The organism is Agrobacterium sp. 16-172Ci, assembly GCF_053522725.1.
In genome coordinates this window covers 507,561-565,231 of sequence record NZ_JBNWBW010000001.1, presented here as the reverse complement: position 1 = coordinate 565,231, position 57,671 = coordinate 507,561, and the positions used below count along the sequence as shown (strand labels likewise).

Sequence of the window (57,671 nt, the reverse complement as noted above, 5' to 3'; positions counted from 1 at the left end):
GTCGGCTGCGCGATCAGAAGCCGGCAATTATTGGTGCCGAGATCGAGCGCGGCATACATATCCGCCTGCGGCTCCTGGCCATGCTCATGCTGGCGGCTTGCGTGCCGAGCGGGTAGTTCAGATTGCCGATGCGGTTCCTGCCCGGCCCCATTGGCGCGACCGTTCTGCTTGCCGACGTGTTTCGGCGCATGGGTTGGAACCAGCGGACGGCCCTGTGGGTCGCGGCTGCGCGGATCGCGGTGACCACGCTTGCGGTGGCGCGGCTTTCGCCCTGCGCCCGGTGGCACGGCGGATGGATTGGCGGCATCTGTTGCGGCTGGAGCCTGCGCCGGCACGATGGAAGCTGGGGCAGCCTGCTGAGACGCACCCTTGCCGCGAGAGCGCCTGCGGCGCTTTCTCTTGCGCGGCTCGGCATCCGGCTCAAGAGCCGATGCATAGGAGGAACCGGCCGGAACATCCGCGGCAACATCATGCGACAGCACAGCAGCGTCACGGGGCTGACCGTCACGCTTGTGTTTCTTGCCACGACGGGATCGCTTCGCTTTCCCTTTGTTCGCCACCGACGCCCCTTGTTCCGACGGCTTTGGGCCGTTTCCGGGGTCGATCACTGTCTTGTCCATTTCGCCGCGCACAAGCGTAGACGCTATGCTGCTGGCTTTCATAAGGTTTCGTTGGGCGGACAATACCAGCGCAAGCGATTTTAGCCAAATGGTTTTTGCCGGGCGGCGTGTGGCAAAGGCTCACACGTCACCAAGGTTGCGTGGGAACCACCACGGACATGGCAATAATTTTGCGGATTTTCAGAAATCGGGAGGTGCCTGCGCGGACCGGTCTGGATAAAGTATTCCCCTCTCCCGGAAAGTCCTTGTGACGCATAACTTACTGGGAGAGGGGAATGGTACGGTTGAGTGGGGTCGAACCACCGACCTCAGGTGCCACAAACCTGCGCTCTAACCAACTGAGCTACAACCGCACATGAAACGCCGAAGCGGCGTCACGGGGGGTGACATAAAAGGTGTTTTCCCCATTTGCAAGTGCCTCTTCGAATTTTGCGAAAAAAGGCTGAGAAAGGCAAGTGCTTTTCAAGGGGCCGGGCTGACATAAAGAGGCCGCAGCGGCCTGTTGATGTTAACTCTATTTGGCGATTCATCCGGCGGATGGTGGACCAGACCGCGCTGTGAAGTTATTTAAAATTCTGTTAACGTGATGCCTCGGCGGGTTTACGTTTAGAGCTTCATGAGGAAGCCGAAAAGCCCGCAAGGTCCGGTAGTGCCAGAATAGGTTTCGACATGCCCGCCGTCCAGTATCCCTTTATCGATATCGCAGTGCATGAACGGGTGCGTGAAGGTTTCGGGCGTGGCGAGGCCATGGCGTTGTTCTCGCTCGACCTTAAAAACGCCCTTTGGGCCAATGGCCGGGGTGCGGCGCTGTTCGGCACGCCGATGGTTTATGATTTTCTGGAACAGGGCCCGAAACCGCAGGACGTGACCTTCCGGCAACTGGCAGCCACGGCGGCGCGGCTTTCCAAAGCAGGCGACAGCCTGCCGTTTACCATTCGCATTACGTCGGGTTTCCGCAGCCTTGCCGTTACGGCGCGCGCGGAAATCATCGAGGCCGAGCCCGGACAGCCCGCCATCCTGTTTTCCGCCCTCACCGACCAAGTCGCACCCGACACGGCGGAATGCGCTCGGCGCATGATCGAAGGTTTCGACGACCCCGATATCCATATGGCGGTTCTGAACGGCGAGAACGAGATTGTCGCCGCCTCGCCCGGCTTTTCGTCGCTCGGCATCACACCGCATACCGCACGGACACTGGTGAAAATGGCAGCCGGACAGTCCGGCCATCTCGTCAAGCGGCCGGTGCCGACCGGCAAGGGCTATCTGCCCGCCGCCACCGGCCAGATTGCGGCATCGCCCGAACTGAACCTGATGTTCGTGGTCGAAACCGCGCTGGGCACACTCGATCCCGTCAATGGTTTCGCAGAAGACAGGCCGCAGGAAACGCCAGCCGCCGCCGAGCCCGCCCTGCCGGTTGCGGAGGTCGCGCCTGTTGCCGCTGCAACCTCCTTCGATTCCGTGCTCGATGCCGTCGCTGGCATCGAGGATGTGGAAGAGGTTCAGGAACTGCCGGCCGATCCCGAAGAGGAAGAGGCAGCGCAGCAGGATGAGAACAGCCTTTCGTCATTGCCGGAAAACGGAGCGGTGGCCCCGGCGGCGATTTCCGCGCAGGACGCCGACGCCGCGGCACATGTGGCGATGACCGACGACATCGCCGATCTTTTCGAACTCGATGAGGATGAAGCAGAAGCTCCCTTAACCGAGCGGGCAATCGCCGATGCCCCTGCCGAAGAGACCCGGGTCGAAGAAAACGCAGTCGCGGACGATGAAATCGTCGAAACAGTGCCGTCAGACGCTGCTCCTGCCGCGGATGGGGAGATAACGGCGGAGGCGGAGACCGAGGAGACGGACATCGGCGCTGGTGCAGAAGCACAGCCTTTTGTTTTCAATGCCGGTGCGCGCGCTTCCCGTTTCGTCTGGAAAATCGATGCGGAAGGACGCTTCAGTTCGATCTCGCATGAATTTGCGGAGGCTGTGGGCGCCAAGGCGGCTGCCGTGGAAGGCATGGGCTTTGCCGATGTCGCGGCCCTGTTCAATCTCGATCCCGACGGCAAGATCCGCGAGCTTCTCGGCCGTCGCGACACATGGTCGGGCAAGACGATCTACTGGCCGGTGGAAGGCACATCGCTAATGGTGCCGATCGATCTCGCCGCCCTGCCCACCTATACGCGCTCACGCGAATTCGACGGTTTCCGCGGTTTCGGCATCGTGCGGCTTGCCGATGCCGCCGAAGACCCGCATGCCACCGGCCTCACCTTCCTCAACGGCGAAGAGGCCGATGCGGAAGCACTGCCGCAGCCCGCTATTGAGGATGAAAGCCACGAATTGCTGGCCTTTATCGATGAGGATGACGAGGCAGGTGAAGATTCCGATTCCATCGCTGAGGATGCGATCCGGGTAACCGAGGCCGATGCGGCGGATGCGGCGGATGATGCATCGGACGTGGTTTCGGCCGAAGAACAGCACCATGATTATACCCCGCCGGAATTCGAAGCGCCGCTTGCAGCACCCGCGCTGGAGCCGGACTATTCCGACAAGGTCGTCCATCTGGAGGAGCGCCGCTCGCGCTCCCGCGAGGGGCTGACCGCAGGCGAGCAGGCCGCCTTCCGCGAAATCGGCCGGGCGCTTGCGTCGGCGGATGCTGCTTCCGAAGAAGACCGGGAAACGGATGCGGAAGCCATTTCCGCTGAGCCGACCATGCAGGATATCCAGCGGGATATCGATGCGGATGCTTCGGAAAGCGCGGCCTCCGAAACGGAAAATGACGACAGGGAAACCGAACCGGCGGAAGAAGACGATCTTTTCGCCGATTACGTTCGTGGCGAGCAGCCTGCGGCCATTCGCGCACCGGCGGATGAAAGCGGTTCCGACGAAAAGGAAGAGCCTGCGGCTGACGAGCGGCCGGCTGCCGATATTGCCGCCGCCATGGTCAGCCCGTCCGTTCGCCCCGCAAATGCCTTGACGGCCGAGACGCTGGACCAGATGCCCGTGGCGCTTCTGGTGCATGCCGGCGACAGGCTGATCCACGCCAACCCGGATTTCCTGCGCTTGACGGGCTATGGCTCTCTCGCCGAGCTCGAAGAGGTGGGCGGTCTGGAAGCGCTGCTGCAGCGGCAGGAGCTGGAGGAGATGCCGGACAACGAAGGCGGCATGGTGGTCGTCAGCTCTGACAACGACATCATTCCCGTCAAGGCGCGGTTGCAGTCCATTCGCTGGGAAGAAACCAAGGCGCTGATGCTGTCGCTGGTGCCGCTTGAGGAAAAGCAGGCGCCGGTTGCGGCCGCCAACGAAAATATTGCTGCCGGCGATGCCGAAAATGCGGAAGCAGGCAGCCTCTCCCTGTTGCAGGGCGAAGTGGAGGAACTGCATTCCATTCTGGAAACGGCCACCGACGGCGTGGTGCTTCTGGGAGACGAAGGCGAAATCCGCTCGCTCAACCGTTCCGCCAGCGCACTGTTCAACTATGACAATGGTGAAATCGCCGGCAAACCTTTCGTCACCCTCTTTGCCCATGAGAGCCAGCGCGCCGTGCTGGATTATCTCTCCGGTCTCGCCAATAACGGTGTCGCCAGCGTGCTGAATGACGGCCGCGAAGTGATCGGCCGCGAAGCATCCGGCGGCTTCCTGCCGCTGTTCATGACCATCGGCCGGCTGAAATCTTCGCATGGCTATTGCGCGGTTATCCGCGACATCACCCAGTGGAAGCGCACCGAAGAAGAACTGCGCAACGCCAAGCGGGCGGCGGAAACCGCCAATGCCCACAAGACCGACTTCCTGGCGCGCGTCAGCCATGAAATCCGCACGCCGCTCAATGCCATCATCGGCTTTGCCGACATGATGGCGACCGAACGTTTCGGGCCGATCGGCCATCCGCGTTATGTGGAATATGCCAATGATATCGGCCGTTCCGGCCGGCATGTGCTCGACATCGTCAATGATCTGCTCGATATTTCCAAGATCGAGGCCGGGCAGATGGATGTGGATTTCGTCGCCGTGCCGCTCAACGAAACGGTCGCCGAGGCGGTCTCGCTGGTGCAGCCGCAGGCCAACAACCAGCGCGTCATCATCCGCACCGCACTTGCGCAATCCGTGCCGCAGATCGTCGCGGACCTGCGCTCGATCAAGCAGATCGTGCTGAACATCCTGTCGAACGCGATCCGCTTCACGCCGTCCGGCGGCCAGATCGTGGTATCCACCGCCTATGAGGCCAATGGCAGCGTGTCGCTGCGCATTCGCGACACCGGCATTGGCATGACCCGGGCGGAACTGGAACAGGCCATGAAGCCGTTCCGGCAGGTGGCCTCCTCCGGCAAGCGCGTGCGCGGCGACGGCACCGGGCTCGGCCTGCCGCTGACCAAGGCCATGGTGGACGCCAACCGGGCGAATTTCTCCATTACCTCCACGCCGAATGAAGGCACGCTGGTGGAAATCACCTTTCCCTCGCAGCGGGTTCTTGCCAACTGAGGCCATGCGGGCGTAGCAATGCGGAGGCCGCCGGCACGATGGTCGCCGGTTGAGGCCTTTGCACGACAGTAGACTGGCATGTCCATGACGGTTTCCCTTCCGGCAACAAGACGCTTCTCGGTGTTGCCCATCACGGCGGTCATCGTCGCGGCCATTGCCGCCATGCCCATTCTGGCAATTTTCTGGCTGGCGCTGACCGGCAGCACGGAAGGATGGCAGCATCTTCTCGCCAATGTCCTGCCGCGCGCCGGGTTTCGCACCTTCCTGCTCCTGGGGATGACGGCCGCGACGACGGCTTTCTTCGGCATCGTCTGCGCCTGGCTTGTCACCACATTCGAATTTCCGCTGAGGCGGTTATTGTCCGCGACGCTCGTGCTGCCGCTCGCCATCCCCTCCTATCTCGCCGCCTATGCGTTCGGCGAGTTTCTCGACTTTACCGGCCCGGTGCAAAGCGCGTTGCGCGCCGCTTTCGGTTATCACAGCATCCGCGATTACTGGTTTCCAGACATACGCTCGCTCGGCGGTGCGGTGATCGTTCTCAGTTCGGTCCTCTATCCTTACGTTTATCTCTCGGCCCGCGCCGCCTTTTCCATGCAGGGACGGTTTGCGGCCGAAGCGGCCCGCACGCTCGGCGCAAAACCGCTGAACGTGTTTTTCTCCGTGCAATTGCCGATGGCCCGGCCGGCCATCGCCATCGGGCTTTCTCTGGTCCTGATGGAAACGCTGAACGATATCGGCGCGGTTGAATATCTCGGCGTCCAGACGCTGACCTTCACCATCTACGAAACCTGGCTCAATCGCGGCAATCTCGCCAATGCGACGCAGATCGCCGCCGTCATCCTCGTCATCGTCGGTGCGCTGATCGTCATCGAACGCAATGCCCGGGAAAAACAGCGCTTCGGCGCGCCGAAAGCGACAAGCATGGCGCAGCGTCACCGGCTGAAGGCGCTCAACGGCTGGCGGCGCTGGGGTGCAAGTCTTTTCTGTTTCGTTCCCGTGGCGAGCGGCTTTTTCATTCCCGTCATCGTGCTGGGCGGTTACGCCGCGAGGAGGCTCGATGCGCTGTTTACGCCGAAGCTTCTGAAAGCGCTCGGACACAGTCTCGAAGTCTCGCTTTCCGCCGCCTTCGTGACGCTGATAGCCGCTTTCGTGTTTTCCTATGCCATCCGCACCGAGCGCTCGCGCACCTCGAAGGTGGCTGCCCGCTTCGGCTCCATGGGATATGGCGTGCCGGGAACCGTGCTCGCCATCGGGGTGCTCATTCCGCTCGCCAGTCTGGACAATGGCGTCGATGGCTTTATCCGCGCACATTTCGGCTTTTCCACCGGGCTTCTGCTCTCCGGCACCGCCTTTGCCATCATTTACGCCCATGCCGTGCGCTTCATGACCATGGCGGAAGGCACGCTCGATGCTGGTTTCCAGAAGCTTTCGCCGCATATCGACATGGCCTCGCGGACGCTTGGGCGCAACCGGGCGCAGACGCTGTTCAAGGTGCTGTTGCCGAACATGCGGCCCGCGGCGCTGACGGCTTTTCTTCTCGTCCTGATCGAATCCCTGAAGGAATTGCCGGCCACCATCCTGCTTCGGCCTTTCGGTTTCAACACGCTGGCCACGCTGGTTTATGAGGATGCATCGCGCTCAAGGGTGCAGGATGCGGCCGTGCCGGCGATCATCATCATCATTGCCGGGCTTATTCCCGTGCTGCTCGTCTCGAAATCGATGGATCATCCAGAAAACCGCTGAGTGGCACGGGCCTTTGCGGCAAAAAGAAAGGCGGCCTTACGGCCGCCTGGATAAGTTGTGCTTTTCAACGAGAGAAAGGGGGACAATCTCGCCAGATGGAAATTATCAGTCCCGGCTATCAAAAATTTGACGGCCCTGCGTTGGGTTTACTTTCCGCCAACTCCTATTAACAAGCGGTTAAAACCAAAATCGATCAATTACCGACGAAAATTCCTATTCTGAGACCGTAAAGCGCCGAAACTAAATTAACAGTTTCTACTTTTCTCGCGATTTCAACAGTAACGCGTAAAAATCGACGCGGGATATTCGATCAGTTCCGTGCTGCCGCATGTTCGTCCCGCATCCGCTGCAATTCGGTGCGTTTGGAAGCGATGGAGGCGACGATCACGCCGATGGTGACAAGCCCGATCAGGATCGTGCAGATGGCGTTGATTTCCGGCGTCACACCAAGGCGAACCTGCGAATAGATCTTGATCGGCAGCGTGGTTGCGCCGGGGCCGGTGGCGAAGCTGGCGATCACCAGATCGTCCAGCGACAGGGTGAAGGCCAGCATCCAGCCGGCAATGACGGCGGGGAAGATGAGCGGCAGGGTGATGCGGAAGAAGGTTTTGACCGGCGGGCAGCCGAGATCGAGCGCGGCTTCCTCGAGACTGCGATCGAAGGTCAGGAGCCGCGACTGCACGACGATCGCCACGTAACACATGGTGAAAGTCGTATGGGCGATGACCACCGTCCAGAAACCGCGATCCACCCCGACGGCCACGAAGAGCAGCAGCAGCGACAGGCCGGTAATCACTTCCGGCATGACGAGCGGCGCATAGATCAAGCCGGAAAACAGCACCCGGCCCGGAAACCGCGCGAACCGCGTCAGCGACAGCGCCGCCAGCGTTCCGAGGATGGTGCCGATGGTGGCGCTGAGGATACCGACACGCAACGTTACCCAGGCCGCATCCATCAGCCCCTCGTTCGACCACATGGAGCGGTACCATTGCAGCGAGAAGCCGCCCCAGACGGTGACGAGCTTCGAGGCGTTGAAGGAATAAACGATCAGGATGATGATCGGGATATAAAGAAAGGCAAAACCGAGAGTGAGGACGGTGATGTCGAATTTTCCGCGCTTCATGGTCTCACCCCACCTTCTTCTGCTGGTTCTGGAAGATGGCGATGGGCACCACCAGCAACAGCAGTAGCAGCACGGCGACGGCGGATGCCAGGGGCCAGTCGCGGTTGCCGAAGAATTCCGTCCACAGCGTCTTGCCGATCATCAGCGTCTGGGCGCCGCCCAAGAGATCAGGGATGACGAATTCCCCTGTTATCGGAATGAAGCAGATCATCGAGCCGGCCACGACGCCCGGCAGCGACAGCGGGAAGGTGATCTTCCAGAAGGCTTTCCATGGCGGGCAACCGAGATCGGCCGCCGCTTCCAGCAGCGTATTGTCGAGCTTTTCCAGTGCCGAATAGAGCGGCAGCACCATGAAGGGCAGATAGGAATAAACGATGCCGATGAAGATCGCCGTCTCGGTGCGGAAGATATTGACCTGCTGGTCCGGCCCGAGAAGACCGAGCCATTGGAACAGCACCGTCAACAGGCCCTCCGGCTTCAGAATGCCGATCCAGGCATAAACGCGGATCAGGAACGAGGTCCAGAACGGCAGGATCACCAGCATCACCAGCGTCGGGCGAATGGAAGACGGCGCGCGCGCCATGGCGAGCGCCATGGGATAACCGATCAGCAAAAGCAGAAAGGTGGAGATGAAGGCGATGCGCAGCGATGATAGATAGGCGTCAATGTAAAGCGGGTCTTCCGTCAGGAAGAGGTAGTTCTCGAAATCCAGTTCGGAGAAGAAGGCGCCGAGTTTCGAAAACCCTTCGAAAACCGGCGTATAGGGCGGCATGGAGATCGCCGTATCCGACAGCGAGATTTTGAAGATGATGAAAAACGGTGCTGCGAAGAATAGCAGCAGCCAGAAATAGGGAACCGCGACGACCAGCCAGCGCCAGGGGCTTTGCCGGTTTTCGGGAGTGGTGATCGCCATGAAAGCCTCCCTCAGCGTGTCAGGACAAGACCTGAATCCGGTTTCCAGTTCAGCCACACCATATCGCCGAAGGTGATCGGGCGGTCGACGAGACGCGAGACATTCGCCTGCGCGGCGCGAATGACGCGGCCATCGGCAAGCTTGACGATGAAGACGGAGAAGTCGCCGAGATAGCCGATATCCCAGACCTCGCCATAGGCGGAATTGATGCTGCTATCGGCGGGCTGATCGAGCGAGATGCGGACCTTTTCCGGGCGGATGGCGAAAGCCACCTGGCTGCCGGTCGCGGCAGCGCATTCCTGCTCCACCGCCACCTTCAGCCCTTCGCAATCCAGCGTCACCAGACCCGGTTTGCCGATATCGGAAGCATTGGCGACGACATTGGCGTCGAAGATATTGATATCGCCGATGAAATCCGCCACATAGCGGCTGTTAGGCGCTTCATAGATTTCGGCCGGTGTCGCCACCTGAACGACATTGCCCTTGTCCATGACAGCGATGCGGTCCGAGACCGTCATCGCTTCTTCCTGATCGTGGGTGACGATGAGGAAGGTAAGGCCGAGATTGGTCTGGATGTCCATCAGTTCGAATTGCGTTTCCTCGCGCAGCTTCTTGTCGAGCGCGCCGAGCGGTTCATCCAGCAGAAGCACCTTGGGTCGCTTGGCAAGCGACCGGGCGAGCGCCACGCGCTGCCGCTGACCGCCTGAAAGCTGGCTTGGCTTGCGCCTTGCGAATTCCGTGAGCTTGACGAGCCGCAGCATTTCTTCGACGCGAGCGGCGATATCCGCCTTGGGCAGACCGTCCTGCTCCAGACCGAAAGCGACGTTCTTTTCCACCGACATATGCGGGAAAAGCGCGTAGGACTGGAACATCATGTTGGTGGGGCGCTTATAGGGCGGTACGCCGGAAATATCCTTGCCCTGCAGCAGGATGCGGCCTTCGGTCGGTTCCTCGAAACCGGCCAGCATGCGCATCAGCGTGGTCTTGCCGCAGCCGGAGGGACCGAGCAGCGAGAAGAACTCGCGTTCATAGATATCGAGCGTCAGATTGTTGACGGCGACGAAATCGCCAAAACGTTTGGTGACGTTTTCAAAGCGGATGAAGGGCACCGCATCGGGATTGTCCCAAGGGCTAAATTTGCGTTTGACCGGCCCCAGAGTTTTCGCCATTCACCCTACCCTCAAATCCCGTTGGTCGTGTAGATTTGAGCATCGGATTTTCCGACTTTCGGTCCGATGCTCTGAGGCGGGCGACGCCGGCAGGTAACGGAACCTGCCGGCAAAGGATCAGAGAAACAGGCCCGCCGGCCGTTCCTCAACCAGCGGGCGGAAGTGTCAGCTGCCGGTCTTTATCTGCGTCCAGACGCGGTTCAGGACGCGCTGTTCCTTCGGCCCGTAGGGCGAGATGGTGAAGAGCTTCTTCAGCGTCTCGGCATCGGGATAAACCGCCGGGTTCTTGGCGACGGACTCATCCATCAGCGCCTGCGAGGCGAGGTTGCCATTGGCATACTGAACATAGTTGGAGGCCTTGGCGATGACTTCCGGCCGCATCAGATAGTTGATGAAGGCGTGGGCTTCCTCGACATTCTTGGCATCCGCCGGGATGGCAAGGTTGTCGAACCACATATAGGTGCCTTCCTTCGGAATGACGTAGTTCACCTCGACGCCGTTCTTGGCTTCCTCGGCGCGGCTTTTCGCCTGCAGGATATCGCCGGACCAGCCGATGGTGATGCAGCTGTCCCCGTTCGCCAGCTCATCGATGTAGGCGGAGGAGTTGAAGGTCTTCACATAGGGGCGGATCTTCATATAGACGTCGCCGCCCGCCTCGAGGTCGGCGGTTTCCTTGCTATCCGGATTCTTGCCGAGATAGTTCATGGCGATGGCGAAGGTCTCGTCCGACGCATCGAGAATATTGATGCCGCAGGATTTCAGCTTTTCGGCATTTTCCGGCTTGAAGAGAATATCCCAGCTGTCGACCGGAACATCGCCGAGCGCCGCCTTCACCTTGGCGACATTATAGCCGATGCCGGTGGTGCCCCACATGTAGTTCACGGCATATTCGTTGCCGGGATCGTATTTGGCCAGACGCTCGGAAACCTCGGGCCACATGTTCTTCAGATTCGGCAACTTGGACTTGTCGAGTTTCTGGAACACGCCGGCATTGATCTGGCGGGCGAGGAAGGGCCCGGTCGGCACCACGACATCATAACCGGAGCTGCCGGCCAGAAGCTTGGTTTCCACAAGCTCGTTGCTGTCGAAAACGTCATAGACGACCTTGATGCCGGTTTCCTTGGTGAAATCGGCAAGGATCGATTCGTCGATATAATCCGACCAGTTATAGACGTGGACGACCTTCTCCTGGGCCATTGCCGAGCCTGCTGCAACGAGCGCGGTGGTGAGAGCCAAGGTCAGGCGGAGAGAACGGTTTTTCATGATGTCTCCTGTTAACGCATCCTCACGATGGGAGCGTGATCCCCTTTTTTGGGAGAGACTAGAAAGGAAAACAAAAGGGAGCAAGCGGGAAATGTGCAGCACAGCATTTTCAACCAAATGTGTTCCGGCCACAAAAAAGCGAATGGAAACACCTACTGGAAGTCGAAAACACTGAGACCGGTAACCATTTCATCGAGCCCGAGCGGCCGCGTCAGCGGCGCTTCCGCCCGCGACAGACAGCCCTGCCTTTCGCATAGCCGGCACGAAGGGCCGACGGCGACGGGCGCAGCACCCGAAGCGGCGGGGCCATAGACGGTCTCTCCGGCCTGGGCGAGATCGCAGCCGAGAAGCACGGCCGTTCGCCGCACCCTTTCGCCGAAACCCGCCTGCGGACCTTCCAACGTACGCGACACCGTGAGGAACGCGTCGCCATCCGGCATCTCCACCGCCTCCACCAGCACCTGTCCCGGCTGGGCGAAAGCGGCATGAATATTGAGCCGCGGACAGAGGCCGCCAAAACGCGCCCTTGGAAAACCGCCGGCCCCTGCAAGGCGGAAACGGTTGCCGGCATTGTCGATCTCCATCAGGAAAAACGGGATCGCCGCGGCCGACGGCCGTTGCAGGCTGACAAGGCGGTTGGCTGCCTGTTCGAAAGAAACGTTGAAGCGCGACCGCAAAACCTCGAGATCGTATTTCGCCCGCTGGGAGGCGCTCAGGAATGCGCCATAGGGCATCATCAACGCATGGGCGGCGTAGCGCGCCAGTTCGAAGCGGGCGATGCGCCTCGCCTCCTCCCCTTTCAGGCCAAGCCCTTCGAGCTCCGTGCCGATTTCTTCGCGAAGCGCCAGAAGACAGGTCTCCATGGCCATTTCCCGCAATTGGTCCGGCTGCGACAGGCGTTCGGATAAAAACAGCCGCATGGAGTGGCGGTCATAACGCCGCCTGAGATTCGGCATGGCATGAACCGGCAGGGTGCGGACCACGATGCCGTGGTTTTTCTGAAGCCATGCACGAAGGCCGGAGGCGAGATCGTCGCCCGCCGACAGGTGTTTGTGGAGCTCTTCCGCCGCCGCATCGATGGCATGGAAATAAGCCGGCCGGTTTTCAAAGACGTGGCGCACCTCGTCGATCGGCAGGCGGGTGGAGGAGAGCGCCGTCTCGTGCCCCTCCCGCGCCAGAAGATCGGAGAGGTCGGAAAGGCGCTGTGCCTGCTCCCTATAGGCCCGGTAAAGCTTGAGGACACCGCTTGCCGCATTGGGCGCGGCATCGGCAACCTCGATCAGTTCCTGCGGTGATGGCACCTCACCCGCCAGCAGCGGATCGGCGAAGACCTCACGCAGCTGCCCGGCGGAACCGGCGCTTTCGCCCTGCAGGTCATCCAGATCGACCTTGTAGACGGAGGCAAGCTTCAAAAGCAGCTGCACCGTCAGCGGCCGCTGGTTGCGCTCGATGAGATTGAGATAGGACGGCGAAATCGCCAGCGCCTCGGCCATTGCCGTCTGGGTCAGCGCCAGGCCGTTGCGAATGCGGCGCACGCGCGGGCCTGCAAAAATCTTGTTTTCCGACACCGCCTCACCTCCCCGTGCCTACGACTCATACAAACCTGTTACAAACTCTGCGGGCAAAAGACTTTTACAAAATTTACAATTTTACAGCTCCCACCTGTCACGCACCCTACAGGATAACCTCTTTCAAGTCACTGTTTTTATGTTTGTTCTGGCGCTCAAATCTCGAAAAATGTAAATGTAGTCACATCAAACGGCGCCATATGATGTTGAAGAGGGCCCGTTACGGAAACCGCATTTATCATGGGAGAGAGAAGTATGACGGATTTTTACAAACTTGTTCCGGGCGCACCGCAGGGACGTTTCGATGGCATCGAGCGCACCTACACCGCCGCCGACGTGGAACGGCTGCGCGGCTCCGTCGACATCCGCCATTCGCTGGCCGAGATGGGCGCGAACCGACTGTGGAAGCTGATCAACGAGGAAAATTTCGTCAACGCGCTCGGCGCGCTTTCCGGCAACCAGGCCATGCAGATGGTTCGCGCCGGACTGAAGGCGATCTATCTTTCCGGCTGGCAGGTTGCGGCGGATGCCAATACGGCATCGGCCATGTATCCTGACCAGTCGCTTTATCCGGCCAATGCCGCACCGGAGCTTGCAAAGCGTATCAACCGCACCCTGCAGCGCGCCGACCAGATCGAGACGGCGGAAGGCAAGGGCCTTTCGGTCGACACCTGGTTCGCGCCGATCGTTGCCGATGCGGAGGCCGGTTTCGGCGGACCGCTCAACGCCTTCGAGATCATGAAAGCCTTTATCGAGGCAGGTGCTGCGGGTGTTCACTATGAAGACCAGCTGGCATCGGAAAAGAAATGCGGCCATCTCGGCGGCAAGGTTCTGATCCCGACGGCGGCGCATATCCGTAACCTGACGGCGGCGCGGCTTGCGGCCGATGTCATGGGTGTGCCGACTCTGGTTATCGCCCGCACGGATGCGGAGGCCGCGAAGCTCCTGACCTCCGATATCGACGAGCGCGACCGTCCCTTCGTGGATTACGATGCCGGCCGCACCGTCGAGGGCTTCTATCAGGTCAAGAACGGTCTTGAGCCCTGCATTGCCCGCGCCGTTGCCTATGCGCCCTATTGCGACCTGATCTGGTGCGAGACTTCCAAGCCGGATCTCGAACAGGCGCGCAGGTTTGCCGAGGGCGTGCACAAGGTGCATCCGGGCAAGAAACTCGCTTACAATTGCTCGCCGTCGTTCAACTGGAAAAAGAACCTCGACGACGCGACGATTGCCAAGTTCCAGCGGGAACTCGGCGCGATGGGCTACAAGTTCCAGTTCATCACGCTTGCCGGTTTCCACCAGCTGAATTTCGGCATGTTCGAACTGGCGCGCGGTTACAAGGACCGGCAGATGGCGGCCTATTCCGAGCTTCAGGAAGCGGAATTCGCGGCCGAGGCCAATGGTTACACCGCCACCAAGCACCAGCGCGAAGTCGGCACCGGCTATTTCGACGCCGTGTCTCTGGCGATCTCTGGCGGCACGTCTTCCACGACAGCCATGAAGGAATCCACCGAGCACGACCAGTTCCGCCCGGCGGCTGAATAAAATCAAGAAACTGCCCTTCCCGGTGACGGGAAGGGCTTGCAAACCGGATCAAGAACCCCAACCAATAATGAGAGGAGAAATGCCATGAATGCCCATAACCCCATCAAGACCCACGTCAAGGAACGCGCCGAGGAACAGTCCTCCGCCATGACGCAGGATCAGCAGGCCGCCATCCGCATGCTGGCCAATGATCTGCACCGCCTCAATCAGGCCGTCATGAAAGCCGTCGAGGCCGGCGTTTCCGTCGAGCTGGTCCGCTCGGCCCGCCACCATGGCGGCGGCGGCAACTGGGGCGATCTGCTTATCCCCGTCATCGTCGCACAGGGAAGTGCGGCCGCCTGAAACGGCCTCCTTTCTATGCCGGGCGGCTCTTGCGCCCGGCATAGAGATCGGAATGGCTCTTGATCAGACGGGTCATCCGATCCGCCACCGTCCTGATATCACGGCGGTGGCGATCGTCATTGTTCATGACGATCCATTGATTGTGGCGAAGGCTCTCCAGTTCTTCGCCTTCCCGAGCGAGCCGCGCATCCGCATCACCCACGAAACACGGAAGCACCGCGACCCCCGCCCCGGCCAGCACCAGATCGAGAAGCGCCGTCGGACGGTTCACCGTTACCACGATCCCGTTGTTACGATTTTCATGGGGCCAGCGCAGATAGGTTGAAATGGCGTTTTCCTCCGCCACCGCCAGCCAACGGTCGGCGACGGAAACGGCGGCGTTGCGCAGCCTGTAGGGCGCATAGGCCACCTCCCCCGTCCGGATGGCGGCAAGGTTCTTTTCCTGTGGTTCGAAAGCGCGAATGCCGATATCGTTTTCGCGATGGGCCAGAGACGCCCTCTGTTCGGCAATGAAAAGGTCGATGCGGAAATCGTCGCGGTCGGTGCAGATGGCGGAGAAATTTCCGGTCAGCAGCCAGGCGTTCCAGGTGCCGACGGCAATGCGCACGACAGACGAGGCCGACGACGCCTTCTGCCATCCCTCGATGTCCCTCGCCGCATTCTCCATCGCCTGAAGCCGGTCGAACAGCGTTCGGCCGTCTGCCGTCAGGGCGTATCCCGTCTGGCTGCGCTGGAACAGCGCCTTGCCGATACGCTCCTCCAGCTCTACCATGCGTCGTCCCACCGTCGCGGGGCTCAAGCCCGTCAGCGACGCAGCACCCGTCAGGCCGCCGCTGCGTGACACATCGAGGAAAAGCTGATAGGAATCCCAGGTGACGTTTTTCATCGATGAAAAACGTAGCGCATTTTCTTGCGCAGATAAATCAAAAAACGGCGTGCATCATGGCCCTCCGCATTAGAAGGAGAGCGACATGCACGCGATTTTTGCAGCCCGGACGATCATCGAAAACCAGCAGCCGCGCACACGGCGCGAAGCCATTCTACAAGAAGAGAAATTTTATGCCGATATGGCGCAGGCATCTCGGCCGTGGCGGCTTTTCAGCGCGCTTATAAGCCGGATGAAGGCAAAGAGCCGCGGATCAGTGAAAGAGGGCGATCAGGGCTGCCAGAGCACCGGCTGCGGTGAGGCTCAGGCGAAAGGCCAGCTGACGGCTCTCGTTGTCAGTGCGGGCGATGGCAATGGCGCGAGGGCGGCGATGTGCGAATCTGTTCATGCGCGGGTTCCTGACGAAAAACTCAACCGACCCATGCCCTGTTAAGGCCTCCAGCAGGACATCATGTGCAGCGGGATCATTGAGCGATCCGGCCTTGCTGGCATTTGGTCAGGATGACTCCACGCCCATTAACAGGTTGTTAAAAAGGGCGAAGAGGGACAATAAACTCAGCCAGCAAGTTTGGCGAGCAGGCTCATCATACTCCGTCACCCCGGACTAGATCCGGGGTCCAGCCGACGCACGTCTGTGCGGCGAGAGTAGTCTTTTCAGCCCAAAGACTTGGGCTGACTGGATACCGGCTCAAGGCCGGTATGACGGAGGAGAAAGTTGCGAACTTACTCCATGGCCAGAGACAGTCACGCGAATTCGCCTGCCGCCTGCCCAGACGCCCAGGCCCACTGGAAATTATAGCCGCCCAGCCAGCCGGTCACATCCACGCATTCGCCGATGAAATAGAGGTTGGCCAGGGATTTCGCCGCCATGCTGCGAGAATCGAGGCCCGTCGTATCAACACCGCCAAGCGTGACCTCCGCCGTGCGATAGCCTTCGGAGCCGGCGGGCTTGATCTGCCAGTCCTGCACCTCATTCGCTAACGTCGTCAGAGCCTTGTCGGACATATCGGCAAGATTGCCGGTAAGGCCTGATTTTTCGACCACATGTTGGGCCAGCCGTTTCGGCAGGATTTCCGCAAGAGCCGTTTGGGCCGACTGTCGGCCGTTCTTCTGCTTCGCTTCCTTTAGCAAGGCGACTATATCGCGCGCCGGTTCCAGCTTGAGGCGGATCGTATCGCCTTCACGCCAGTAGGAGGAGATTTGCAGGATCGAGGGTCCGCTCAAACCGCGATGGGTGAAGAGCAGCGCTTCCTCAAACGAGGTCTTGCCGTGGAAAACTTCTGCCGGGACCGCGACACCGGCAAGCGGGCTCAGCCTTTCAAGCGCTGCGGGATCAAGCGTCAGCGGCACGAGGCCCGGACGGGTCTCGATGAGCTTGAGGCCGAATTGTTCGGCGATCTGATAGGCAAAACCGGTCGCACCCATTTTCGGGATCGACTTGCCGCCCGTCGCCACAATGAGGCTTTCCGCTTCGATGACGCCGGCGGATGTCGTGACGCGAAAACGCCCGCCATCATGGGTGACGGCCGAGACTGAGGTTTCGAGCCGCAGCTTCGCATTCACCGCCTGCATTTCGCCGAGCAGCATACGGATAATGTCCTTGGCGCTGTTATCGCAAAAGAGCTGGCCGAGCGTTTTTTCATGCCAGGCGATGCGGTGTTTTTCGACAAGGGCGATGAAATCGCGCGGCGTATAGCGGGCGAGCGCGGATTTGGCGAAATGCGGGTTGGCGGAGAGATAATTCTTCGGCCCGGCATGGATATTGGTGAAGTTGCAGCGGCCGCCGCCGGAAATGCGGATCTTTTCGCCCGGCGCTTTCGCATGGTCGAGAATGACGACGGAGCGGCCGCGCTGGCCGGCGCGGATGGCGCACATCATGCCGGCGGCGCCCGCCCCCAAAATCAGCACGTCACATTTCTCTGTCATCATTCCATCCGATCCGTTTCCTTTCCTCTTTTCGAAGTGCCGCCCGTTGTCAATGGCGCTTTCCCCCTCGCCAATTGCCAAACTACGGTTATGATGGCGCCAGTCGAAACACAGACCCGGTGATACATGCCCGCCAAGAAAACCATGCTCCGCCCGAAGAAACAGGCAACCATGGCAAAGACACCTCCCCTCGACCTTTCCTCCCCCCGTGGCGTTTCCTCCTGGCGCGAAGCCGCACAATGGCTGCGGGCGCGCGGGATCGAAGACATAGAATGCATCACGCCCGACCTTGCCGGCGTTCCGCGCGGCAAGATGATGCCGACGGCGAAATTCACGGGCGATACCTCGCTTGCCCTGCCCTCCGCGCTCTACCGCCATACGATCTCCGGCGAATATCCCGATGAGACCGCGAATTTCCGTTACGAGCCGCGCGACAGCGACCTGAAGCTGGTGCCCGATCTTTCCACCCTTTCCGTCGTGCCGTGGGAAACGGACCCGACCGCGCAGGTGATCTGCGACGTGGTGGATGCCGAGGGCAATTTCGTGCCCTACACGCCGCGCAATGTGCTGAAGAATGTGCTTTCGCTCTATACCGAAAAGGGCTGGAAGCCGGTCGTGGCACCTGAGATCGAATTCTACCTCGTCGCCATGAATGACGACCCGGATTATCCGCTGCATCCGCCGAAGGGCCGGTCCGGCCGCTCCATCGTCGGCGGGCAGAGCTATTCCATCGCCGGCATCAACGAATTCGACGAGTTGATCGACGACATCTACCATTTCTCCGAAAAACAGGGCCTCGAGATCGATACGCTGATCCACGAGGAAGGCCCGGCGCAGCTGGAAATCAACCTGCGCCATGGCGACCCGATTGAGCTTGCCGACCAGGTGTTCCTGTTCAAGCGCACCATCCGTGAGGCGGCGCTGAAGCACGGCATCTACGCCACCTTCATGGCCAAGCCCATGCAGGGCCAGCCGGGTTCGGCCATGCATATCCACCAGTCGGTGGTGGAAATCGACAGCGGCCGCAATATCTTCTCCAATGCCGATGGTAGCCCTTCGAAGGAATTCTTCTCCTTCGTGGGCGGCATGCAGCGTTATGTTCCGAACGCTCTCGTCATGCTGGCACCCTATGTGAATTCCTATCGCCGCCTGACGCCCGACATGGCCTGCCCGGTAAACAATGCCTGGGGTTACGACAACCGCACGACCGCCTTCCGCGTGCCGATTTCCGGTCCGCAGGCGCGGCGTGTCGAAAACCGCCTGCCGAGTTCGGACGCCAATCCCTATCTCGCGCTTGCCGCCTCGCTCGGCTGCGGCTGGCTTGGCATCGTCAACAATATCGAGCCGACCGAACCCACCGCCGATACCGCCAATGAAGGCTCCATCGAATTGCCGCGCGGTCTTCTGGAAGCCGTGGCGCTGCTGGAAGGCGAAGAGCAGTTCGACCGGGTGTTCGGCCATGAATTCGTGGGCCTCTATGCCGGTCTGAAACGTGGGGAGTTCGAGACCTTCATGCAGGTCATCAGCCCCTGGGAGCGGGAATTCCTGCTTCTCAACGTGTGAGGAACCCCGAGCATGACATGGCAAAGCCCGATTGCGCCGGGAATTTCCTGGTATCAGGCAACCGTTGGCGAGCGGCCGGACTATCCCGCTCTCGACGGGTCGAAAGAGGTGGACGTGGCCATCATCGGCGGCGGTTATACCGGCCTTCAGGCCGCCTGTAACCTCGCCGAAAACGGCGTCTCCGTCGCCCTCATCGAAGCGCATCGCTTCGGCGATGGCGCTTCCGGCCGCAATGGCGGGCAATTCGGCACCGGCCAGCGTTCCTTCCCCGACGAGATGGAAGGCGAGATCGGCTTCGAGCAATCCAAGCTGCTGTTCGACATCGCCGAGGACGCCAAAAACTACCTGCGCGGCTTCGCCGTCAGCCGCGGCATCGACATGGAATATCTTCCCGGGCAGCTCTATGTGGCGCACAAGGCCGCTTACGAGGACGATTATCGCCGAAGTGTCGATGCGATGAACAACCGTTATGGCTATCCGCATATTTCCTACATGGAACGCGCAGAAGCACGCAAACGCGTCGGCTCCACCCATTATTTCGGCGGCACGCGCGATACCGGCACCGGCCATATCCACCCGTTGAAGCTGCTGGTCGGGCTGGCGAAGGCGGCGAAAGCGGCGGGCGCCGGCATTTATGAAATGACGCCGGCGAAATCCATCCGGCAAGTGGGCGGCAAGACCATCATCGAAACGCCTTTCGGCACGATCACTGCGCCGCGGGTACTGACCGCCACCAATGCCTATATCGGCAATCTGGAACCGGTGACCGCCGCCCATATCATGCCGATCCGTTCCTTCATCGGCGCCACCGTGCCGCTGGATGCGTTTCCCGACATCATTCCCGACCGGGAAGCCGTGGCGGATTCGCGGTTCGTGGTGCGCTATTTCCGCAAGACGGCCGATAACCGGCTGCTGTTCGGCGGCCGCGAAGCCTACACGGCCGATACGCCGCGCGATATTTCCAGCCACATCCGCCGGCAGATCGCGGAAATCTATCCTGCGCTGAAAGATATAGAGATCAGCCATTCCTGGGGCGGCTCCGTCGGCATTACCCTGCCGCGCAAAGTCTTCGTGCGCGACGTCATGCCCGGCGTCACCTCCATCGGCGGTTATTCCGGCCATGGGGTGATGCTGTCGAACTATTGCGGCAAGCTCTATGCCGATCTCGTTCTCGGCAAAAAGGACATGCTGGCGCCCTTCGCGCAGCTGAAGGTGCCCTCTTTTCCCGGCGGGGCGTCGCTGCGCGCGCCGCTGCTTTTCCTCGCGCTCTCGTGGTACGCGTTGCGAGACAGGTTTTAGACCAATGTTTACAGACTGTTGCCGGCGGCGGACGAGTTGGCGGAAGCAAAATTCATAATTTCACATAACTGAGTCTGGCATTTTTAAATCGATTAGATTATTGATGCCCCAACCTTTGAAGATCGAGAGAATCGATATGAGCAGTCAGATCATTCCTGTTGAACCTTTTGATTGTGTCGTTTTCGGCGGCACGGGCGATCTTGCCGAGCGCAAGCTTCTGCCGGCCCTTTATCACCGGCAGGTCGAAGGCCAGTTCACGGAGCCGACCCGCATCATCGGCGCGTCGCGTTCGGTCATGACCCACGAGGAATATCGCAAATTCGCGCAGGACGCGCTGAAGGAGCACCTGAAGGCCGGCGAATATGACGATGCGCAGGTCGCCACCTTCCTGAACAGGCTTTTCTACGTGCCAGTCGATGCCAAGGGCAATAATGGCTGGGACGTGCTGAAGAAGCTGCTGGACGAGGGCAAGGAGCGCGTGCGCGCCTTCTATCTGGCCGTCGCGCCCGGCATTTTCGGCGATATTGCCGACAAGATCCGCGAGCACAAGCTCATCACCCGCTCGACCCGCATCGTCGTTGAAAAGCCTATCGGCCGCGATCTCGCTTCCGCGCAGGAACTGAACGACACCATCGGCCACGTCTTCAAGGAAGAGCAGATCTTCCGTATCGACCACTATCTCGGCAAGGAGACGGTGCAGAACCTTATGGCGCTGCGTTTCGCCAATGCGCTTTATGAGCCGCTGTGGAATTCCGCCCATATCGACCATGTGCAGATCACCGTTGCCGAAGCGGTCGGCCTTGAAGGCCGCGCGGGTTATTATGACAAGGCCGGTGCGCTGCGCGACATGGTGCAGAACCATATCCTGCAGCTGCTTTGCCTTGTCGCCATGGAACCGCCGGCATCGATGAATGCCGAAGCCGTGCGTGACGAAAAGCTCAAGGTTCTGCGCTCGCTGAAGCCAATCGACACCAGCAACGTCGAAAAGCAGACGGTTCGCGGCCAGTACCGTGCCGGCGCTTCCGCCGGTGGCCCGGTCAAGGGCTATCTGGAAGAGCTGGAAGGCGGCGTTTCCAACACCGAAACCTTCGTCGCCATCAAGGCTGAAATCGCCAACTGGCGCTGGGCCGGCGTTCCCTTCTACATCCGCACGGGCAAACGCCTTGCGACCCGCGTTTCGGAAATCGTCGTCACCTTCAAGCAGATCCCGCATTCGATCTTCGACGATGCGGCCGGCAAGATCGAGGCCAACAAGCTGGTCATTCGCCTGCAGCCGGATGAGGGCGTCAAGCAGTCTCTGCTCATCAAGGACCCCGGCCCGGGCGGTATGCGCCTGCGTCAGGTCTCGCTGGACATGAGCTTTGCCGAAGCCTTCAACGTGCGCAGCCCCGATGCCTATGAGCGTCTGTTGATGGATACGATCCGCTCCAACCAGACGCTGTTCATGCGCCGCGACGAAGTGGAAGCGGCGTGGGATTGGGTCGATCCCATTCTCAAGAGCTGGGAAGATCTGGGACAGGGCGTGCAGGGTTATACCGCCGGCACCTGGGGTCCGAGCGGCTCCATCGCGCTGATCGAGCGCGACGGCCGCACCTGGCACGATGCCGATTGAGGGCCCGGCGATGAGCGAAACGATACACGTCTTCGACACCGCCGCCGAACTGGCAACCGCTCTTTCGGCAGAGGTTGCCAAACGCCTTGATGCGGCAACGAAGGATCGCGGTGCGGCAAGCATTGCCGTCTCCGGCGGTTCGACGCCCAAGCTGTTCTTTCAGGCGCTTTCCAAACACGATCTCGACTGGCCCAATATCAGCGTGACGCTGGTGGACGAACGTTTCGTGCCGCCGGAAAGCGACCGCTCTAACCATCGTCTCGTTGCCGAGAACCTTTTGCAGCACAAGGCGAAGTCGGCTTATTTCGTGCCGCTGTTCCAGCCGGCGGCCTCGCCGGAGGATGCCGCGACGCTTGCGACCGTCAAGACCGAGGCGATCTGCGACCCGTTCGATGTCGTCATTCTCGGCATGGGAACGGATGGCCATACGGCATCGTTCTTCCCCGGTGGAGACAATCTCTACGAAGCACTGGACCTCGATGAGCCGCGCGGCGTTTTGACCATGGCGGCGGAGAATGCGGGAGAGGAGCGGTTGACCTTCAACTTCTCCAGCCTGCACGATGCCGGGTTTCTGGTGCTGCATATCGAAGGTGCTGCCAAGAAGGCGACGCTGGAGAAGGCACAGTCGGGCGAGGATGAGGATGAAATGCCGATCCGCGCCGTGCTGAACCGGGCAGAAACGCCCGTGGATATATACTGGGCGCCATAAGCCGAACGCCACCGCCGCGATTGCGGCCCGGCGACAAAGCGCCCCGAAGACATGAAGACTGAAACACGACAACCGGCCGTTCACCTCCCGGAACGCCGGTTGCCGACCAACGAACAGGATGAACGCCCATGTCCGCCGATTCCCGCATTCAGGCCATCACCGCCCGCATCGTCGAACGTTCCAAGCCCTACCGCGAGACCTATCTCGAGCGGCTGCGGCTGCAGGTCTCGAAGGGCGTTCACCGTTCCGTGCTTTCCTGCGGCAATCTTGCGCATGGATTTGCCGTCTGTTCCCCCGCCGACAAGGACATCCTTGCCGGCGACCGGGTTCCAAACCTCGGCATCATCACCGCCTATAACGACATGCTCTCGGCGCACCAGCCCTATGAGACCTTCCCCGCGATCATCCGCGATGCGGCAAAAGAAGCGGGTGGCATAGCGCAGGTGGCAGGCGCGGTTCCCGCCATGTGCGATGGCGTGACCCAAGGCCAGCCGGGCATGGAGCTTTCGCTGTTTTCCCGCGACGCCATCGCCATGGCGGCCGGCATCGGCCTGTCGCACAACATGTTCGACGCCGCTGTCTATCTCGGTGTCTGTGACAAGATCGTGCCCGGCCTCGTCATCGCAGCCCTCGCCTTCGGCCATCTGCCCGCCGTCTTCGTTCCCGCAGGCCCGATGACATCCGGCCTGCCGAATGACGAGAAGTCGCGCGTGCGCCAGCTTTATGCCGAAGGCAAGGTCGGCCGCGCCGAGCTTCTGGAAGCGGAATCGAAATCCTATCATGGTCCTGGCACCTGCACCTTCTACGGCACCGCCAATTCCAACCAGATGCTGATGGAGATCATGGGTTTCCACATGCCCGGCTCCTCCTTCATCAATCCCGGCACGCCGCTGCGCGATGCGCTGACGCGTGAAGCTGCCAAGCGTGCGCTGGCGATTACCGCGCAGGGCAACGAGTTCACCCCGGCAGGCGAGATGATCGATGAAAGATCCGTCGTCAACGGCGTCGTCGGCCTGCATGCGACGGGTGGCTCCACCAACCACACAATGCATCTGATCGCCATGGCGCGCGCCGCCGGCATCATCCTCACCTGGCAGGATATTTCCGATCTCTCCGACGTCGTGCCGCTGCTCGCCCGCGTTTATCCCAACGGCCTTGCCGATGTGAACCATTTCCACGCCGCCGGCGGCATGGGCTTCCTCATCAAGCAGCTTTTGAAACAGGGCTTCGTGCATGACGATGTGCGCACCGTCTTCGGACAGGGCCTCGAGGCTTATACCGTGGATGCCATGCTTGACGAGAAGGGCGCGGTTGTCCGCCAGCCCTCCCCCGAGCAGAGCCACGACCCGAAGGTGCTTTCCAGCATCGAGACCCCGTTCCAGCCAACCGGTGGTCTGAAGATGCTGACCGGTAATCTCGGCAAATCGGTTATCAAGATTTCCGCCGTCAAGCCGGAACGTCACATCATCGAAGCGCCGGCTATCGTGTTCCACGACCAGCAGGAGCTTCAGGACGCGTTCAAGGACGGCAAACTCAACCGCGATTTCATCGCCGTCGTCCGCTTCCAGGGGCCGAAGGCCAATGGCATGCCTGAGCTGCACCGCCTGACACCGCCGCTCGGTGTGCTGCAGGATCGCGGTTTCAAGGTGGCGCTGGTGACCGACGGGCGCATGTCCGGCGCTTCCGGCAAGGTGCCGGCCGCCATCCATGTCACGCCGGAAGCCTCCGATTGCGGCCCGATCTCGCTTATCCGCGACGGCGACATCATCCGTCTGGACGCAATCTCAGGCACGCTGGAAGTGCTGGTTTCCGCCGCCGAACTGGCGAAACGCGAACCGGCGCGGGCCGATCTTTCCGGCAATGAATGGGGCATGGGCCGCGAGTTGTTCGCCCCCTTCCGCCGCAATGCCGGTCCGGCCGATCAGGGCGCCAGCGTTCTGTTCCATTGATTTTTGATGGGCGAAGGCCGGGTGCGGCTTTCGCCTTTCAACCCCACTTTGCGGTATCGCCTGAATGCACCTCTCATCGCCGAGAGCTGGTGCAGAAACCGCTTTATTTCCCATGTCTTAAACGTCAGACTTGTCATGCGGCTGTGATGATCGCCCGTTAGGGCCTTCTCAGCCGGCCGCGGGACGGCGGTATAGTTTCGGATGATGGGGCCTGACATGACGATATTCTCAAGCAAACGCCGCGATGTGCTGAAGCTTATGGCGGGCACCGCCCTGTTGCCGCTGATGGTAGCGGCAAAGCCAGCGCTAGCGCAGGACGTGGCGCTGCGTGCAATCGTCATCTCCGACCTGCATTCGGCCTATGAGCGTATCGGCCAGCTTCTCGCAGCCATCGAAACGCGCATCGCCGCCGACAAGGCGCCCCATATCGTCTTGCTGAACGGCGACCTTTTCGAAATCGGCAATGCGGTGGCCACACGGTCTGCCGGGGAAATCGAATGGACATTCCTGGCGGCGCTCGCAAAGCTCGCCCCCACCGTCGTCAATATCGGCAATCATGAGCCCGATATCGACAACGATCTCGCCAATTTCGTAAGCCGCGCCCAGGCGCTCGGCATCACCGTGCTGTCCAACATCGTCGACAAGCGCAGCGGAAAGCCTTTTGCTCCTGGTAGCGCCGAAGTGAATGTCGGCGGACAGAGAGTCGTCGTTACGGGTCTCGCCACCAACGCGATCAACACCTATCCAAAGACGACGCGCGAGACGCTCGACATTCCGCAGCCGGTCGAATGGGCCAAGGCCAATCTTCCCGGCATCGTCAAGGCGGGTGCGATCAACATCGTTATGAGCCATGCCGGTGTCGTTGCCGACCGCGATATCCTGCCCCTGCTGCCGGACGGCACGTTGATGATCGGCGGCCATGACCACCTGAACTTCGTGCATGAACAGGGCGCGACCCGATATATTCACACCGGCTCCTGGTGCACCTCCATGACGATTGCGACCATTGCGACACCCGGCAAGGCGGCTGCCATGGAAACGGTCGCGATCGACCTCAATGCGCCTGCCTCCCCGGCTCTCAAAACGCTGATCGAGCAGACGCTCGAAAAGCACCTGACGGCGGAAGAGCGGGCCATCGTCGGTAAAAGCGCGAAGGCGATGAACGTCGATGAGGCGGGCTGCCATGTGGCGCAGCTCATCGCCGCAAAAACCGGCGCGGATGTCGGCTTCATTGCCCATACCTCGCTGGGCGCGGGCCTGCCTGATGGCGATATTCGCCGCTATGATTTTAATGCCTCGGTGCGTTTCGACGGCACGCTGATGGTGACGGAAGTGGATGGCGCGGCGCTTGCCCAAATCCTCAAGCGCTGCAACCAGCACGGCGACATTCCGCTCGCCGCGCGCACCGGCGATTATCTTTACGCCATGCCGGAAAAGCCCGAAACGAAACAGCGCTACAAACTCGTCTGCAACGACTGGTCCGCCATCAATCAGCAAAAATATTTCGGCCGCAGCGATCTTGCCTTCACGGAAGTGCCAGAGTTGAAGTTGAAGCAGACGGTTCTGGGTGGGCTCTCTTAAGCCCACTTCATCACATTGCCTTCAGAACGACCGGATATCGAGCTTCCGGTCTCTATGCGCCGGATGCGTGCTGAACACGAAAATGCGGTCCAGTTCCTTCTGCGTCAGCATGCGCAGGAAGCGGACGTGGATGGTGTTGTTGGCGTTGACGCGCAACATCACGCAGCCGATCTTGGTGATGCGGGCGTCGGGAATATCGAGATAGAACTGGTTCGGCAGGTTATATTTCGTCAGCAGAGCCAGTACCGCTTCGGTCTGCGAGATGCGGATGACATCGCAGCGGCGCGCCGCCATGTGCATCACGGCCTTTTCGGTATATTCGATGCGTGCGGCGTTCATGGTATCTTCCATGCGAAACCGGCTTTCGCGGTCATACATGAAGGATTCTTCCTTGCTCAGGTAATGGTTCCTGATGACACCCGTACCGCTCTGCACGCCCAGACTCCCATGCTCGATCAATGGATTGAGACTAGGTCATAGTCTTTAACAATTCATATCAGCGCAGGCTTAAACAGACCGGAAGCGGGACATTTCCGAGATTTTTCCACAGCGGTAAAAAGGTCAGCCCAAACCCCGGAACGAGGAGGTTCCGGGGCATGGTTTCGGTATCGACGGCGATTAGCTGCGATAGGTCTTACCCTCGGCGTCGAATAGGTGGAGCTTTTCCTGCGGTGCCGCAAAACGCAGGGTTTCGCCCTTGCCGACGGAAACGATGCCCGGCACCTTGACGATAATCGGTTCCTGCCCCTTGGGCGCTTCGAGATAAAGCAGCGTCACTTCGCCCAGCGCCTCGACGATCGCGACTTTTCCCTCGAAAAGATAATCGTCCCCGGTGACGATGCTCAGATCTTCCGGCCGGACACCGAAGCTCGCAGCCTTGCCCTTTTCGGTTGCGGGCGTCGGAACATAAACGGCGAGCGTCTTGCCGCCGGCAAGTTCGATGGAGGTCCTCTCACCGGTTTCGGTGATCTTTGCAGCGATGATGTTCATGGCGGGCGAGCCGATGAAACGCGCCACGAAAAGATTGGCCGGTCTCTCGTAAAGTTCGAGCGGCGCACCCACCTGTTCCACACGGCCCGCATTCAAAACGACGATACGGTCCGCCAGCGTCATCGCCTCCACCTGGTCGTGGGTGACGTAGATCATCGTCGTATCGGCCATCTGCTCGTTGAGCTTGGCGATCTCGATGCGGGTGGCGACGCGCAGCGCCGCATCGAGGTTCGACAGGGGTTCATCGAACAGGAAGACCTTAGGATTGCGGCAAATGGCGCGGCCGATGGCGACGCGCTGGCGCTGGCCGCCGGAGAGCGCCTTTGGCAGCCGCTCCAGATATTGCGTCAGTTGCAGGATTTCAGCGGCGGCGCGAACGCGGCGGTCGATCTCCTGCTTGTTCTCTTTCGCGATCTTCATGCCGAAGGCCATGTTGTCGTAAACCGTCATATGCGGATAGAGCGCATAGGACTGGAACACCATGGCGATACCCCGCCGCGATGGCGGGATTTCGTTGACGAGCTGGCCGTCAATATACATCTCGCCGCCGGTGATTTCCTCCAGACCGGCGATCATGCGCAGCAGCGTCGATTTTCCGCAGCCCGAGGGACCGACGAAAACGATGAATTCGCCCTGTTCGATCTGAAGATCGATGCCGTGCAGGACCTTCACCTGCCCGTATGATTTGCGGATATCCTTGAGAACGAGACTTGTCATGGGTGTTCCTCCCTCATCTGTCAGGCGTAACGGGCGAAGAATGCGCCCCATGCCGGAAGTTCTACGCTTCTGCCTTCAAGACCGCCTGCAAAGCCGTGGCCTTCGAGAACCTCCCAGTTCCCTTCCGGCAGCGTCGCCTTTGCCGGCGTTGCGGACAGATTGAAGAGGCAAAGCACGGTTTCATTGCCGAGTGTGCGGGTGTAGCTTAGCACTTCGCCCTCAACCGGCTGGAATTCGATGCCGCCCTTGGCAAAAGCGGGATGCTTTTTGCGGAAGCTCAGGAAGCGGCGATAATGTTCCAGCACCGAGGCCTCGTTGCCCTGCTGGGCGCTGACGGCGCGCTGCTTGTGCTCGGCCGGAATGGGCAGCCACGTCTTTTCCGACGTCGAGAAGCCCGCCTGGGCATGACCGGCATCCCACACCATCGGCGTGCGGCAACCGTCGCGGCCCTTGAATTCCGGCCAGAACTGGATGCCGTAGGGATCCTGCAAATCTTCAAAAGCGATGTCCGCTTCGGTGAGGCCGAGCTCCTCGCCCTCATAGATGCAGACGGAACCGCGCTGCGTCATCAAGAGTGCCGAAAGCACCTTGGCGAAGGCGTCCTTGTCCTCGACATGCTCGCCCCAGCGGCTGACATGGCGCACGACATCGTGGTTGGAGAAAGCCCAGCAGGCCCAGCCTTCCGGTGCGGCTTTCGCAAAATCCGCCTGCACATCGGCGACGCGCTGCGGAGTGAGCGCATCGGGGGCGAGGAATTCGAAGGCGTAGCACATCTGCATCTTGTCATCGCCGGATGTATATTCGCCGACGATTTCGAGGCCGCGCTGGCTGTCACCGACTTCGCCGACGGCGGCGATGTCAGGGAACTCGTCCAGCACCGCGCGGAAGCGCTTCAGGAAGGCGATATTTTCCGGGCGGTTCTTGTCGTAGAGATGCTCCTGGAAGTTATAGGGATTGACCGCCGGAGCCGTGGAGGCGTTGCGGCGCTCCGGCGCGAGCGCCGGGTTGTCGCGCAGCTCGAGGTCGTGGAAATAGAAATTGATGGTGTCGAGGCGGAAACCGTCGACGCCGCGCTTCAGCCAGAAACGGGTGATGTTCAGCAGCTCTTCCTGCACTTCCGGATTATGCAGGTTGAGGTCAGGCTGCGAGGTCAGGAAGTTGTGCATGTAATATTGCATGCGGGTCGGATCCCACTGCCAGGCGGAACCGCCAAAGATCGACAGCCAGTTATTGGGCGGCGTGCCGTCCGGCTTGCTGTCCGACCAGACATACCAGTTCGATTTCGGATTGCTGCGGCTGGCGCGGCTTTCCACGAACCACGGGTGCTGGTCCGAGGTATGCGACATGACGAGGTCGATCATGACGCGGATACCGAGGCGATGGGCCTCGGCGATCAGGCCGTCGAAATCGGCAAGCGTGCCGAACATCGGATCGACATCGACATAATTCGAGACGTCGTAACCGAAATCCTTCATCGGCGAGGTGAAGAAGGGCGAAATCCAGATCGCGTCGGCACCCAGATTGGCGATATGCGCCAATCGGTCGGTGATGCCCTTGAGGTCGCCTATGCCGTCGCCATTGGAGTCCTGATAGGAGCGCGGGTAAATCTGATAGATAACAGCGCCGCGCCACCAGTCCTTGTTGGGCGTCAAAGCGGAAGTCACCGAAGCGGTCATGGAAGTGTCCTGTCTGGTATGGGCGTTCATGGAATGATCAGCCTCCCTTGACGGAGCCTGCGAGCAGGCCACGCACGAGATAACGTTGAAGGGCGAAGAAAACGCAGAGCGGCACGACGATGGTGACGAAGGCCGAGGCGGTGAGGATTTCCCAATTGCCGCCGCGCGAACCGAGCAGCGCGTTCAAGGCGCCGGTCAGCACCAGCTCGTCCTTCTGCGTACCGAGGAAGACCATGGCGACAAGCAGGTCGTTCCAGGTCCACAGGAACTGGAAGATGGCGAAGGAGGCGAGCGCCGGGAAAGAGAGCGGCAGGATGATCTTGACGAAGATTTCAAAATCGCTCGCGCCATCCACGCGGGCGCTTTCGATGATCTCTTTCGGCAGGCCGGAAATATAGTTGCGCAGCAGATAGATGGCGAGCGGCAGGCCGAAGGCGGTATGCGCCAGCCAGATGCCGGCATAGGTCTTGGACGGCACGCCGAAGATGGTGCCGATTTCATTATAGAGCCTGAGAAGCGGGATCAGCGACATCTGCAACGGCACGACGATCAGGCCCACCACCATGGCAATCAGGAGATTGCGGCCGGAAAAGCTCATCCATGACAGCGCATAGGCGGCGAAGGCGGCAATCAGGATCGGGATGACGGTTGCCGGCACGGCGACGGTGAGCGAGTTGACGAAGGATTGGCCGATGCCTTCCGAGGTCAGAACCGTGCGATAATTATCGAGTGTGAAGACGGGCGGCGTCGCGACGGAGATATAGACGCGCTTGCCGCGAGAGCCTTCAAAGCTCGAGGCCTTGCTATATTCGTAGCTGCCGTCCGTATTAACGAGCAATGTTTCGCCGTCACCGATATCGGCCGCCTCGCCGGCTTTGAACGCCGTGGGCTCCTGTACGCGAACGCCGAAGGCCGCGACCTTGCCGCCCTGTCCGTTTTCGAAAACATTGCCCGATATGACATAGCGGCTGCCGTCCTGCTTCTGCACCGAAGCATCGGCGAGGCGAACCGCCGAGGTCTGTTCGGAACTGGAGAAGGCCGTCCACCAACCGGAGACCGTGATCTGGTCCTTGTCGCGCAGCGAGCTGACGAGAATGCCGAGGGTTGGCAGGAGCCAGAGCAGCACGACGACCAGAACGCTGGCATGGACGATGAGGCGCGGCAGGCCGACGCGGCGAAGGCGTTTGAAAATATTCATCTCAGCGGCCCTCCATCTCACGGTTCGCCTGGCGGATGTTCCAGACCATGATGGGGGTGACGGCCGCCATGATGATGAGCGCGATGACCGCACTTCGGCCGCTGTCGCCACCGCCGCGGAACATCCAGTCGAACATGAGATTGGCGAGGACCATGGTGTTCCATTGGCCGTTGGTCATGGTCAGCACGATATCGAAGACCTTGAGCACGAGAATGGTGATCGTCGTCCAGACGACGGCGATGGTGCCCCAGATTTGCGGAACCATGATCTTCCAGAAGATCTGCCAGCCATTGGCCCCGTCGATGACGGCCGCCTCGATGGTTTCTTCAGGGATGCCGCGCAGCGCCGCCGACAGGATGACCATGGCGAAACCGGTCTGGATCCAGATGAGGATGATCATCAGGAAGAAATTGTTCCAGAAGGGCATGGAAATCCAGACTTCGGGATTGCCGCCGAAAAACTCGACGATGGCGTTCAAGAGGCCGATCTGCACCTGCCCTTCGGCACGGTATTCATAGATGAATTTCCAGATGACGGAGGCACCGACGAAGGAGATCGCCATCGGCATGAAGACGATGGATTTGGCGATATTGCCCCACCAGATGCGGTCGGTCATGACGGCGATGACGAGGCCGAAAAAGGTGCAGGCGGCCGGCACGACGGCGAGCCAAAGGATATTGTTGAAGATCGACTGCCGGAAACCGGCATCGAAAAACGCCCAGCGATAATTGGCAAGACCGACGAATTCGCTGCCGGTCCGGTCATAGAAGGACAGGATCAGCGTGGCGATGACGGGGTAGACCAGATAGACCAGCAGGAGGATCAAAGCCGGGCCGATGAACAGCCAGGGCCGGACCGCCGCGCGGCGATTGAGGTTGCGGGATGCCTGCAGCACGTCTCCCGAGCGGACCGGAAAGATCGCCTGAAGCACCTTGTCGGATAGCCAGTAATAAGCAGCGCAGGCAAAGACCCCCGCCACCATCACGCCGATGGCCGAAACGAGTTGTTGAGCCATGTTCCCTCCCTTGATCCTCTCCGCGCCGCGCTGATTTATGCGGTCGTCGGGGCAGCGCCCTTGGTAAGGGCCCGGCAGCAAACCGCCGGGCCTGATCCGATATCTTTACTTCAGGCCGTCCCAGGCCTTCTGGATATCGCTCGCGACCTGATCGGCGGACTTGCCGCCGACGAAATCGATCATGCCGGTCCAGAATGCACCGGCACCGATCTTGCCGGGCATGAGGTCGGAACCATCGAAGCCGAAGCTTGTCGCGGTCGTCAGGATTTCGCCCTGTCGCTTCATCTGCTCATTGGCATAGGCATCGACATTCACACCCTTATAGGGCGTGAGGAAGCTGGACTGCGCCATCCACACTTCATGGGCGATCGGGGTCTGCAGGAATTCGACGAATGCCTTGGCGGCAGGCGCTTCCTTGGTGATGGTGACCAGCGTGCCGGCACCGAGAACCGGCTTGCCGAGGTCAGGCTTGGACGCGTAAGTCGGCATGTAGAAGAAATCCGCATCCGTCCCCACTTTGGTGCCTTCCGGGAAGAAGGACGGAATGAACGACGCCTGATGGTGCAGGTAGCACTTCGGCGGAATGTCGAAGAGGCCCTTGGGGCTGTCGCGGAAGTCGGTGGAGGCCACGGCCGCGACGCCGCCGCTCACATATTTTTCGTTCTTGGCGAATTTGCCGAATTCGTTAATCGCCTCGACCACGGCCGGATCAGTGAATTTGACCTCGTTGGTCGTCCATTTTTGATAAACGTCGAGCGGCTGGGTGCGCAGCATCAGGTCTTCCACCCAGTCCGTTGCCGGCCAGCCGGTTGCCCCGCCGGAACCGAGACCGATGCACCAGGGCGTGCCGCCATCGGCAACGATCTGGTCCGTCAGCTTGAACAGGTCTTCCATGCTCTCGGGCACCTTGTAGCCCGCTTCCTCGAAGTTCTCAGGCACGTACCAGACGAGCGACTTCACATCCGCCTTGAAAGGGAAGGCGAAATAGGCCTTGTTGCCGTCCTTGCCCTTGTAGCTGCCGAGATCGACCCAGGACTGGCCCGCGCCGTAATTTTCCTTGACCCAGTCGGCGGTCTTGTCGCCGAGCGGCACGAGGAAGCCCTTGGCGGCCAGATCGGCCAGAAGGCCGGGCTGCGGCAGAATGGCGATATTGGGGGGCGAGCCGGCCTGCGTATCGATGACGATCTGCTGCTCGTAATTTTCCGACGAGGAATAACGGACGTTCACGCCGGTCGCATCGGCGAAATAGGCAAGCACCGACTGGAACAGGGCCTCGTCTTCACCGCGCCACGGGCCGAAAATCGTCAGCGTCTGGCCTTTCAGGTCGGCATGGGCCGCTTTGAAGTCCTCGTAGCTTTTCCAGTTGAACTTGGCGTCGCCGCCGGGTGCAAACTTCAGGTCGGCGGCAAAGGCCGCACCGGACAGCAAAGCCATGACGGCGGCCGTCGCCAAAAGAGTCTTCTGCATGTGATTTACCTCCCATCACATAAAAGGCTCAAAGCGTCCTCTCCAATCAAAGCGCTTTGGCTGCCTATTCATCTCATTGTCATTAAGACGGAGTCAAGAGGCTCTTTCTGCGGAAACGTTGCAGCGCCCTATGAATAGTCATATTTAATTCGGAAGGCGGCTATCCTTTTCGATTGAGAAATGCGGTGGAGACTGGTAAAAATCTAAAGCGCTTTGGGAATTGAGGAGAGGCTTTGCCGTATTCTCGGGCGCGCGCATGGAGGAAATGAGAGACATGAACCTGAAACAGTTGTCGCAACTGCTTGGCATTTCGCAGACGACCATCAGCAGGGCGCTCAACGGCTATCCGGAAGTCAGCGCCGAAACGCGCCGCCGCGTCATGGAGGCTGCCGAAAAGACAGGCTATCGCCCGAATGCGGCCGCGCAACGGCTGGCGACAGGTAAGGTCGGCTCCATCGGGCTTGTCATGCCGATTGGCGAGCATCACCGTTCCGACGTGCATTTCGGCGAATTCCTGAGCGGTCTCGGTGAGGAGGCATCACGCAGCGGCTTTCATCTCGTGATCATGCCGACCGAGCCGGAAAAAGAGCGCGAAGCCCTGCGGGGGCTCGCCGCAAGCGGCAGCGTCGATGGCATCTATCTCGCCTATATGAAGAAGAACGACCCGCGCATCGCCATGATGCAATCGCTCTCCCTGCCCTTCCTCGTGCATGGCCGCTCCGTTGGCGTGGAGGAGGATTATCCCTATCTCGACGTGGACAATGAGGGTGCGTTCCGCGATGCGACCCAGCTTCTCCTCCAGCTTGGCCATACGCGGATCGGGCTTCTGAACGGTCCGGAGGGTTATGATTTCACCTACCGGCGCTGTCTCGGGGTGGAAAAGGCGCTTTCGGCAAATGGCCTGACATTGCATGCGAACAACAAGAGACACAGCAGCATGACCGATGAGGAAGGTTATCTCGGCATGGAGGCCTTACTGTCACGCCCGGAAAAACCGACCGCTATTCTGTGCGCCAGTACCGCGCTTGCGCTCGGCGCGATCCGTTCGCTCAACCAGCGGGGCTTGAAACCCGGCAAGGATATTTCGCTGATCGCCCATGACGACGTGCTGCCACTTTTGAAGCCCGATAATTTCTCCGTGCCGCTGACCACCACCCGCTCATCACTCCGGGCGGCCGGGGTGCGCGTGGGCCAACGCCTGATCAATCGCATCAAGCTGAACCACACGGAACCGCATCAGGAACTCTGGAAGGCGGAACTTGTGGTGCGCGCCTCGACGGGGCCGGCTCCGAAAACGTAAAGGCTGGCCTCCATCCCCCGGCCGTCATACCGGCCTTGAGCCGGTATCCAGCCAGCCCAAGTCCTTGGGCTGAAAAGAGTCGTCTCGCCGCGCAGACGCGCGTCGGCTGGATTCCGGCTCAAGGCCGGAATGACGGAAGTGAGGGCGCAGCGCACAAAAATCGCTGTGCCGTGTAGTTCGATTGAACGCGACAGGCTTAAAACTTCGGCGCAGCCTGTCCCTGCGCGCGATGGGCGGCGATGACGGTGTTGGCCATCAACATGGCGATCGTCATCGGGCCGACGCCGCCCGGAACGGGCGTGATGGCGGCGGCAACGGCGCTCGCCTCGTCATAGGCGACATCGCCCACCAGCTTCGACTTGCCTTCGCCTTTTTCCGGCGCCGGAATGCGGTTGATGCCGACATCGATGACCGTCGCGCCGGGCTTTACCCAATCGCCCTTCACCATCGCCGCGCGGCCGACCGCCGCGACGAGAATATCCGCCGTCTTGCAGATGCCGGCCAGATCCTTGGTGCGTGAATGCGCCATGGTCACCGTGGCATTGGCATTCAGCAGAAGTTGGCCCATCGGCTTGCCGAACAGGTTGGAGCGGCCGATGACCACGGCGTTGAGACCGGAGAGGTCTTCGCCGTGAATGCCGCGCACCAGAAGCATGGCGCCGGCAGGCGTGCAAGAAATGAGACCGGTTGCGAGATCGCCGGTCGCGAGCTTACCGGCATTCAGCACGCTCAAGCCATCCACATCCTTCTCGGGCAGGATCGACTGGATGATCTCATCGGAATTGAAGTGTTTCGGCAGCGGCAGCTGCACCAGAATGCCGTGAATGGAAGCGTCGGTGTTCAGTTCGCCTACCAGCTTGAGGAGTGCGGCCTGCGTGGTTTCCTCCGGCAGCGTGTGCTGGATGGAGTTGAAACCGCATTGCTTGGCCATCTTGCTCTTGGAGTTCACGTAGGCATGGCTGGCCGGATCGTTTCCGACGATGACAACCGCGAGACCGGGCTTTACGCCCTTTTCCGCCTCAAGCGCTTCTGCCGATTTGCGGACCGCCTCCGTTACCGAAGCCGCCTTCGCCTTCCCGTCAATCACAACTGCCATGCGTCCTGCTCCTGCTGGGTTACGTAGGCTCCGTATGGTGCCCCCTTCGCAGGAATGCAAGCGAAAATGCGGCGTTTTCAGGCTGTTTTGCGGTAGTCTTCGCGGCGATCGGCGTAATCGGCAAGACGCTCTCTCAGGAACGCCAGTTCGCGTCGCAATTCCATCAGTTCCTCAGCTTCGGCCTGGGCATGGTCGAAGTCCCCGGCCAAGGCTTCGGCCAGAAGCGGTGGAAGTCCGGAAGAGGCCGGATCAGCACTCCTGACCGTGCGGTTGCCCATCAGGACCTGCCGCACGCGCTCGTCCAGCGGCATGTCGTCGTCGTCATTGACGGCCTCGCCGTAATAATCGGCAAAGCCGTCTTCCTCCGGCTTGATGTCCTCGGCGGCGACGTCCGGCAGATCGTCGAACACAGCCGGCTCGATCGGTTCGAATTCGGAAATCTGCAGAGACTCGACCGGCGGCTCGACGGAGGATGGAAGTTGCGCACCCGCTTCAATGAGCAATGCACCCTCCTCTTCCTCGTCATGGCGACGGTAGCTCAGGAGATAAAGACTGCCCATCAGGCCGATCAATGCACCGCCGCCCGCCAGCATGGCAGCTTGCGTCAGATCGCGGGTCAACTCGCCGGGGGCGGCCTTTTTCACCAAACGGGTCTCGACCGCGGGCGTGGCGGATGCGGAGAGGTCGCGGCGCTCGCTTGCCTCGAGATAGACATTTCGCGCCGTTTCCAGTTCGCCCTGCAATCTGGAGAACTCGCCGGGGGCGACACCGAGTTCGCTCAGGCGGTCAAGGTATTTCTTTTGCTCGCCATTGGCGGTCGCGATCTCCTGAGAGATGCGCTTTTCATCCGCCCGCAGGCCTTCCAGCAATTGCCGCAATGCGGGGGCGGCAAGCGCCTGTGCGGCATCCACCGCATTCTGGGCGGCGATGCGGCGGGGGTGTTTCGGGCCGTAATCGACCGAAACCGCAGCAAGCGCCATGCTGGCGGTCGAGTACTTCTGCCTGATATCCTCAAGCGCCGAAAAACCCACGCCGGCCGGCAGAGGCTTCGCAAAGACATCATTCGGCTTCAGCGCTGAAGCCGCCGTCAGATCGGCCTGAACGGACACTTGCTGCCGGGTGGTTCGCGCCAGATTGTCGTTTACGTCGCGCAGCTGCTGTTCGAGTTGCTGCGCCTCGGCCATCACGGCATCACCGTGGCGCATCTGGAAACCGTTCAGCGCGGCTTCCGCCTCATCGAGCCTTGTCCGCGCCCTCTCCGTCTCGCGCATGGCGGGCGTCATGGTGCCGGCCTTGCCATCGGCGATCACGCGCATCGAAAGATAATCGGTCAGCCGCATGGCGGTTTCCGGCGTTGCGGCCTTGCCGGTCACGATCAGCGTATTTTCATCCGGAGTGAGTTCCAGCCGGATCGCTTCGCCCACCGCACCGTTCAGCGCCTCGCGCTCGGATAGCGGACGCGCATCCGCGCCGGTCAGAAGGTCGAAAAGCAGGCCAAGCTCACCCTGATTGCGAACGCCGACCATATCGGCGGACTTCAGCTTGAGATCGGCGGTTATACGGTCGAGCCCGGAGGGTGAAAGCAGGGTACGACGCGCCATCGCGAGAAAACGGGCAGCATCGGGGGCATCGTAAGCGGTCTGGGAGACCTCGATCCGGGCCTGCGAAACATAACCGCGAAAGCCCGAATCGACGAGCAGAAGCGGAAGGGCAGCCCCGGCAACGGTGGCGGCGGCGATGCAGCCGGACGTCAGGAGCCGCCGACAATGTCTGCGCCATTGCGATACGGGCACAGCGACATCATCCTCGTCAGGGCGGATCGCCATCATGTCCGGATTGTCATCAACCATCTGAAGCCGTCTGCCGCCCTCGGTGCCGCCCGTAACGGGCGACTGTCAAAACCTTACGAGAGGTTAAAGGATCGTGGCAAACAAATGGTTAACGCAACGCCTGCGAGAACGGCATCAGCTCTTGCCGAGCGCGATGTGCCAGGGTTCGGCGCAGAGGCTGTAGAGCCAGCTCATGTGAAGCTTGCGGAAAATTTCCGGCATGCCGGCCACTTCCGAAGACAGGACCTTGAACAGCGGGCCAACCGCGATGGTGACCCGTGCATTCTCACGGCTGACGGTGCGGTGCAGCCATGTCTCCTGGTTTTCCTTCGACATTCCCGCCAGCAGAATATCCACCTTGACGCCCGATGCATCGCGGTTCAGCATGACGAAATCGTGCCAGGGCGCGTGCGCCCGCAACCTGGCGAGAACTTCGCCGATCTGCGCCGCATCATCTCCCGCCACACCGATACGCTTCGGCACGGCCATATAGGTCAGAAGCGCCATCACAAAGGCGACGCCGTCGATGGGCGCAGACAAAGGCTCACCATTCTCGCTGCGCGCGGCGACCCTCATTGCCTTGCCCTGCGGCAGAAGCAGGCAGCTTTCCAGAATCTGCCGGTAGACGTTGTCCCTGAGCGAAAGCTTCGCCTTTTCGATGGTGAGAAAGGACAGCATCGTGTGTCCTTCACAGGCAGACGCCCTGCCGCTGACCAATTCCAGCGCCCCATTCCAGTCGAGATCACAGACGCGCAGTCCGTGGATATTCCGTTGCGATTCCGGCCGCGCGAAACCTGACGCGAAACTCATTGCCAACCCCCAAATGCCAAACCCATCGCCACCGATCCAATGCATGGTCTGCGGGATGGTGGTTCATGGGCTTGTTATACAGGTGGAGGTTGAATTTAGCTTGAAAGCAATCTCTAGAATGCCTGGGGATACTGCAAGAGATAATTAACCAGAAGGATGCTCCGCACCCCTATCCGGCCGACGCCCCTCGCCTGCTGGTCGTCAGTGGCTTGGCGCCGCTTCTTTGCCGGCTTCGGCCTTCTCGCCCTCGACGAGCTTGACCGAACGGGGCGTGCCATTGCTGTTCTGCTCGCGGATGTCGGCTTTCGACAGATAATCGAGCTGTTCAATCAGCACGTCCTCGACCACCTCGTCATCGAGCCTTTTGTTCAGCCCCTCGCGGATGCGCTGCTTGAAGGCTTCGGGATCGAAGGTGGAAATATTGGCGATATTGACCATGGAAGAACCCGCAAGCAGCGTGAACAGTTCATCGGTCATCAACTGCGTTGCCGGCAGCTCGATCTTCGCCATCTTGGTCTTGTCGACGCGCAGCGAAATGCGGCTGAGGAAATAGCCGTTTACCCCGCCATCATTGATGACGGGGATCGTGATGCTTTCGCCCTTGACCAGTTGCAGATTGGCCTTTTTCGCCCCCGCCTCATCCGGCGCGGGCGCCGTCGCCAACTGGACGGAGAAATACACCGCGCCGAGCGTGACGGCGCAAACCCAGACGCCAGTGAGAAGAAGCTTCAACATCAGGAGGCTGCGCCGTACATGAACTGTTCCTGCGAATAGGTGCCGTCCGTATCGGCTTCCTGGATCGCGTTCTTCAAGAGGTCCGCGACCGCGCGAACCGCATTCAGATGCGCCTCGACGCGGCTGGCATTGGTGGCGAGCTTGGACTTGATGCCCTTGACCTGCTCCATGTAACCGGCGGCGATTTCCTCGCGCGGCGTATCGCGGAACAGCATCGTCAGCTCATAGAGGCAACGGCTCTTGTGGGCGTTGGAGACCTTGAAATCGAACTGGGGGTCCTTACCGATATTGTCGTTCTCGTTGTCGATGATCATCTCAAGGCGGCCGAGAACGGATTGGATACGGTGGTCGTTCGACATAAGGTCCATGCTTGTCTCCTCGTTAAGGTTTTTCATTCTCAAGCCTCGTCCGTTTTCTCATTGGAAACGCCGAGGACCTGCCGCTCGAACTCCGCCACCATCCGAATTGCAGCATTATTGTCTTTTTCATTCATCGATACGTCGGTAATGCCTTTGCTTTCAGCCTTCCGAAGCGCATCCTTGTAAGCCTGTTCCGCGATGCCGACGCCGCCATTTCTGGAAATCGTGTCGGCAAACTGTTCGGCCATCATGCTCTTCCAGATCTCGCCGGCATTGCCCTTGCCGTAAACTTCCTCGCTGTCTTTCGGCAGCATGTTGGCCACGAAGGTCTGGAGCACCGAGGCTTCATATTTACGGTATGTTTCCGGGATTTCGGTGCGGGCCGCGCGAATATTGGTGTCGCCGAGACCGGCCTTCGAGGAGGCGCCATCCAGCATGTCGACCGCGGCGCCAAAGCCCTTGCCGGCATCGGCAAGGCTGGTTGCGGCAAAAGCCGCCTTGTTCGCCTTGAGTTTTTCCTGGGCGACCTGAACTTCCTGGGGGTCCGCAGCGCGAACCACATCCATCACCAGATCACTTATCACCGATATCGCCACGTCCAGATCTCCCGAGCTGACGAATGGGCGGCACAGAAAGCCGGCGCATCCGCTCCATCAAGAAACATCGCCGGAGACGTCGTCAAAAACGCCCGCGATGCAACAATGGGACAGACTATGGATCGCCAACCTTGCTGGAGGCTGGTGTGTGGGAAACATTCGTAATTTCTAACAAATCATAGATTGCATTATCGTCGGCCTCGCGGTCCTCTAGATCGCGCGCAAGGTGCATCCTGTCCTCCAGCCGGTCAGCCTTGGTCTTTTCCTTCAGGACCTTGTTTTCCTGAAATTGCTGAACGCCTTCAAGCTGGCGGTCCTGGACGACGAGACGGCCGTAGCGGTCCGAATAGTGCCGGGAAAATGTCTGGTGCACCGGTTCCATGGAACTCATGGCCTCCAGCACGTTCTCCATGGATTGCGCAACTTCCGCCCGTGTGCGGGTGGTATCGGCCAGTTCCACCTCGGCCATTTTTTCCATGTGCCGCTGGACTGTTACCAGACGCTTGAGTTTGGCCGAGCGCTTGTCCGAAGCCATCGCATTTCCCCCGATCAAAAGCCGATGAAGACGGGCCCGAAACCATCCACGAATTGGCGGATGAGGGCCGCGACCGACAGGTAAAGCATGAAAAGACCACCCGCGAGAACGAAGGGTGTCGAGATAAAGAAGACCGGAATCTGCGGCGCGAGCTTGTTGATGAGGCCGACCGCGACGTTGAACATCAAGCCGTAAATCACGAAGGGGCTGGCAAGCCGCAGCATGATCGAAAAAGAGGCTCTGAGCGTATCGGTCAGCGTAATCAGCATCTTCTGGCCGCTGATCAGCGCGCCGACCGGCGTGGCGGTGTAGGAATCCACCAGCGCCTTGAGGACGATGTGGTGGAAATCGAATATGAACAGAACCAGCAGGCCGCCGAAGGTGATGAAGTTGGATATCTGGTTTTCCTGCACGTCTTCGATCACATCGGCCCCGCCCGGCGCACTGAGACCGATGGAAGCGCCGATGAGCGCACCGGTGAACTGGAAACCGAGGGTGTAGAACCGCGCGATCAGGCCATACATCGAACCGATGACGACCTCTGTGAAGATGAGGCCGACGACCGTGCCCTGGCTTGCGCCGGAAACTTTCGGATAGATCGTGTCCCACAGCACGGGCAGAAGCGCCATGGACACCGCGACGCACAGAAGCATGCGAATCTGCGGCGAAATGCGCGAGCTTGAAAAGCCCGGCATGGTCATGAAGCATGCGCCGATACGGCAGATGGCAAGGAACAATGCAATGATTGTCCCCTGCGGGTCGGTTATCATGAAATGGCGCCCAGAATCTTGATCTCGAGACCCTTGGCCAGTTCCACATGCGAAAGAACCGGCAGGGTCGCAAAGAGTCGCTCGATAATCATGCGCACATAGGACCGCGTTTCCGGCGAGGTTACAAGGACAAAGGGCAGGCCGCGATCCATGAATTCACGGATAACTTTGGATGCCTGCTCGGAAAACTCCTCAAGATGGCGGGGATCGATGTCGAATTCGACGATTTCGCCCTTCTGGTCGCGCTTCAGCGCCTGATGGAAGACCATGTCCCATTTGTTGCCGAGGCGCAGGACGCGCAACACGCCATTGTCGGCAAGATCGCCGCAGAGCTGCTGCGACATGCGCACCCGCACATGTTCGACGATCTGTTCCGTCTTGCGCACATGCGGCGCAAGTTCGGCGACCGCTTCGAGAATGAGATGCAGGTTGCGGATTGAGACGCGCTCGGCGAGCAGCAGTTTCAGCACCGCCTGCAGGCCGGAATAGGACATGTGCGAGGAGCAAATCTCGTCGGCCAGCTTCTTGTATTCCGGATCGAGCCTGTCGATGAGGATTTTGACGTCCTTGTAGGACAGGAGCTGCGGCAGGTTGTTGCGGATGACTTCGCTCAGATGCGTCAGCACCACGGAGACGTTGTCGATCGGATGGAAGCCTTCGCGCTTCAGATCCTCGGTGAAGGTCTCAAGAATGGAGACGGCGGGCATGCCGAAAGCGGGTTCGCGGATTTCGTCGCCGGGAATGCTCGGCTTGCGCCCTGCCCCGGTCACGACCAGCACGTCGCCGACGCGCAGGTTGCTGGATGCGATGGTCGTGCCGTGAACGCGAATCTGATAGGCTTTTTCCGGGATCATGATGTCGTCGGAAACCTTGATCTCGGGTACGACGAAACCGTATTGGGTCGCGAATTTTTTGCGCATCTTGCCGACGCGGAAGGCCAGTTCCTGATGCGCCCCGAGAAGGCGGGTGGAAACCTGCTTGCCGAGCGCCAGTTCGATCTCGGCCGTCTTCAGCACCTGCTTGACCGAATCCTTTTCCGCCTCGGTGGTCTGCAGAACCTTGTTCTCCTCTTCCTGACGCCGCAGCGCGCTTTCGGCCTCCGCCTGGCGCGGAATATACCAGCTGCCGAAGGCCATGATGCCGCCGAGGAAGATGAAGGGCAGGAAGGGAAGGCCCGGAATGATGGCGAGCAGTCCCATCAGCATGGCCGAGACCATCAGCGCGCGCGGATAACCGCTCAGCTGGTTGACGACCGCCTGGTCCGTCGAGCCGGCGGTGCCGCCGCGCGAGACCAGAAGGCCGGCGGCCAGCGATACGATCAGGGCCGGGATCTGCGAGACGATACCGTCACCGACCGAAAGCTTGACGAAAACGTCGGCCGCTTCGCCAATGGGCATGCCGTGGCGGAAATAACCGATGATGATGCCGCCGAAAATATTGATCGCGGTGATGATGAGGCCGGCAATGGCGTCGCCGCGCACGAATTTCGAGGCGCCGTCCATCGAGCCGAAGAAGGAGCTTTCCTCTTCCAGCTCGCGGCGGCGGCGCTGCGCTTCCTTTTCGTCGATGATGCCGGCGGACAAATCCGCATCGATCGACATCTGCTTGCCGGGAATGGCGTCCAGGGTGAAACGTGCGCCGACTTCGGCGATACGCGTCGCACCCTTGGTGATGACGATGAAGTTGACGGTGATCAGGATCAGGAAGACGATCAGACCGATCACGAAATCGCCGGACATGACGAGGCTGGAGAAGCCCGCAATCACCCCGCCCGCCGCCGTCGGCCCTTCATTGCCGTGGGAGAGGATAACGCGCGTCGTCGCGATGTTCAGCGACAGGCGGATCATCGTCGCGATCAGCAGCACGGTCGGGAAGGACGAGAAATCCAGCGGCCGCTGAATCCAGAGCGCCACCATGAGGATGAGGACCGAAAGCGCAATCGAAAAGGCCAGACCGATATCCACCAGCATGACCGGAATGGGCAGGAAGAGAACGCAGAGGATCGCCACGATGCCCAGTGCGAAACCGATGTCACGCGTGCTCGGACTGACCTTGGGCAGGGAGATGACTGGTGGTTGCGCCATAAATTCGTCCTGTCTCTTCATGAGAAGGGCGACGGAAAAGCCGTCGCACGGTTCCGTAACAACGGTTTTCGAAAAGCGCACGCAATTCGGCCCGATGCTTTGCGCCTATCCCTAGCGGCTGAAGCTTGCGCGAAGGTGGCATCCGCAGCGGACGGCGTCAGAAGCCGGACTGGATGCGGGAAAAGACGAGATTGGAAAAGAGCGATATCTGCGCGCCCACAAAGGGCGCGGCGACGCCGAGCACGAGCATGATCGTGACGATCTTGGGAACGAAGGTCAGCGTCATTTCCTGAACCTGGGTCAGGGCCTGAATGAAGGCGATGACGACACCGACGATCATGGCGGCGAGAACCGCGGGACCGGCCGCGACGAGAACCGTCCAGACAGCCGCCTGCATGATGTCAAGCGCATCGGCCTCGTTCATCGTCGCATCCTTAATCCGGAAAGGCGGCGTCATGCCGCCTCTTCAATGTCAGGAACCGGTCGCGCTATCCGAATCGGTTCCGCTATCAGATGTACTCGTAATCGGGCCGTTGGAGAAGGTCACGCCGGCCTGCAGCAGCACCTTGTCACCAGCTTCGGTGATGGCGACAACGCCGTCCGAATAGACCTCGACTTCCTTCACCACGCCGGTGACGGTGTCGTCGGCGCTCTTGACCGTCTTGCCGACCAGATCGGAGGCGCGCGTCAGGGCTTCCGCCTGCAGCATGCTCTTGAGATGGGTGTTGGTCTTGATGGTCTGCTCGACCTGCGAGAAGCTTGCGAGCTGCGACATCTGCTCGCCGGCATCCATCGGGCTGGTCGGATCCTGGTTCTTCATCTGGGCGATGAGGAGCTTCAGGAAGCTGTCGTAGTTCAGCGACGCCGCGCTGCCGTCGGAGCTGCTCGCCCCGGCATTGGCCCAGGGATTTGACGCTGCCGAAGTGACTGCATCTACCGCCATGGTGCTATCTCCTTGCGAATCTGCTCGATCGTTGCGGGGGTCATTTCCTGATTGTTGAGGATTTTTTCCTCGATCGGGTAGAGACCGCGAATGGCCTTCAGCGCTTCGAAAGCCTTGCCCGAGGCAACCAGCCCGTCGATCCGCTTGAGTTCCGCCAGAACCTCGTCATGCTGGAAGCAGTTCAGGAGCATGCTGACCGACTTGCGGAACATGTTGGTGGACTGGTCGCGCCCTTCCGGGTTGATGAGGATCATCTGCGCGATGAAATAAAGCTGTCTGAGCGGCGTCGTCGCCTGATCGGGCTGCAGAACGTGGTTTTCAAGCAGAAACGTGACATCGTTCAGGAATTCGAGCGCCACCTTGCGATCCACACGCAGAACCGCGCCGTTGATAAAAATCTTTTCGCCCGATTTCAGCGAAATCCGAAGTGTACTTTTCATTTAAGTCCATCCCTGATGATGGTTGTCACGTCAATTATGCCCTGGAAATTCGTCGACTGACGTTTCCGGATCAGTTCGCACTCTTTCAATATCCAGATCGCGATGGAAATCAGATTGGCCCTGAGCTCCATGGCAAGCTGGTTGTCGGGTTGCTTGAGATCCTCAATGAAGCGAATCCAGACCCGTCGAGTGTAAAAAAGCGCTTCGATCGTGTGGCGCTGCGAAGAGGAATCCCTTGCCTCCACCAGAAGGTCGATCGATTTTGTCAACGCCTGCCGCTCGCGATCCTTCGCGTTGGCGACACCATCCTCCATGATTTCGGCGTAGGAAAACTGGTACATTCATGTATCCTTTATCTGCCGCCACCCCTGTTCATCAGAGGTAGTTCACCAGACTCATTTTTTGCAGACGCGACGTGAGGCTGTATGCGATTTCAATCTGCTGCTGCAGCAGATCGAGGCGGGTCTTCGCCTCGTAGGTATCGATCCCCTCAATATCCAGCAGATGCGTTTCGATGATCTTCTTCTGGGCTGCCAGCGAATCATTGGCCTTCGAAACGCGGCTTTCCGAAAGGCCGAGCTGGCTTTGCTGCTGGTTCAGGCCACTGATGGCGGTGCCGATATTGGTCACCGATTTGGTCGCCACCATTTCGCGAACGCCGCTATCCACCTTTTCGTCGAGGAAGGTCATCGCCGTCATCGCCGTCAGTGCAAAATAACGCATGCCCTGCGAATTGCTGTTGCTGGAGGTTTCCACGACCTCGTTCTGGCTGATGCGGCTCGTCATGTTGGTGTCGCTCGCCTTGGAGCCGAAAGTCGTCCAGAAATCGTAGTTCTGGCCGGCCGTCAGGCTGCTATGGGGCGGGTTCGTTACCGTCGTGGTGCCGTTGAACACACCTTCGATATGGGTCATGAAGGCTTCGGCCTGGGTCTTGGACAGGCCGGTGATGTCGCCAACCGCCGGCGTCTGCGCCGCCATGAATGCGTTCAGCTCGGTCTCATAGGCTTCCTTCAGGGTAGACCCTTCAGCAAAATAGTCATCGACGGGCTTTACATCCGTATTGATGCCGGAGAACAGAAACTCGCCATTGACCGCCGTATTGGCGAAGCTGGTGAAATTGTTGAAGGCATTCGAGATGGTTTTGGCAACCGTCGTCAGCGTTGGCGCTTCGCTGCTGGTGTTGGGGACGAGAACCTTCTGAATTTCCTGTGCGGCCTGCGCCATGCCGTCCAGCGCCGTCTGCGAGGATTTGAGGCGTTGCGTTGCAATCGAATTGACGCTCACCAGCGAAGAGATGCGGTCGATATCGCGATTGAGATCGAGGCTGCGGGCGGTGTTGGCGCCAAGCGTCACGCCGAGATCGGCATGCTTGCCCGTCGTCAGCTCGGTATTGAGATTGGTCATCTCGAGCTGAGCCTTGAGGATGGTGCTGCGCATGCTGTTCTGCATCGCCAGCGATGAAATGAATGACGTTTTCATCGTTTACCTCACCATGTCCATCAGGGACTTGAGCATTTCGTCAACGGTCGTCACCAGTTTGGTCGCGGCCTTGTAGGATTGCTCGATATCCATGAGCAGCGACAGTTCCTCGTCCAGACTGACCGCCGTATTGTTCGAATAGGACGTGGCGGAGCGCTCATAAAGCGCGCTTTTCGCTTCGTTGGCAGAAGTCGCGCCGGAACGTTCCTGTTCGAGCCACCCCATCGAGTTGGTGCCGTATTTCAGGATGCTGGTATTCGTATCGATACGTGTCGACGCGGCAAAATTCATGGGCGCGTCGAAAGCAGTAACATAGCTGCGGATCAGCTCGGAGAAACCGGTTCCCCCCGACGCTGCGGTATTGATCACGTAATCGGTACCGTTGATACCGCCATCGCGCAACAATTCCGGATTGCCACCTTTGGAAATAATTAACGCCGGGTTGACGGTAATGCTGGCTGCGAGCCCGGGAGAGACAATCCCGTCGGCCGGAATGGTCGTCGCCGCCGGCGAGCCGTAGGTGAAGAGACCCGGCATATCCGGCAGGCCGCTGGTCGCGTCGGCCGGCTTTTCCGCAAACATGGTGATGAGGCCGCGGGCGATTTCGTCGAGCTGGCTCTGCATCGTCGGCGCCAGGTCGTCACGAACCTGCATCAGGCCCTGAAGCGAGCCCTCAGACGTCGTGTTGCTGCCGCTTCCTGCCTTCAGCGCTACGCCATCGACATAGATTGCGTTGCCCGTGGTCGTCGCATCATAGCCCGGCTGCGTCTTGAAGGTGACGCTGCGCGGCACGATTTCGAACAGCGTCGCGCCATCCGTCGTATAAAGCGCCACATCGTTGTTGGGACGATTGACGACATTGATGCCGATGATGGAGGAAATATCCTTCAGAAGCGTCTCGCGCTGATCGAGAGCGTCGCTTGGATCGCCGCCTATCGCCGTCTGCGCCTTGACCTCGTTATTGGCTTCCTCGAACTTCGCAAGCAGCCCGTTCAGCTTGTCGACCTGAAGGGCGATTTCCTTGTCGGCGCGCAGACGCATCGCCTGCAATTCGTTCGAGGCCTTGTTCAGGGAACTGGCAACATCGGTGGCCGAGGTGACGGCCGTTGCGGCCAGAGCGGCATCGCTCGGCTTGGCGGCGTAAGCGTCCAGGCTCTTCAGCAGTTCCTTCATATAGGTGGCCGGCGAACTCTCATAATCGTTGCCGCCGAAAATGCTCTTCATTTCCTCAAGGCCGGTCAGAACCGTACTCTGGCCGGAAGCGAGAGAAGAGCTGGAAATCGTCTGCCTGAGAAGACTTTCATTCTGGGCACGGCCGTTGGAGACGATACTCGCTCCAGCCATGGTCGTGCCGAGAATGGCGGTTCGCTTGACGTAGTTAGCATTGCCGACATTGGCAATGTTCTTGGAGGTAACGTCCGTCTGCTTACCTGTATTATTGAAAATCGACTGCGCAGTATTCATTGCTGACGTGAGCGACATTCATCTGTCCTCGTGAGAAGTATTATCTCTTCAGATTGATCAGGACGTCCATCAAATCCGATCCAGTCTGGAAGACTTTCGAATTCGCTGTGTAGATACGCTGGGATTCAATCATGTCGGTGAGTTCGCTGGCGATATCGACGTTCGAGCCTTCCAGCGCGCCCTTCTGGATGTAACCGAAGCTGCCGGTCTGCGCGAAGCCGATGGTCACGACACCCGACTCGTTGCTAGGCAGATAGACGTTACCGTTCTGCGGGCTGAGATTGTCGACGCTCGGCACCGTGGCTAGCGCCAGCTGGTAGATATTGCGGCGACCACCATCCTGATAGACCGCCGTCACCAGGCCATCCTTGCCGATTTCGACGTCCTTGATCTGGCTCGGGCCGTTACCGTTCAGAACAGCGGTGCCAGGCGTGAACTTCGAGGAGAACTGCGTCATCTGCGACAGGTCGATCTCGATCGCCTGCGCCACGCCGCTGTTGTTGTCATTAATCGTGATCGAGCTATCCGATCCGGTGGTGAGCTTGTTGGTGGCGGGATCGAAGGTCAGGGTGACCGTTTCCTTGACGAGCGTAGCCGGGGCGGTTGCCGTATAGGGGAAGCCGCCATCCGTCGACTGATCCTGACGATAAACGGACACTTCCCACTGCGGATTGCCGGACGCATCGTTGTCAATGCGCGTGTAATAGAAGTCGTAAAGAACCTTGGCTCCGCCGCTGTCGAACGCCGTGAGCGACGTCTTGCTGCCAACCGTCGACGTTGCGACGTTGGCACTTGGGCGCGATCCCGCAGCAACGATTGCCTCATCACGATTAAGGTTGGCCGGGAAGCTGCCCTGTGTGGAGGGAGACGCCGTCAGACCGAAGTCATTGATATTGATGGCTTCAAGGCCGGTAAAGCCGTTGACGACCGCAGCCGGCGGGTTGGCGCCGTAAGGGTAACCCATCAGCATGAAGCCTGCCGCATTCTCCAGATAACCTTCCGAATTCTTCTGGAAGGAGCCAGCGCGCGTGAGGTAGGGTGTGCCTGCACCGTCCTGAACCACGAAGAAACCGTTGCCCTGAACGGCAAGGTCGGTGCTGGAGGTGGTGTAGGAGAGGTTGCCCTGCTCCGAAATGCTGTAGCGAACGTTGGACTGCACGCCGCCGGACGCATAGCTGCCCGACGAGGAGGGCAGAACGAGCGAGGAGAACGACGTCGATGCGCGCTTGTAGCCGGTGGTGCTTGCATTGGCGATGTTGTCGCCCACGGTCCCCAGCTTGTTCGCCTGCGCATTCATGCCGGACACACCGGTTCGCATAGTGCCGAAAATACTCATTCAAAAACCCTCGTGGTCATCTTTCAGGGAGAAGGTAAAGCGTTTGGCTTGCGTGAAGCTGTCGGAAATACCGCGTTTGAAAAAGACCACGCGGGTCAATGAAAATCATTGCCAATCAATGCTGTAGCCGAGGAAACGTTTGGAATCGACCGGATCGTAGCCAAGCTTCTTACGCAGCTTCTTGCGCAGCTTGCTGATGTGGCTTTCAACGACGTTTTCTTCGACGTCGTCATCGAAGATGCCGTAGATGGCATTGAAAATCTGCGCCTTGGAAACGCGGCGTCCGCGATTGGCGATCAAATATTCGAGGATGCGGCGCTCACGGCGCGGCAAGGGGAACACTTCACCACCCACTTCCGGGTCGCGACCATCGGAGAAAACCCGGATCGGTCCAGCATCGGTGAAGTTCGAGATGACCTGCAATCGGCGACGGATCGCCGCCGCTCGTGCAAGGATTTCACGAGGGTGTACCGGCTTGCGCACGACGTCGTCGACGCCGCTGTCAAAAAGCGCCAGCGTCGATTCCAGCGAGGGCTGGTCGCTGACCGCGATCACCGGGGCCGTCGTGCGATCCCTGATCGCCTTCGGCAAAGAAAAGCTCCGGTCGCCCTGGCCGATCAGGAAGGCTTCCACAGCCGCAAGATCGCTTTCCGCCGCCGTCGAGACCCACTCCCCGAATTCGACCGGATCGAACCCGGTCGAGGGAATGCCCTCACGCCCAAATAGAGATGTATAGCCGTCTTTAACGAGCTCGCGCTCATCAACCACTACGATCATTCGTCCGCCTCCGAATCAGTGTGGTGTTTTCCAATGAGGCATTGGTACGAATCGGGCGATTCAGGGACAACTGTAGGAAATCATCGATAGATATTAATAATTGATTAACCATTTTGTGCCGATTTGATCTATATATAGTGGGTATTAACCATATATGGCACAAAATTTTTGTGTAGAAATTTCAAAATTCCGAAAAAACCGCTTGAAATGCCTTTTTTCGATCAATCTATCGCCACATTTCAAAATACGAGTCCCGCGGCGCCTGAAAGCAATTTCAGGTTGTTAACCGTCGCAGAAATTTTTCGCGTTGGCGGTCCATTTTCCGTAGCCCGTCGCCACCAGATTGGCGATGACACGACAGACATATTTCTTCTGCGCCGGATCATTGTTGGGGCCGGCATGATAGCGCGCGACCGCCATGGTCCAGGTTTCATGCCTGTTGTGGAGGTTGCGCAGAAACATGGCGGCATATTCCACATTGCGGCGAGGATCGAACATTTCCCGTGCGGATGCGAAGTTTTCGCCATGGAAGTAATGATTTATCTGCATGCATCCGAGGTCGATCAGCTTGGCGCCGTTGCGCTTCGCCGCTTCAAAAGTGGTCAAAGCCTCCTCGGTGGAGGAGGCAAATACCGGTTTTCCCTCGATATTCATGGCGTTGGGGTCGAGACGCCCCTTGCGGCCCGTTTCGGTCAGCCCCACCGAATAGAGAATTCCCTCCGGCACGCCATATTTGCGGGCCGCCGACTGGATCTCTCTTTCACAGACACCTGACGTTGCCGAAGCGGACGCGTTCTCAGAGGTAGACGCCATTGTCAGCAGAAGAGCGGGCAGAGCCAGAAACGCCATCCATGCCTTCATTATGCACCCCCAAATTATCGCCATTGCCTTGCCGGTCGCCCCGTGCTCCGGACTCGTCACGGTTGCGCCCGGCGGCGGCCTGCTGACCCTGCTGCTGCGCCTGCTGATTTTGCTGATTGTTGCCTTGTGTGCCCGTTTGGTCACTCTTGTCGGAAGAAGCGATGCTGATGGTGATGTTATCGACCGTCAGACCCTGCGCCTTGAGACCATCGAGGATGCTCTTGCTGTCTTCCTGGAGCTTTTTATAGGCCGCAACACTCTCCACCGTCATGTGAACGGCAAGCTCGTCACCGGCAAGCCGCAGCGACATTGTCACCGATCCAAGCTCGATCGGCGTCATGTGCAGCTTCAGCGTATGGACGACCTTGCCGGTGCTGCTCTGAGCCGCCGCATTGGACAGCGACGAACCGGGCTGCATGGCGCTCACCCATTCCGGATCGTTGACGATCAGGCCGGTCAGGGCCGACGCGTTGGTCGAGGGCGCCAGGCCGATGAACCGCCGCGAATCGAGAACCGTTATGGTGTCGGTCGCCTTGCCGGTGCTTTCGCGTGCATCGAACTCGACACGGCCTTCACGCTGAACGGTGCTCATATCCAGAGCCCGCGCCGCGCCTGAGCGCGGAGACGAAAAACGGAATGCCGAGGCATCCCCCTCGTTTTCCGAAGCAGAACCCGCCTCGTTACCGGCTGGTGCGATCCCTGTCGGCATGTCCTTGACCGAATGCTCGACCTTGCCTCGGACAGGTTCAGCGCGGTCTGATTTCACCGCGTCGGCCTTGCCGGCAATCGCCTGTGCAATTTCCTCAAGCGGTGTCTTGGCCGTCGCCATATCGGCGGTATTGGCTGTCACCAGCCGCAGTTCCGCCAGCTTCGGATCGATCGTATCGTCCGTCACCTCGGCGTCCTTGTCGGCGTCGTCCTTGAGCTTCTTGCCGGTCTTGCCGTTTTCCGGCGTTGTGCGGGCCGTTTTCACGGCGTTTTGAAACTCGGCCACCGTCTCCTGGGCACGACCTTCGCCGGCATGCTCGTTGACGATCACATTGAGAAATGTTGCGGGCCGCTTGACCGGGACATCCATCTTTTCCGCCTCGCCATCGGGCTGCGCCTGCTGCTCTTCAGCCGGGTTCTCGTCCTGCTGATGCCGCGAATGCAGCGCCTGCGGCGGGCGCTCGTCCCGAACCGTGGAAAGGACATCGCCGAAACTGCCGCCCTTGGCGTCGTCCCTGACGCTGGCGCTGCCGGCGCGCGGATCGGATGGCGGCGCATTCATTATCGCATTGATGGCTGCGTCGATCATGGTGCCCCCTCGCCTTTCTTCAACAGGCTGTCGATTTCATCGAGCTTGCTGCGACCGCTCGTCACGAGTTGCCGCACGTTGTCGCCCTCATCGTCAGCCTTCTGGGTTTCGACCCGCCATATGCTTCTTGCATCGGCAGCGTTCGCTTCGTTTTCGGGCGCATTCCGCCCGGTGTCCTTCGTGGCCGCAGTGTCGGCCTCGACGCCGGACTGCGGAGAAGGAGGACGAACCACCTGCTCGGCAATCGCTCTTGCCGCCTCCCGCAAGGCCCTGTCCCGATCCGAAAGCTGCGCTTCGGGAATCTGCCCTATTGTCTCGATTGCGCTCACCACATCGGGCGTGCCGATGTTGGAAAGGCTTTCATAGAGATTTGCCTGTACTTCCGGCTCACCCGGCAGCGCAGGAGATAGCGCCTTCGCCTTCAAAGCCGCCATGCGCGCCAGCGAATCCTTGCCGCTGATCGCCGCGAGGCGGGAAAGCCGCAGATAGGCTTCCTTCTGCCTCTCGGTATCCATCATGGCGAAGGTTTCCTGTATCGCCTCCTCCCCGATGGAATCGGCGCGCTTGACCACCAGCGAGACCAGAAGGTCCGCAAACTGGCTGGCATAGGGCGAATGCAGGAACCGCCGCGCATAACGCTGCGCATATTCGACGCCGCGTGCCGCATCGCCGTCCTCGACCGCGATGGCGAGCGAACGGCGCAATGCGGCCTCCTCGACGATGGTACCCGGCGCTTCGAGCCGGGCGATATCGTAAAAACCAAGCGCCGCCAGCGGATCGCGCGGGATCGTCACATTGCCGCCGATCAGCGCAAGGTAGGCGCCAATCCGCTTGCCGCGATATTCCGGCACCATCGCCGCAATGCTCTGCGCGACAAGCGTTCCCTTGCCGGAGAGGTATTTGCGCAGGATATCGGCAACGCGGCTGTCGAAATTGCCATCCACATCGCGCGCGACCAGCAGTTCCAGCGTGGCCGGATTGCCGCCGCTCATCGCATAGATGAGCGCCGCATCGACATTGCGCGGATCCTTGAAGATCGCCGAAGGCGCGCTCTTCAGCCGCTCGTCGATGGTCTGGAGTAGAAACCGCTGCATTTCCGAAGCGGAATGGTCGCCCATGGCGACCGAATCCTGCACGAATTGCAGTGAGCGCAGCATGGCATAAGGCATGAGATTATCTTGCGACTGCGAAAACGCCCTGCCCGGCTCGGAGCCGAGACCGCAAAGCGTCGCCGCAAGAAGAAGCCAGCGTTTCGAGGTTTTCGTCACACTCACCCCCGATCGGCCTCAAGCAGAATTTCGATGCGGCGGTTAGCGTCCGCCAGAGGGTCCGCCGGCACCTGCAATCTGCGGTCCGCAAAACCCGAGACCTGCTTTACCCGCTCTTCCGACAGGCCGCCGCGCACCAGCATGTAATAGGCGCTATGGGCGCGATCCATGGAAAGCCGCCAGTTGTCATTGGCCTCGCCCTTGAACTGCCGTCCGTCGGTATGGCCGCGTATCACCACGCTGCCACCGCGCTCCTGAAGCAGTTTGCCGATTTTTTCCATGGCCAGAACCATTTCACGCCGGGGAACGGCCGATCCGATATTGAACATCGGCGTTTCCGTCTGGTCGGAAATGGTGAGCAGCAATCCGCCTTCGGCCGGCGTCACCACCAGACCTTCGGAAAGCTTGCCGGTAATGCCGGATATCTGCTTCTCGATCTCTTCGCGCAGCGTGTCGGCCTTTTCCCAGTCGGCGTCGCTGGCCTTTTGCTCTGCATCGCTCGCCTGGCGCGGCTCGTCCGGCTTTGGCTGTGCAAGCGCTGCCTGCTCGGCCGCACCGGGGCGCTGCTGCGGCACAACGGCGGCGACTTCCATCGGTTTGCCGTCTTCCGCCTTGTCGGCCAGTGTCTCGGACGCCTTGAGCGCGACCGCCTGAGCGTTTTCGGCCGCATCCTCCTGCTTGTTCTCGGCGACTCGCTGCTGTTCGACCGGTTTCTGCGGCTGATCGGCGCGGGTGATTTTCACCTGCTGGGTCCAGAAATCAGGATCGAACGGATCGCGATAGGCTTCACCGCCGCTAGCGCCGGTCGCCGGGCCGGAATCGGCGGCGCCGCCCTCGCCCTTGGCGCTGACATTGGCCTGCTGTCCCACCTGCTGGGCGATTTCCGCCAGCACGGAATAGGGATTTTCGAAAAAGTCGGCTTCGGAGAAGTTCGACTGCTCACCGGTCTGCGAGGTCAGGTCTTCGCCAGTTGCCGCGGCCGAGCCTTTGGTGACCTTTTCCGCCTGGATGTTGGACTGGTCCTTCTTCTGGACGCCCTCTTCCTTGTCCACCGGCTTTTCCAGCCCCTTGGACGAGGGTTTCTCATCGGACAGCTTGATCGGGTTGAAATAGCTGGCGACCGAGGCCTTGGTTTCCTCATTGGCGGCATTGACCAGCCACATGACGAGGAAGAACGCCATCATCGCCGTCATGAAGTCGGCATAGGCGATTTTCCACGCACCGCCATGGGCGCCGTCATGACCGCCCTTGTGGCGCTTGACGATGATGATCTCGTTTTTACCGTGGTGGTGATTTTCGCCTTCACTCATTTCATCACCTTGCGAAGACTGGACGCCCAGGCGGACATGCGCGTCACGAACACGCTTTCACCCAACTCGACGGAAAGATCGATATCGGTGGTCTCGGTAAATTTCATCGTTTCTTCTTCAAAGCCCGGCTGCGTCTTCAGCCGCTCGAACAAATCTTTCGGGCCTTTCACGACAAGCGTGACCCCTTCGCCATCCGGCATGGCGCTACGCACCACATCCGCCAGCGCCGAGACTGCCTTCAGCGACAGCTTTTCCGTCAGGACCGGAGCAAGGATATTGGCGGTCTGTTCGCTGAGATTGGCCGCAATCGCGTCGATACCCTCGCGCAGACCACGGGACAGGGAAGCCGCAATTTCTTCGAGGTGCCCCGAACGCAGGGCCTCCAGCTCGGCCGCATGGGCGGCGATCAGCTCTTCCCGCTCCGCCTGCATCTTCTCGGTGATCTCGCGGGCAGCATCTTCGCGGCCGCGGTCATAGGCCGCCTGCTTCTCGCTCTCCACATCGACGGGAGCAAATTCGTCGAAACCTGAAGCGCCATCGGCAAAACCGGACAGGAAATCCGTATCGGCCAACGGGTCGCCGAAGGTCTGCGCCGCCGGTTGCGGTTGCGCTTCACCGAAGTCCTTGAGAAACCGTGCAATGGACGCGCTCATGCCTGCCCCCGGCAAAACAGGAGAAAGGGGCCAGACATGTTTCGTTGCCCGCGCGAATCGCAAAAGCCTCGCCGCATTTCCGGACGGAAAACCGGGGTCCACTTTTCCTGGAAATGCTCTAAGCCGTTTGGCGGCACCACCGTCATCCTCGCTACCCTGCCCGTCTCTTCCATGTTTCCCGGCCGGATCACGCCATGCGATCCGCCCCATATTGACCCGACGTTAGGTGTTCAAACTTGTGCGAGGATGAAGGCGGGCTCGATCAGGAAGCCTGCGCCAATTCATCCCCGCGTGCCAACGCCGGCCAGAGCCATTACTTGAAGAGCTGGAGGATATTTTCCGCATTGGCGTTGGCGATGGAGAGCGCCTGGATGCCGAGCTGCTGCTGCGTCTGCAGCGCCTTCAGCCTGGTCGATTCCTCGTTCATGTCGGCATCGACGAGACGGCCGATGCCCTTGTCGATCACATCCATCAGGCTGGAAACGAAGTTGTCCTGCATGCTGATGCGGCTCTGCAGCGAACCCAGGCTGGAAGCCGTGCTGGTCATCGCCTCAAGCTGCCCGTCGACGAAGGACATCATCATGTCGATGGCGTCTGCGTCGGTATAGGTCGTGCCACCGGCGGCAAAACCGCCCATGGCCGCGGCAACGATATCGAGATTGCCGAGATCGAGGGTGGAAACGGAAAAGCCGAGGGAACGAGCGGCTGAAGCCGCTCCGCTGCTGGTATCGTAAAACCAGTCGTTGCTGCTGGTGTCGCGATAGGCAGGAGAAACGGTGGTGCCGCCGCTCGACGGATCCGTCCCCGTCACCTTGACCCATACATTTTCGGCAAGGCGGAGATAATTGGCGGTGCCGTCGCTATAGACATTCGGATCCGTATTCGTATCCGTCGTTGCGGCATTCAGCGCGCCGATTTCTGCGTCGGTGAGCTTCGGTACGACAAAACCCGCCTGCGTCGCCGTGCCGGCGGTCGTCGAGGTCTGGGTGACTTCATATTCCGTCTTGCTGACGAAAACGGCGTTTTTGTCGAGAATGCCGAGCTTTCCGCCACTGAGGTCGAACAGGACGGTGCTGCTGTCGAGCGTGTAGTCAACGGTGGTGACCCCGACATTGCCCGAGCCAGTGCGGGTGAAGGATGCAACAACCTTTTTGGTGATCGATTCTTCAACCGGAGGCGTGCCACCGTTGCTGATACTGGCCTGCAGCCAGTTTTCACCCGAGAAGGAGGCCGATTCGGAGATGCTCTTCAGCTGTTCCTGAAGCTGCTTGATTTCATCCTGAATCTTGCTGCGGTCGGCACCCACGCCATAGGCGGCGACGAGCTTGGCCTTGATCTGCTTGACGACCTCGATCGTGCTTTCAAGCGCGTCATAGGCGGTATCGACCTTGGCGGCGCCCAGACCCAAAGCATCCTGCACGGCCGAAAGCGCATTATTGTCGGAGCGCATTGTCGTTGCAATGGACCAGTAGGCCGCGTTGTCCGCCGCAGTCTCGACACGATAGCCTGAAGACACGCGCGCCTGCGTCGTTTCCAGATTCTTGTCGATCATCCGCAGGGTTTGCAGCGCGGCCATTGCCGCCGCATTGGTCAAAATGCTGGTCATGGGGTCCACCCAACTCAAAATTTAAGAAAAAATCCGGCGCTGTGCCGACAACGAGCAGGGGCATCATGCGCATCGGCAATGGTCTGAACCGACCACCGCGACCTGCCGTTCGTTAACAAATCGTTAATACGATAGGTAACAAACAACGAGACTGATTTGCAAGGCGTTCCTCGCTTTCGCAGCCGGGTTTCGCATAAACCGGCAGGCTTCAGGCAAGCTCGGATTAAAACGCACCGGAATGAGGCTGCTGCGCCCGCGATTTCGGCGCGCGCAACGGAGATGACGGAAATAGGGAGCGGGTGATCCGGTTAAGCCGCTTCGCCCTGACGGGTGGGCACGAATCGGGCAGCCGTCAGGCTTTGACGAAGAAACTCGGTGTTCTCGTCCGGATTTTCCGAAGGATTCTGAAACGAGACGTGATTGATTTCAATCGCCGCATGTTCGTTGGCGAGCGTCAATCGCGCATAGACCGTGGCGCCCTTCGGCTTCAGTTCGAGATCGAGAACGATCTCCGGCGCGCCTTCCCATTCGAGCTTATATTCGCCGCCGGCGCCGAAATTGATCGTACCGGGATGATAATAAAGCTCCGCAGCCGATGAAACGAGGTCGGCGATACTGCCGTAGCACTCGAATCGAAGCAGCGAAATCAGGTCGGCCGGGTCTAACAATCGAAGTTCGGTGGCAATCGGGTTGATCGCCTCTGCGACGATCATTTCCCGCTGTTCGGAATAGGCGGATTTTTTCATTGGTTTTATTGAACCCGTATTTTCGATGACTTCATGGCG

At 59.9% G+C, this 57,671-nt stretch carries 51 protein-coding genes and 1 tRNA gene (2 of these 52 cut by a window edge); 11 read left to right on the top strand and 41 right to left on the bottom strand.

Annotated features, from left to right (window positions below):
- Both ACQZ40_RS02830 and ACQZ40_RS02825 read right to left on the bottom strand, forming a co-directional pair.
- Nucleotides 1–662, bottom strand: the 5' portion of a protein-coding gene (locus ACQZ40_RS02830) for a Ppx/GppA phosphatase family protein (protein ID WP_198939047.1). It extends 967 nt beyond the left edge of the window; 662 of the gene's 1,629 nt are visible here — the first part of the coding sequence; the start codon lies at nt 660–662; its stop codon lies beyond the left edge, outside the window.
- Between the two features lie 234 nt (nt 663–896).
- A tRNA-His gene (locus ACQZ40_RS02825) sits at nt 897–973 on the bottom strand.
- A 316-nt stretch (nt 974–1,289) separates the two neighbouring features.
- Between ACQZ40_RS02825 and ACQZ40_RS02820 the strand changes: the two genes are divergently transcribed.
- On the top strand, nt 1,290–5,084 hold the full coding sequence (locus tag ACQZ40_RS02820; protein ID WP_078051235.1) for an ATP-binding protein: 3,795 nt from the start codon (nt 1,290–1,292) through the stop codon (nt 5,082–5,084).
- Nucleotides 5,085–5,162: 78 nt separating this feature from the next.
- Nucleotides 5,163–6,827, top strand: coding sequence for an ABC transporter permease (locus tag ACQZ40_RS02815; RefSeq protein ID WP_448747355.1), 1,665 nt, complete (start codon nt 5,163–5,165; stop codon nt 6,825–6,827).
- 310 nt (nt 6,828–7,137) lie between these two features.
- Here ACQZ40_RS02815 and ACQZ40_RS02810 read toward each other — a convergent pair whose 3' ends face one another.
- The 5 genes from ACQZ40_RS02810 to ACQZ40_RS02790 all read right to left on the bottom strand — a co-directional run bounded on the left by ACQZ40_RS02810 (nt 7,138) and on the right by ACQZ40_RS02790 (nt 12,863).
- The gene (locus tag ACQZ40_RS02810; protein WP_448747354.1) at nt 7,138–7,950 is read right to left on the bottom strand and encodes an ABC transporter permease; all 813 of its coding nucleotides are present in this window, start codon (nt 7,948–7,950) and stop codon (nt 7,138–7,140) included.
- A gap of 4 nt (nt 7,951–7,954) precedes the next feature.
- Complete coding sequence (locus tag ACQZ40_RS02805; protein WP_080817796.1) at nt 7,955–8,863, bottom strand: ABC transporter permease subunit; 909 nt, start codon at nt 8,861–8,863, stop codon at nt 7,955–7,957.
- A gap of 11 nt (nt 8,864–8,874) precedes the next feature.
- Nucleotides 8,875–10,032 carry an ABC transporter ATP-binding protein gene (locus ACQZ40_RS02800; RefSeq protein WP_080852663.1) on the bottom strand — a complete coding sequence of 386 codons (1,158 nt, stop codon included), beginning with the start codon at nt 10,030–10,032 and terminating at the stop codon, nt 8,875–8,877.
- 165 nt (nt 10,033–10,197) lie between these two features.
- Nucleotides 10,198–11,295: a polyamine ABC transporter substrate-binding protein gene (locus tag ACQZ40_RS02795; protein WP_004432613.1), complete on the bottom strand. Its 1,098-nt coding sequence runs from the start codon at nt 11,293–11,295 to the stop codon at nt 10,198–10,200.
- 152 nt (nt 11,296–11,447) lie between these two features.
- Nucleotides 11,448–12,863 (bottom strand): helix-turn-helix domain-containing protein, encoded by a 1,416-nt coding sequence (locus ACQZ40_RS02790; protein ID WP_174038807.1) that lies wholly within the window; start codon nt 12,861–12,863, stop codon nt 11,448–11,450.
- A 255-nt stretch (nt 12,864–13,118) separates the two neighbouring features.
- On the opposite strand from ACQZ40_RS02790, the gene aceA reads away from it, so the two are divergent.
- Nucleotides 13,119–14,408, top strand: coding sequence for an isocitrate lyase (gene aceA / locus ACQZ40_RS02785; protein ID WP_004432607.1), 1,290 nt, complete (start codon nt 13,119–13,121; stop codon nt 14,406–14,408).
- Nucleotides 14,409–14,492: 84 nt separating this feature from the next.
- A complete protein-coding gene (locus tag ACQZ40_RS02780) occupies nt 14,493–14,750 on the top strand; it encodes an SMc00767 family acetate metabolism repressor (protein ID WP_003493954.1) in 258 nt (85 codons plus the stop codon).
- Nucleotides 14,751–14,763: 13 nt separating this feature from the next.
- Here the strand turns inward: ACQZ40_RS02780 and ACQZ40_RS02775 are convergent, their stop codons facing one another.
- The 3 genes from ACQZ40_RS02775 to ACQZ40_RS02765 all read right to left on the bottom strand — a co-directional run bounded on the left by ACQZ40_RS02775 (nt 14,764) and on the right by ACQZ40_RS02765 (nt 17,565).
- On the bottom strand, nt 14,764–15,636 hold the full coding sequence (locus ACQZ40_RS02775) for a LysR family transcriptional regulator (RefSeq protein WP_078051239.1): 873 nt from the start codon (nt 15,634–15,636) through the stop codon (nt 14,764–14,766).
- A 253-nt stretch (nt 15,637–15,889) separates the two neighbouring features.
- Nucleotides 15,890–16,024 carry a hypothetical protein gene (locus ACQZ40_RS02770; RefSeq protein WP_448747353.1) on the bottom strand — a complete coding sequence of 45 codons (135 nt, stop codon included), beginning with the start codon at nt 16,022–16,024 and terminating at the stop codon, nt 15,890–15,892.
- A gap of 356 nt (nt 16,025–16,380) precedes the next feature.
- A complete protein-coding gene (locus tag ACQZ40_RS02765) occupies nt 16,381–17,565 on the bottom strand; it encodes an NAD(P)/FAD-dependent oxidoreductase (RefSeq protein ID WP_448747352.1) in 1,185 nt (394 codons plus the stop codon).
- Between the two features lie 123 nt (nt 17,566–17,688).
- Between ACQZ40_RS02765 and ACQZ40_RS02760 the strand changes: the two genes are divergently transcribed.
- The 6 genes from ACQZ40_RS02760 to ACQZ40_RS02735 all read left to right on the top strand — a co-directional run bounded on the left by ACQZ40_RS02760 (nt 17,689) and on the right by ACQZ40_RS02735 (nt 26,275).
- Nucleotides 17,689–19,125: a glutamine synthetase family protein gene (locus tag ACQZ40_RS02760; protein ID WP_035260676.1), complete on the top strand. Its 1,437-nt coding sequence runs from the start codon at nt 17,689–17,691 to the stop codon at nt 19,123–19,125.
- A gap of 12 nt (nt 19,126–19,137) precedes the next feature.
- Nucleotides 19,138–20,424: an NAD(P)/FAD-dependent oxidoreductase gene (locus tag ACQZ40_RS02755; RefSeq protein WP_433821983.1), complete on the top strand. Its 1,287-nt coding sequence runs from the start codon at nt 19,138–19,140 to the stop codon at nt 20,422–20,424.
- A 136-nt stretch (nt 20,425–20,560) separates the two neighbouring features.
- Nucleotides 20,561–22,036, top strand: a complete 1,476-nt coding sequence (gene zwf / locus ACQZ40_RS02750) for a glucose-6-phosphate dehydrogenase (protein ID WP_065654429.1) — start codon at nt 20,561–20,563, stop codon at nt 22,034–22,036.
- Between the two features lie 10 nt (nt 22,037–22,046).
- The gene (pgl, locus tag ACQZ40_RS02745; protein ID WP_271044909.1) at nt 22,047–22,745 is read left to right on the top strand and encodes a 6-phosphogluconolactonase; all 699 of its coding nucleotides are present in this window, start codon (nt 22,047–22,049) and stop codon (nt 22,743–22,745) included.
- 128 nt (nt 22,746–22,873) lie between these two features.
- A complete protein-coding gene (gene edd / locus ACQZ40_RS02740; protein ID WP_271044908.1) occupies nt 22,874–24,694 on the top strand; it encodes a phosphogluconate dehydratase in 1,821 nt (606 codons plus the stop codon).
- A 216-nt stretch (nt 24,695–24,910) separates the two neighbouring features.
- On the top strand, nt 24,911–26,275 hold the full coding sequence (locus ACQZ40_RS02735; RefSeq protein ID WP_448747351.1) for a metallophosphoesterase: 1,365 nt from the start codon (nt 24,911–24,913) through the stop codon (nt 26,273–26,275).
- A gap of 21 nt (nt 26,276–26,296) precedes the next feature.
- Here the strand turns inward: ACQZ40_RS02735 and ACQZ40_RS02730 are convergent, their stop codons facing one another.
- The 6 genes from ACQZ40_RS02730 to ACQZ40_RS02705 all read right to left on the bottom strand — a co-directional run bounded on the left by ACQZ40_RS02730 (nt 26,297) and on the right by ACQZ40_RS02705 (nt 33,338).
- A complete protein-coding gene (locus ACQZ40_RS02730) occupies nt 26,297–26,653 on the bottom strand; it encodes a hypothetical protein (protein ID WP_035236048.1) in 357 nt (118 codons plus the stop codon).
- Between the two features lie 240 nt (nt 26,654–26,893).
- Nucleotides 26,894–27,982: an ABC transporter ATP-binding protein gene (locus ACQZ40_RS02725; RefSeq protein WP_142844022.1), complete on the bottom strand. Its 1,089-nt coding sequence runs from the start codon at nt 27,980–27,982 to the stop codon at nt 26,894–26,896.
- 20 nt (nt 27,983–28,002) lie between these two features.
- A complete protein-coding gene (gene bglA / locus ACQZ40_RS02720; RefSeq protein ID WP_059760843.1) occupies nt 28,003–29,658 on the bottom strand; it encodes a beta-galactosidase BglA in 1,656 nt (551 codons plus the stop codon).
- A gap of 37 nt (nt 29,659–29,695) precedes the next feature.
- Entirely contained in the window at nt 29,696–30,856 is a 1,161-nt protein-coding gene (locus ACQZ40_RS02715; RefSeq protein WP_174043931.1) for an ABC transporter permease subunit, read from the bottom strand.
- A 1-nt stretch (nt 30,857) separates the two neighbouring features.
- Entirely contained in the window at nt 30,858–31,871 is a 1,014-nt protein-coding gene (locus ACQZ40_RS02710; protein ID WP_004432574.1) for a carbohydrate ABC transporter permease, read from the bottom strand.
- Nucleotides 31,872–31,976: 105 nt separating this feature from the next.
- Nucleotides 31,977–33,338: an ABC transporter substrate-binding protein gene (locus tag ACQZ40_RS02705; RefSeq protein WP_020812904.1), complete on the bottom strand. Its 1,362-nt coding sequence runs from the start codon at nt 33,336–33,338 to the stop codon at nt 31,977–31,979.
- A 274-nt stretch (nt 33,339–33,612) separates the two neighbouring features.
- Between ACQZ40_RS02705 and ACQZ40_RS02700 the strand changes: the two genes are divergently transcribed.
- Nucleotides 33,613–34,638 carry a LacI family DNA-binding transcriptional regulator gene (locus ACQZ40_RS02700; protein WP_448747350.1) on the top strand — a complete coding sequence of 342 codons (1,026 nt, stop codon included), beginning with the start codon at nt 33,613–33,615 and terminating at the stop codon, nt 34,636–34,638.
- Nucleotides 34,639–34,834: 196 nt separating this feature from the next.
- Here the strand turns inward: ACQZ40_RS02700 and folD are convergent, their stop codons facing one another.
- From folD to flhB, 25 genes are all read right to left on the bottom strand, one after another.
- Complete coding sequence (gene folD, locus ACQZ40_RS02695; RefSeq protein WP_448747349.1) at nt 34,835–35,734, bottom strand: bifunctional methylenetetrahydrofolate dehydrogenase/methenyltetrahydrofolate cyclohydrolase FolD; 900 nt, start codon at nt 35,732–35,734, stop codon at nt 34,835–34,837.
- A gap of 77 nt (nt 35,735–35,811) precedes the next feature.
- Nucleotides 35,812–37,584 (bottom strand): hypothetical protein, encoded by a 1,773-nt coding sequence (locus tag ACQZ40_RS02690; protein ID WP_448747348.1) that lies wholly within the window; start codon nt 37,582–37,584, stop codon nt 35,812–35,814.
- A 114-nt stretch (nt 37,585–37,698) separates the two neighbouring features.
- Nucleotides 37,699–38,373 (bottom strand): WecB/TagA/CpsF family glycosyltransferase, encoded by a 675-nt coding sequence (locus ACQZ40_RS02685; protein WP_448747347.1) that lies wholly within the window; start codon nt 38,371–38,373, stop codon nt 37,699–37,701.
- Nucleotides 38,374–38,574: 201 nt separating this feature from the next.
- Nucleotides 38,575–39,108, bottom strand: coding sequence for a flagellar basal body-associated FliL family protein (locus tag ACQZ40_RS02680; RefSeq protein ID WP_448747346.1), 534 nt, complete (start codon nt 39,106–39,108; stop codon nt 38,575–38,577).
- Nucleotides 39,108–39,476 (bottom strand): hypothetical protein, encoded by a 369-nt coding sequence (locus ACQZ40_RS02675; RefSeq protein ID WP_026363659.1) that lies wholly within the window; start codon nt 39,474–39,476, stop codon nt 39,108–39,110. The genes ACQZ40_RS02680 and ACQZ40_RS02675 overlap by 1 nt, the downstream gene beginning before the upstream one ends.
- A 29-nt stretch (nt 39,477–39,505) precedes the next feature.
- Entirely contained in the window at nt 39,506–40,063 is a 558-nt protein-coding gene (locus ACQZ40_RS02670) for a rod-binding protein (protein ID WP_065654443.1), read from the bottom strand.
- 115 nt (nt 40,064–40,178) lie between these two features.
- Nucleotides 40,179–40,598, bottom strand: coding sequence for a hypothetical protein (locus ACQZ40_RS02665; protein ID WP_004432556.1), 420 nt, complete (start codon nt 40,596–40,598; stop codon nt 40,179–40,181).
- 14 nt (nt 40,599–40,612) lie between these two features.
- On the bottom strand, nt 40,613–41,368 hold the full coding sequence (fliR, locus tag ACQZ40_RS02660; protein WP_020812910.1) for a flagellar biosynthetic protein FliR: 756 nt from the start codon (nt 41,366–41,368) through the stop codon (nt 40,613–40,615).
- Nucleotides 41,365–43,452 carry a flagellar biosynthesis protein FlhA gene (flhA, locus tag ACQZ40_RS02655; RefSeq protein ID WP_004432552.1) on the bottom strand — a complete coding sequence of 696 codons (2,088 nt, stop codon included), beginning with the start codon at nt 43,450–43,452 and terminating at the stop codon, nt 41,365–41,367. Before flhA ends, fliR begins: the two co-directional genes overlap by 4 nt.
- Nucleotides 43,453–43,609: 157 nt before the next feature.
- Nucleotides 43,610–43,876: a flagellar biosynthesis protein FliQ gene (gene fliQ / locus ACQZ40_RS02650; RefSeq protein ID WP_003503352.1), complete on the bottom strand. Its 267-nt coding sequence runs from the start codon at nt 43,874–43,876 to the stop codon at nt 43,610–43,612.
- A 48-nt stretch (nt 43,877–43,924) separates the two neighbouring features.
- The gene (gene flgD, locus ACQZ40_RS02645; RefSeq protein WP_065654445.1) at nt 43,925–44,395 is read right to left on the bottom strand and encodes a flagellar hook assembly protein FlgD; all 471 of its coding nucleotides are present in this window, start codon (nt 44,393–44,395) and stop codon (nt 43,925–43,927) included.
- Nucleotides 44,386–44,835 carry a flagellar biosynthesis repressor FlbT gene (gene flbT, locus ACQZ40_RS02640; RefSeq protein WP_003503362.1) on the bottom strand — a complete coding sequence of 150 codons (450 nt, stop codon included), beginning with the start codon at nt 44,833–44,835 and terminating at the stop codon, nt 44,386–44,388. The genes flgD and flbT overlap by 10 nt, the downstream gene beginning before the upstream one ends.
- Entirely contained in the window at nt 44,832–45,176 is a 345-nt protein-coding gene (gene flaF / locus ACQZ40_RS02635) for a flagellar biosynthesis regulator FlaF (RefSeq protein WP_004432537.1), read from the bottom strand. The genes flbT and flaF overlap by 4 nt, the downstream gene beginning before the upstream one ends.
- Before the next feature lie 34 nt (nt 45,177–45,210).
- A complete protein-coding gene (locus tag ACQZ40_RS02630; RefSeq protein WP_065654446.1) occupies nt 45,211–46,314 on the bottom strand; it encodes a flagellar hook-associated family protein in 1,104 nt (367 codons plus the stop codon).
- A gap of 3 nt (nt 46,315–46,317) precedes the next feature.
- Nucleotides 46,318–47,796 carry a flagellar hook-associated protein FlgK gene (gene flgK / locus ACQZ40_RS02625; RefSeq protein ID WP_065654447.1) on the bottom strand — a complete coding sequence of 493 codons (1,479 nt, stop codon included), beginning with the start codon at nt 47,794–47,796 and terminating at the stop codon, nt 46,318–46,320.
- Nucleotides 47,797–47,818: 22 nt separating this feature from the next.
- A complete protein-coding gene (locus ACQZ40_RS02620) occupies nt 47,819–49,114 on the bottom strand; it encodes a flagellar hook protein FlgE (protein WP_065654448.1) in 1,296 nt (431 codons plus the stop codon).
- Nucleotides 49,115–49,219: 105 nt separating this feature from the next.
- Nucleotides 49,220–49,891 (bottom strand): response regulator transcription factor, encoded by a 672-nt coding sequence (locus ACQZ40_RS02615; RefSeq protein WP_004432529.1) that lies wholly within the window; start codon nt 49,889–49,891, stop codon nt 49,220–49,222.
- 282 nt (nt 49,892–50,173) lie between these two features.
- Nucleotides 50,174–50,740 (bottom strand): lytic transglycosylase domain-containing protein, encoded by a 567-nt coding sequence (locus ACQZ40_RS02610; protein WP_059760571.1) that lies wholly within the window; start codon nt 50,738–50,740, stop codon nt 50,174–50,176.
- Nucleotides 50,688–52,049, bottom strand: a complete 1,362-nt coding sequence (gene fliK / locus ACQZ40_RS02605; RefSeq protein WP_448747345.1) for a flagellar hook-length control protein FliK — start codon at nt 52,047–52,049, stop codon at nt 50,688–50,690. Before fliK ends, ACQZ40_RS02610 begins: the two co-directional genes overlap by 53 nt.
- Nucleotides 52,046–53,323 carry a chemotaxis protein MotC gene (gene motC / locus ACQZ40_RS02600; RefSeq protein WP_125144810.1) on the bottom strand — a complete coding sequence of 426 codons (1,278 nt, stop codon included), beginning with the start codon at nt 53,321–53,323 and terminating at the stop codon, nt 52,046–52,048. The genes fliK and motC overlap by 4 nt, the downstream gene beginning before the upstream one ends.
- The gene (locus tag ACQZ40_RS02595; RefSeq protein ID WP_448747344.1) at nt 53,320–54,627 is read right to left on the bottom strand and encodes a MotB family protein; all 1,308 of its coding nucleotides are present in this window, start codon (nt 54,625–54,627) and stop codon (nt 53,320–53,322) included. Before ACQZ40_RS02595 ends, motC begins: the two co-directional genes overlap by 4 nt.
- Nucleotides 54,624–55,280, bottom strand: coding sequence for a hypothetical protein (locus ACQZ40_RS02590; protein WP_174035621.1), 657 nt, complete (start codon nt 55,278–55,280; stop codon nt 54,624–54,626). The genes ACQZ40_RS02595 and ACQZ40_RS02590 overlap by 4 nt, the downstream gene beginning before the upstream one ends.
- 313 nt (nt 55,281–55,593) lie before the next feature.
- A complete protein-coding gene (locus tag ACQZ40_RS02585; RefSeq protein WP_448747343.1) occupies nt 55,594–56,886 on the bottom strand; it encodes a flagellin N-terminal helical domain-containing protein in 1,293 nt (430 codons plus the stop codon).
- 308 nt (nt 56,887–57,194) lie between these two features.
- On the bottom strand, nt 57,195–57,632 hold the full coding sequence (locus ACQZ40_RS02580; RefSeq protein ID WP_004432518.1) for a hypothetical protein: 438 nt from the start codon (nt 57,630–57,632) through the stop codon (nt 57,195–57,197).
- A gap of 5 nt (nt 57,633–57,637) precedes the next feature.
- Nucleotides 57,638–57,671, bottom strand: partial view of a flagellar biosynthesis protein FlhB gene (flhB, locus tag ACQZ40_RS02575; protein WP_004432517.1) — the end only. The gene runs 1,049 nt beyond the window's last position; 34 of the gene's 1,083 nt are visible here — the last part of the coding sequence; the start codon falls outside the window, past its right edge; the stop codon is at nt 57,638–57,640.

Coding starts and splice junctions, on each gene's coding strand:
- ACQZ40_RS02820 (WP_078051235.1), top strand. CDS start 1,290: ATGCCCGCCGTCCAGTATCCCTTTATCGATATCGCAGTGCATGAACGG.
- ACQZ40_RS02815 (WP_448747355.1), top strand. CDS start 5,163: ATGTCCATGACGGTTTCCCTTCCGGCAACAAGACGCTTCTCGGTGTTG.
- ACQZ40_RS02810 (WP_448747354.1), bottom strand. CDS start 7,950: ATGAAGCGCGGAAAATTCGACATCACCGTCCTCACTCTCGGTTTTGCC.
- ACQZ40_RS02805 (WP_080817796.1), bottom strand. CDS start 8,863: ATGGCGATCACCACTCCCGAAAACCGGCAAAGCCCCTGGCGCTGGCTG.
- ACQZ40_RS02800 (WP_080852663.1), bottom strand. CDS start 10,032: ATGGCGAAAACTCTGGGGCCGGTCAAACGCAAATTTAGCCCTTGGGAC.
- ACQZ40_RS02795 (WP_004432613.1), bottom strand. CDS start 11,295: ATGAAAAACCGTTCTCTCCGCCTGACCTTGGCTCTCACCACCGCGCTC.
- aceA (WP_004432607.1), top strand. CDS start 13,119: ATGACGGATTTTTACAAACTTGTTCCGGGCGCACCGCAGGGACGTTTC.
- ACQZ40_RS02780 (WP_003493954.1), top strand. CDS start 14,493: ATGAATGCCCATAACCCCATCAAGACCCACGTCAAGGAACGCGCCGAG.
- ACQZ40_RS02775 (WP_078051239.1), bottom strand. CDS start 15,636: ATGAAAAACGTCACCTGGGATTCCTATCAGCTTTTCCTCGATGTGTCA.
- ACQZ40_RS02770 (WP_448747353.1), bottom strand. CDS start 16,024: ATGAACAGATTCGCACATCGCCGCCCTCGCGCCATTGCCATCGCCCGC.
- ACQZ40_RS02765 (WP_448747352.1), bottom strand. CDS start 17,565: ATGATGACAGAGAAATGTGACGTGCTGATTTTGGGGGCGGGCGCCGCC.
- ACQZ40_RS02760 (WP_035260676.1), top strand. CDS start 17,689: ATGCCCGCCAAGAAAACCATGCTCCGCCCGAAGAAACAGGCAACCATG.
- ACQZ40_RS02755 (WP_433821983.1), top strand. CDS start 19,138: ATGACATGGCAAAGCCCGATTGCGCCGGGAATTTCCTGGTATCAGGCA.
- zwf (WP_065654429.1), top strand. CDS start 20,561: ATGAGCAGTCAGATCATTCCTGTTGAACCTTTTGATTGTGTCGTTTTC.
- pgl (WP_271044909.1), top strand. CDS start 22,047: ATGAGCGAAACGATACACGTCTTCGACACCGCCGCCGAACTGGCAACC.
- edd (WP_271044908.1), top strand. CDS start 22,874: ATGTCCGCCGATTCCCGCATTCAGGCCATCACCGCCCGCATCGTCGAA.
- ACQZ40_RS02735 (WP_448747351.1), top strand. CDS start 24,911: ATGACGATATTCTCAAGCAAACGCCGCGATGTGCTGAAGCTTATGGCG.
- ACQZ40_RS02730 (WP_035236048.1), bottom strand. CDS start 26,653: ATGTATGACCGCGAAAGCCGGTTTCGCATGGAAGATACCATGAACGCC.
- ACQZ40_RS02725 (WP_142844022.1), bottom strand. CDS start 27,982: ATGACAAGTCTCGTTCTCAAGGATATCCGCAAATCATACGGGCAGGTG.
- bglA (WP_059760843.1), bottom strand. CDS start 29,658: ATGACCGCTTCGGTGACTTCCGCTTTGACGCCCAACAAGGACTGGTGG.
- ACQZ40_RS02715 (WP_174043931.1), bottom strand. CDS start 30,856: ATGAATATTTTCAAACGCCTTCGCCGCGTCGGCCTGCCGCGCCTCATC.
- ACQZ40_RS02710 (WP_004432574.1), bottom strand. CDS start 31,871: ATGGCTCAACAACTCGTTTCGGCCATCGGCGTGATGGTGGCGGGGGTC.
- ACQZ40_RS02705 (WP_020812904.1), bottom strand. CDS start 33,338: ATGCAGAAGACTCTTTTGGCGACGGCCGCCGTCATGGCTTTGCTGTCC.
- ACQZ40_RS02700 (WP_448747350.1), top strand. CDS start 33,613: ATGAACCTGAAACAGTTGTCGCAACTGCTTGGCATTTCGCAGACGACC.
- folD (WP_448747349.1), bottom strand. CDS start 35,734: ATGGCAGTTGTGATTGACGGGAAGGCGAAGGCGGCTTCGGTAACGGAG.
- ACQZ40_RS02690 (WP_448747348.1), bottom strand. CDS start 37,584: ATGGTTGATGACAATCCGGACATGATGGCGATCCGCCCTGACGAGGAT.
- ACQZ40_RS02685 (WP_448747347.1), bottom strand. CDS start 38,373: ATGAGTTTCGCGTCAGGTTTCGCGCGGCCGGAATCGCAACGGAATATC.
- ACQZ40_RS02680 (WP_448747346.1), bottom strand. CDS start 39,108: ATGTTGAAGCTTCTTCTCACTGGCGTCTGGGTTTGCGCCGTCACGCTC.
- ACQZ40_RS02675 (WP_026363659.1), bottom strand. CDS start 39,476: ATGGACCTTATGTCGAACGACCACCGTATCCAATCCGTTCTCGGCCGC.
- ACQZ40_RS02665 (WP_004432556.1), bottom strand. CDS start 40,598: ATGGCTTCGGACAAGCGCTCGGCCAAACTCAAGCGTCTGGTAACAGTC.
- fliR (WP_020812910.1), bottom strand. CDS start 41,368: ATGATAACCGACCCGCAGGGGACAATCATTGCATTGTTCCTTGCCATC.
- flhA (WP_004432552.1), bottom strand. CDS start 43,452: ATGGCGCAACCACCAGTCATCTCCCTGCCCAAGGTCAGTCCGAGCACG.
- fliQ (WP_003503352.1), bottom strand. CDS start 43,876: ATGAACGAGGCCGATGCGCTTGACATCATGCAGGCGGCTGTCTGGACG.
- flgD (WP_065654445.1), bottom strand. CDS start 44,395: ATGGCGGTAGATGCAGTCACTTCGGCAGCGTCAAATCCCTGGGCCAAT.
- flbT (WP_003503362.1), bottom strand. CDS start 44,835: ATGAAAAGTACACTTCGGATTTCGCTGAAATCGGGCGAAAAGATTTTT.
- flaF (WP_004432537.1), bottom strand. CDS start 45,176: ATGTACCAGTTTTCCTACGCCGAAATCATGGAGGATGGTGTCGCCAAC.
- ACQZ40_RS02630 (WP_065654446.1), bottom strand. CDS start 46,314: ATGAAAACGTCATTCATTTCATCGCTGGCGATGCAGAACAGCATGCGC.
- flgK (WP_065654447.1), bottom strand. CDS start 47,796: ATGTCGCTCACGTCAGCAATGAATACTGCGCAGTCGATTTTCAATAAT.
- ACQZ40_RS02620 (WP_065654448.1), bottom strand. CDS start 49,114: ATGAGTATTTTCGGCACTATGCGAACCGGTGTGTCCGGCATGAATGCG.
- ACQZ40_RS02615 (WP_004432529.1), bottom strand. CDS start 49,891: ATGATCGTAGTGGTTGATGAGCGCGAGCTCGTTAAAGACGGCTATACA.
- ACQZ40_RS02610 (WP_059760571.1), bottom strand. CDS start 50,740: ATGGCGTTTCTGGCTCTGCCCGCTCTTCTGCTGACAATGGCGTCTACC.
- fliK (WP_448747345.1), bottom strand. CDS start 52,049: ATGATCGACGCAGCCATCAATGCGATAATGAATGCGCCGCCATCCGAT.
- ACQZ40_RS02595 (WP_448747344.1), bottom strand. CDS start 54,627: ATGAGTGAAGGCGAAAATCACCACCACGGTAAAAACGAGATCATCATC.
- ACQZ40_RS02590 (WP_174035621.1), bottom strand. CDS start 55,280: ATGAGCGCGTCCATTGCACGGTTTCTCAAGGACTTCGGTGAAGCGCAA.
- ACQZ40_RS02585 (WP_448747343.1), bottom strand. CDS start 56,886: ATGACCAGCATTTTGACCAATGCGGCGGCAATGGCCGCGCTGCAAACC.
- ACQZ40_RS02580 (WP_004432518.1), bottom strand. CDS start 57,632: ATGAAAAAATCCGCCTATTCCGAACAGCGGGAAATGATCGTCGCAGAG.